Source organism: Ruegeria sp. CI1 (assembly GCF_056536925.1).
In genome coordinates this window covers 55242-112912 of record NZ_JBQFQP010000001.1, presented here as the reverse complement: position 1 = coordinate 112912, position 57671 = coordinate 55242, and the positions used below count along the sequence as shown (strand labels likewise).

At 62.1% G+C, this 57671-nt stretch carries 50 protein-coding genes (2 of these 50 cut by a window edge); 25 read left to right on the top strand and 25 right to left on the bottom strand.

All coding sequences use genetic code 11. From position 1 onward, the window contains the following. From ACR0LZ_RS00540 to ACR0LZ_RS00525, 4 genes are all read left to right on the top strand, one after another. Positions 1 to 979, top strand: partial view of a 2-hydroxyacid dehydrogenase gene (locus ACR0LZ_RS00540; protein WP_480748082.1) — the 3' portion only. 8 nt of this gene lie to the left of the window's left edge; 979 of the gene's 987 nt are visible here — the last part of the coding sequence; its start codon lies off the left edge, out of view; the stop codon is at positions 977 to 979. Between the two features lie 114 nt (positions 980 to 1093). Further along, complete coding sequence (gene ggt, locus ACR0LZ_RS00535; protein ID WP_480747811.1) at positions 1094 to 2887, top strand: gamma-glutamyltransferase; 1794 nt, start codon at positions 1094 to 1096, stop codon at positions 2885 to 2887. 89 nt (positions 2888 to 2976) lie between these two features. After that, a complete protein-coding gene (locus ACR0LZ_RS00530; protein ID WP_480747810.1) occupies positions 2977 to 4374 on the top strand; it encodes an FAD-binding oxidoreductase in 1398 nt (465 codons plus the stop codon). 170 nt (positions 4375 to 4544) lie between these two features. Then, positions 4545 to 7052 carry a GcvT family protein gene (locus ACR0LZ_RS00525; protein ID WP_480747809.1) on the top strand — a complete coding sequence of 836 codons (2508 nt, stop codon included), beginning with the start codon at positions 4545 to 4547 and terminating at the stop codon, positions 7050 to 7052. Between the two features lie 175 nt (positions 7053 to 7227). On the opposite strand, the gene ACR0LZ_RS00520 is transcribed toward ACR0LZ_RS00525, so the two are convergent. From ACR0LZ_RS00520 to ACR0LZ_RS00485, 8 genes are all read right to left on the bottom strand, one after another. Beyond that, a complete protein-coding gene (locus ACR0LZ_RS00520; RefSeq protein WP_480747808.1) occupies positions 7228 to 7983 on the bottom strand; it encodes a VOC family protein in 756 nt (251 codons plus the stop codon). A gap of 4 nt (positions 7984 to 7987) precedes the next feature. Next, entirely contained in the window at positions 7988 to 8824 is an 837-nt protein-coding gene (gene rsgA, locus ACR0LZ_RS00515; protein ID WP_480747807.1) for a ribosome small subunit-dependent GTPase A, read from the bottom strand. Positions 8825 to 9608: 784 nt separating this feature from the next. Further along, positions 9609 to 10145, bottom strand: coding sequence for a hypothetical protein (locus tag ACR0LZ_RS00510; RefSeq protein WP_480747806.1), 537 nt, complete (start codon positions 10143 to 10145; stop codon positions 9609 to 9611). A gap of 89 nt (positions 10146 to 10234) precedes the next feature. Next, on the bottom strand, positions 10235 to 10660 hold the full coding sequence (locus ACR0LZ_RS00505; protein WP_480747805.1) for an EF-hand domain-containing protein: 426 nt from the start codon (positions 10658 to 10660) through the stop codon (positions 10235 to 10237). An 83-nt stretch (positions 10661 to 10743) separates the two neighbouring features. Beyond that, entirely contained in the window at positions 10744 to 11079 is a 336-nt protein-coding gene (locus tag ACR0LZ_RS00500) for a carboxymuconolactone decarboxylase family protein (RefSeq protein ID WP_480747804.1), read from the bottom strand. 74 nt (positions 11080 to 11153) lie between these two features. Further along, a complete protein-coding gene (locus ACR0LZ_RS00495) occupies positions 11154 to 11807 on the bottom strand; it encodes a DUF938 domain-containing protein (protein ID WP_480747803.1) in 654 nt (217 codons plus the stop codon). Next, complete coding sequence (locus ACR0LZ_RS00490; protein ID WP_480747802.1) at positions 11804 to 12877, bottom strand: NAD(P)/FAD-dependent oxidoreductase; 1074 nt, start codon at positions 12875 to 12877, stop codon at positions 11804 to 11806. Before ACR0LZ_RS00490 ends, ACR0LZ_RS00495 begins: the two co-directional genes overlap by 4 nt. Further along, positions 12874 to 13809, bottom strand: coding sequence for an aldo/keto reductase (locus ACR0LZ_RS00485; RefSeq protein ID WP_480747801.1), 936 nt, complete (start codon positions 13807 to 13809; stop codon positions 12874 to 12876). The genes ACR0LZ_RS00490 and ACR0LZ_RS00485 overlap by 4 nt, the downstream gene beginning before the upstream one ends. A gap of 118 nt (positions 13810 to 13927) precedes the next feature. Here ACR0LZ_RS00485 and ACR0LZ_RS00480 point away from each other — a divergent pair, with 118 nt between their 5' ends. Together ACR0LZ_RS00480 and ACR0LZ_RS00475 are read left to right on the top strand one after the other, a co-directional pair. Beyond that, entirely contained in the window at positions 13928 to 14350 is a 423-nt protein-coding gene (locus tag ACR0LZ_RS00480; RefSeq protein ID WP_480747800.1) for a hypothetical protein, read from the top strand. Next, positions 14343 to 15578: an HlyD family secretion protein gene (locus tag ACR0LZ_RS00475; protein ID WP_480747799.1), complete on the top strand. Its 1236-nt coding sequence runs from the start codon at positions 14343 to 14345 to the stop codon at positions 15576 to 15578. The genes ACR0LZ_RS00480 and ACR0LZ_RS00475 overlap by 8 nt, the downstream gene beginning before the upstream one ends. A 51-nt stretch (positions 15579 to 15629) precedes the next feature. Here the strand turns inward: ACR0LZ_RS00475 and ACR0LZ_RS00470 are convergent, their stop codons facing one another. The 8 genes from ACR0LZ_RS00470 to ACR0LZ_RS00435 all read right to left on the bottom strand — a co-directional run bounded on the left by ACR0LZ_RS00470 (position 15630) and on the right by ACR0LZ_RS00435 (position 26033). Beyond that, positions 15630 to 16703 (bottom strand): BMP family ABC transporter substrate-binding protein, encoded by a 1074-nt coding sequence (locus tag ACR0LZ_RS00470; protein ID WP_480747798.1) that lies wholly within the window; start codon positions 16701 to 16703, stop codon positions 15630 to 15632. Between the two features lie 35 nt (positions 16704 to 16738). Further along, positions 16739 to 17659, bottom strand: coding sequence for an ABC transporter permease (locus ACR0LZ_RS00465; RefSeq protein WP_480747797.1), 921 nt, complete (start codon positions 17657 to 17659; stop codon positions 16739 to 16741). Positions 17660 to 17662: 3 nt separating this feature from the next. Next, positions 17663 to 18745, bottom strand: coding sequence for an ABC transporter permease (locus ACR0LZ_RS00460; protein WP_480747796.1), 1083 nt, complete (start codon positions 18743 to 18745; stop codon positions 17663 to 17665). 63 nt (positions 18746 to 18808) lie between these two features. After that, positions 18809 to 20326 (bottom strand): ABC transporter ATP-binding protein, encoded by a 1518-nt coding sequence (locus ACR0LZ_RS00455; protein WP_480747795.1) that lies wholly within the window; start codon positions 20324 to 20326, stop codon positions 18809 to 18811. Further along, positions 20323 to 21258: a xanthine dehydrogenase accessory protein XdhC gene (gene xdhC, locus ACR0LZ_RS00450; protein WP_480747794.1), complete on the bottom strand. Its 936-nt coding sequence runs from the start codon at positions 21256 to 21258 to the stop codon at positions 20323 to 20325. The genes ACR0LZ_RS00455 and xdhC overlap by 4 nt, the downstream gene beginning before the upstream one ends. Beyond that, positions 21248 to 23569, bottom strand: a complete 2322-nt coding sequence (gene xdhB / locus ACR0LZ_RS00445; RefSeq protein WP_480747793.1) for a xanthine dehydrogenase molybdopterin binding subunit — start codon at positions 23567 to 23569, stop codon at positions 21248 to 21250. The genes xdhC and xdhB overlap by 11 nt, the downstream gene beginning before the upstream one ends. Continuing rightward, complete coding sequence (gene xdhA, locus ACR0LZ_RS00440; protein WP_480747792.1) at positions 23566 to 24927, bottom strand: xanthine dehydrogenase small subunit; 1362 nt, start codon at positions 24925 to 24927, stop codon at positions 23566 to 23568. Before xdhA ends, xdhB begins: the two co-directional genes overlap by 4 nt. A gap of 317 nt (positions 24928 to 25244) precedes the next feature. After that, positions 25245 to 26033 (bottom strand): sulfite exporter TauE/SafE family protein, encoded by a 789-nt coding sequence (locus ACR0LZ_RS00435; RefSeq protein ID WP_480747791.1) that lies wholly within the window; start codon positions 26031 to 26033, stop codon positions 25245 to 25247. 107 nt (positions 26034 to 26140) lie between these two features. Between ACR0LZ_RS00435 and dnaE the strand changes: the two genes are divergently transcribed. From dnaE to ACR0LZ_RS00415, 4 genes are all read left to right on the top strand, one after another. Next, complete coding sequence (gene dnaE / locus ACR0LZ_RS00430) at positions 26141 to 29641, top strand: DNA polymerase III subunit alpha (protein ID WP_480748081.1); 3501 nt, start codon at positions 26141 to 26143, stop codon at positions 29639 to 29641. Between the two features lie 91 nt (positions 29642 to 29732). Beyond that, positions 29733 to 29945 (top strand): YMGG-like glycine zipper-containing protein, encoded by a 213-nt coding sequence (locus ACR0LZ_RS00425; protein WP_480747790.1) that lies wholly within the window; start codon positions 29733 to 29735, stop codon positions 29943 to 29945. A gap of 50 nt (positions 29946 to 29995) precedes the next feature. Continuing rightward, entirely contained in the window at positions 29996 to 30361 is a 366-nt protein-coding gene (locus tag ACR0LZ_RS00420) for a hypothetical protein (RefSeq protein WP_480747789.1), read from the top strand. 127 nt (positions 30362 to 30488) lie between these two features. Continuing rightward, positions 30489 to 31394, top strand: coding sequence for an SRPBCC family protein (locus tag ACR0LZ_RS00415; RefSeq protein WP_480747788.1), 906 nt, complete (start codon positions 30489 to 30491; stop codon positions 31392 to 31394). 16 nt (positions 31395 to 31410) lie between these two features. Here the strand turns inward: ACR0LZ_RS00415 and ACR0LZ_RS00410 are convergent, their stop codons facing one another. Then, on the bottom strand, positions 31411 to 31605 hold the full coding sequence (locus ACR0LZ_RS00410; RefSeq protein ID WP_480747787.1) for a SlyX family protein: 195 nt from the start codon (positions 31603 to 31605) through the stop codon (positions 31411 to 31413). Between the two features lie 102 nt (positions 31606 to 31707). Between ACR0LZ_RS00410 and ACR0LZ_RS00405 the strand changes: the two genes are divergently transcribed. The 4 genes from ACR0LZ_RS00405 (at position 31708) to hisG (ending at position 35890) form a co-directional block, all read left to right on the top strand. Next, the gene (locus ACR0LZ_RS00405; protein ID WP_480747786.1) at positions 31708 to 32511 is read left to right on the top strand and encodes a crotonase/enoyl-CoA hydratase family protein; all 804 of its coding nucleotides are present in this window, start codon (positions 31708 to 31710) and stop codon (positions 32509 to 32511) included. A gap of 117 nt (positions 32512 to 32628) precedes the next feature. Further along, on the top strand, positions 32629 to 34113 hold the full coding sequence (gene hisS / locus ACR0LZ_RS00400; RefSeq protein WP_480747785.1) for a histidine--tRNA ligase: 1485 nt from the start codon (positions 32629 to 32631) through the stop codon (positions 34111 to 34113). Positions 34114 to 34115: 2 nt separating this feature from the next. Beyond that, positions 34116 to 35204, top strand: a complete 1089-nt coding sequence (locus ACR0LZ_RS00395) for an ATP phosphoribosyltransferase regulatory subunit (RefSeq protein WP_480747784.1) — start codon at positions 34116 to 34118, stop codon at positions 35202 to 35204. After that, positions 35201 to 35890, top strand: coding sequence for an ATP phosphoribosyltransferase (hisG, locus tag ACR0LZ_RS00390; RefSeq protein WP_480747783.1), 690 nt, complete (start codon positions 35201 to 35203; stop codon positions 35888 to 35890). Before ACR0LZ_RS00395 ends, hisG begins: the two co-directional genes overlap by 4 nt. A gap of 12 nt (positions 35891 to 35902) precedes the next feature. On the opposite strand, the gene ACR0LZ_RS00385 is transcribed toward hisG, so the two are convergent. Further along, the gene (locus ACR0LZ_RS00385; protein ID WP_480747782.1) at positions 35903 to 36334 is read right to left on the bottom strand and encodes a DUF1489 family protein; all 432 of its coding nucleotides are present in this window, start codon (positions 36332 to 36334) and stop codon (positions 35903 to 35905) included. Between the two features lie 129 nt (positions 36335 to 36463). On the opposite strand from ACR0LZ_RS00385, the gene ACR0LZ_RS00380 reads away from it, so the two are divergent. Beyond that, on the top strand, positions 36464 to 38974 hold the full coding sequence (locus ACR0LZ_RS00380; protein WP_480747781.1) for an adenosylcobalamin-dependent ribonucleoside-diphosphate reductase: 2511 nt from the start codon (positions 36464 to 36466) through the stop codon (positions 38972 to 38974). A 41-nt stretch (positions 38975 to 39015) separates the two neighbouring features. On the opposite strand, the gene ACR0LZ_RS00375 is transcribed toward ACR0LZ_RS00380, so the two are convergent. Continuing rightward, entirely contained in the window at positions 39016 to 40815 is a 1800-nt protein-coding gene (locus tag ACR0LZ_RS00375) for an NAD(P)-binding domain-containing protein (RefSeq protein ID WP_480747780.1), read from the bottom strand. 195 nt (positions 40816 to 41010) lie between these two features. Here ACR0LZ_RS00375 and ACR0LZ_RS00370 point away from each other — a divergent pair, with 195 nt between their 5' ends. From ACR0LZ_RS00370 to ACR0LZ_RS00335, 8 genes are read left to right on the top strand one after another with little or no spacing between them, the layout of a single operon-like run. Further along, on the top strand, positions 41011 to 41472 hold the full coding sequence (locus ACR0LZ_RS00370; protein ID WP_480747779.1) for a DUF2946 family protein: 462 nt from the start codon (positions 41011 to 41013) through the stop codon (positions 41470 to 41472). Continuing rightward, a complete protein-coding gene (locus ACR0LZ_RS00365; RefSeq protein ID WP_480747778.1) occupies positions 41463 to 43640 on the top strand; it encodes a 4Fe-4S binding protein in 2178 nt (725 codons plus the stop codon). Before ACR0LZ_RS00370 ends, ACR0LZ_RS00365 begins: the two co-directional genes overlap by 10 nt. A 14-nt stretch (positions 43641 to 43654) precedes the next feature. After that, complete coding sequence (gene nosZ, locus ACR0LZ_RS00360) at positions 43655 to 45562, top strand: TAT-dependent nitrous-oxide reductase (protein WP_480747777.1); 1908 nt, start codon at positions 43655 to 43657, stop codon at positions 45560 to 45562. Between the two features lie 3 nt (positions 45563 to 45565). After that, a complete protein-coding gene (locus tag ACR0LZ_RS00355; RefSeq protein ID WP_480747776.1) occupies positions 45566 to 46822 on the top strand; it encodes a nitrous oxide reductase family maturation protein NosD in 1257 nt (418 codons plus the stop codon). Continuing rightward, positions 46812 to 47705 carry an ABC transporter ATP-binding protein gene (locus tag ACR0LZ_RS00350; protein WP_480747775.1) on the top strand — a complete coding sequence of 298 codons (894 nt, stop codon included), beginning with the start codon at positions 46812 to 46814 and terminating at the stop codon, positions 47703 to 47705. Before ACR0LZ_RS00355 ends, ACR0LZ_RS00350 begins: the two co-directional genes overlap by 11 nt. Further along, the gene (locus tag ACR0LZ_RS00345) at positions 47702 to 48523 is read left to right on the top strand and encodes an ABC transporter permease (protein WP_480747774.1); all 822 of its coding nucleotides are present in this window, start codon (positions 47702 to 47704) and stop codon (positions 48521 to 48523) included. Before ACR0LZ_RS00350 ends, ACR0LZ_RS00345 begins: the two co-directional genes overlap by 4 nt. Further along, on the top strand, positions 48520 to 49038 hold the full coding sequence (locus ACR0LZ_RS00340) for a nitrous oxide reductase accessory protein NosL (RefSeq protein ID WP_480747773.1): 519 nt from the start codon (positions 48520 to 48522) through the stop codon (positions 49036 to 49038). The genes ACR0LZ_RS00345 and ACR0LZ_RS00340 overlap by 4 nt, the downstream gene beginning before the upstream one ends. Beyond that, entirely contained in the window at positions 49035 to 49937 is a 903-nt protein-coding gene (locus ACR0LZ_RS00335; protein ID WP_480747772.1) for an FAD:protein FMN transferase, read from the top strand. Before ACR0LZ_RS00340 ends, ACR0LZ_RS00335 begins: the two co-directional genes overlap by 4 nt. Before the next feature lie 23 nt (positions 49938 to 49960). On the opposite strand, the gene ACR0LZ_RS00330 is transcribed toward ACR0LZ_RS00335, so the two are convergent. Further along, complete coding sequence (locus tag ACR0LZ_RS00330) at positions 49961 to 50803, bottom strand: LysR family transcriptional regulator (RefSeq protein WP_480747771.1); 843 nt, start codon at positions 50801 to 50803, stop codon at positions 49961 to 49963. A 100-nt stretch (positions 50804 to 50903) separates the two neighbouring features. On the opposite strand from ACR0LZ_RS00330, the gene ACR0LZ_RS00325 reads away from it, so the two are divergent. After that, positions 50904 to 51506: an HD domain-containing protein gene (locus tag ACR0LZ_RS00325; protein ID WP_480747770.1), complete on the top strand. Its 603-nt coding sequence runs from the start codon at positions 50904 to 50906 to the stop codon at positions 51504 to 51506. A 51-nt stretch (positions 51507 to 51557) separates the two neighbouring features. Here the strand turns inward: ACR0LZ_RS00325 and speB are convergent, their stop codons facing one another. The 4 genes from speB to speA form a co-directional block, all read right to left on the bottom strand. Further along, complete coding sequence (gene speB / locus ACR0LZ_RS00320; protein WP_480747769.1) at positions 51558 to 52400, bottom strand: agmatinase; 843 nt, start codon at positions 52398 to 52400, stop codon at positions 51558 to 51560. Further along, a complete protein-coding gene (locus tag ACR0LZ_RS00315; protein ID WP_480747768.1) occupies positions 52397 to 53566 on the bottom strand; it encodes a carboxynorspermidine decarboxylase in 1170 nt (389 codons plus the stop codon). Before ACR0LZ_RS00315 ends, speB begins: the two co-directional genes overlap by 4 nt. A gap of 85 nt (positions 53567 to 53651) precedes the next feature. Continuing rightward, positions 53652 to 54863: a saccharopine dehydrogenase family protein gene (locus tag ACR0LZ_RS00310; RefSeq protein ID WP_480747767.1), complete on the bottom strand. Its 1212-nt coding sequence runs from the start codon at positions 54861 to 54863 to the stop codon at positions 53652 to 53654. A gap of 23 nt (positions 54864 to 54886) precedes the next feature. Beyond that, entirely contained in the window at positions 54887 to 56776 is a 1890-nt protein-coding gene (gene speA, locus ACR0LZ_RS00305; RefSeq protein WP_480747766.1) for a biosynthetic arginine decarboxylase, read from the bottom strand. A 404-nt stretch (positions 56777 to 57180) separates the two neighbouring features. On the opposite strand from speA, the gene ACR0LZ_RS00300 reads away from it, so the two are divergent. Further along, the gene (locus tag ACR0LZ_RS00300) at positions 57181 to 57462 is read left to right on the top strand and encodes a hypothetical protein (protein WP_480747765.1); all 282 of its coding nucleotides are present in this window, start codon (positions 57181 to 57183) and stop codon (positions 57460 to 57462) included. Positions 57463 to 57575: 113 nt separating this feature from the next. Here the strand turns inward: ACR0LZ_RS00300 and ACR0LZ_RS00295 are convergent, their stop codons facing one another. After that, positions 57576 to 57671, bottom strand: partial view of an NAD(P)-dependent oxidoreductase gene (locus tag ACR0LZ_RS00295; protein ID WP_480747764.1) — the 3' portion only. Its footprint extends 705 nt past the window's final position; the window shows 96 of its 801 coding nt (coding positions 706-801); the start codon falls outside the window, past its right edge — the gene reads right to left on this strand; it ends in the stop codon at positions 57576 to 57578.

Genomic DNA, 57671 nt, shown 5'->3' with positions numbered 1-57671 from the left:
AGAACGTCTGAGTGTTGTCGTAACGCGACGGTTGCCCGAAGCCGTCGAAACCCGGCTGAGTGAACTCTTTGATGTGCGTCTGCGCGAAGATGACACGCCGATGACCCGAACCGAGCTTGTCGAGGCGGTGAAAACCGCCGATGTGCTGGTGCCGACCGTGACCGACACGATCGATGCAGGATTGCTGGGGCAGGCGGGTGAACAGTTGCGGCTGATCGCGAATTACGGGGCCGGGGTGGATCATATCGACGTATCGACCGCACGGCAGCGGGGAATACTGGTGTCGAACACGCCCGGCGTTCTGACCGACGATACCGCCGACATGACCATGGCGCTGATCCTCGCCGTCACGCGACGCATTCCCGAAGGCCTGGCGGTGATGCAGAAAGGCGACTGGACAGGGTGGGCGCCGACCGCTTTGCTGGGTGGCCGCATCGGTGGCCGCCGCCTTGGCATTCTGGGCATGGGGCGGATCGGTCAGGCCGTTGCCCGACGCGCGCGGGCCTTTGGCATGCAGGTGCATTACCACAACCGCCGCCGCCTGCGCCCCGAGGTCGAGGAAGAGCTGGAGGCGACCTATTGGGACAGCCTTGATCAGATGGTGGCGCGGATGGACGTGATCTCGGTCAACTGCCCGTCGACGCCGTCCACCTTTCATCTGATGAACGCGCGCCGTCTGAAACTGATGAAACCGTCTGCCGTGATCGTGAACACCTCGCGCGGTGAGGTGATCGACGAAAATGCCCTGACCCGCCTGATCCGTGCGGATGAAATCGCCGGGGCGGGGCTGGACGTATATGAACACGGCACCAACGTGAACCCGCGCCTGCGGCAATTGCCCAACGTGGTGCTGTTGCCGCACATGGGATCGGCCACCATCGAGGGCCGGATCGAGATGGGCGAGAAGGTCATCATCAACATCAAGACCTTCGAGGACGGCCACCGTCCGCCCGATCAGGTCGTGCCGTCGATGCTTTGAACGACCCCGGCGCCCGGCCATTTGTGCCGGGCGTTTTTGGTTTTGTTGTCAGGCCGGGCCGTTCTGCGGCGCCGGTCAATGGTATTCGCACAGTCTGATTGTCAGGAGGAAAACATGCGCACACACCGTATTTCCAGTTATTTCATGGCCGCCATGCTGTCGGTTTCGCCCGCTTTGGCGCAGCAGACCGCTGATGCCGTGGCCCCGGAACTGGCAACCTCGGGTCAGGTCGAGACGCTGTCGCAGGCCGCAAAGGATGCTCTGGCGGCCAAGGACGCCGGTCAACCGGTCGAGGCAGCGAACTGGATGGTGGCGGCCGCCAATCCACTGGCGGTCGAAGCCGGGGCGCGGGTGCTGCGCGCGGGTGGCACGGCGGCCGATGCGATGGTGGCGGTGCAGGTCGTTCTGGGGCTGGTCGAGCCGCAATCCTCGGGGTTGGGCGGCGGGGCGTTCCTTGTCTGGTATGACGCTGCAAGCGGCGAGCTGACCACGCTGGACGCCCGCGAAACCGCGCCGCGCGCGGCGACGCCGACCTTGTTTCAGGACGAAAATGGCGAACCGCTGGGGTTCTTCGATGCGGTTGTCGGCGGTCTGTCCGTGGGCACCCCCGGCACGCCCGCGCTGCTGGAGGCGGCGCACCGCCGCTGGGGCGGCAAGCCGTGGCCGTCGCTGTTCGATGATGCGATCGGGCTGGCCGAGGGCGGTTTTGCCGTCTCTCCGCGCCTCGCCGGTCTGGTTGCCGCCGATGCCGAGCGGCTGGCCCGGTTCCCGGCAACTGCCGACTATTTCCTGCCGGGTGGGCAGCCCGTAGCCGAAGGCGACACGTTGAAAAACCCTGCCTATGCCGAAACGCTGCGAACACTGGCCGCCGAGGGATCGGCGGGGTTTTACGGCGGTGACATCGCGGCGGGCATCGTCAGCGCCGTACGCTCTGCCCCCGGCAATCCCGGTGTCCTGTCCGGTGTCGATCTGGCGCTCTATCAGGTGATCGAGCGTGCGCCGGTCTGCGCTGCCTATCGCGCCTATGAGGTCTGTGGCATGGGGCCGCCTTCGTCGGGGGCGCTGACGGTGGGACAGATCCTGGGGATGCTCGACAGCTATGATCTGGCAGCGCTTGGTCCAACCAGCGCCGAAGCGTGGCGGCTGATCGGCGATGCCTCGCGCCTCGCCTTTGCGGATCGGGGCCGGTACATGGCCGACAGTGATTTCGTGCCGATGCCGACCAAGGGGCTGGTCGATTCCGCCTATCTGAGCGGGCGCGGCGCGCTGCTGGACACCGGCGCGGCCCTGTCCGACGTGGCCCCCGGTACTCCCGAATTCGATCACGCCCTGATCTGGGCCGATGATCAATCGATCGAATTTCCGTCCACCTCGCATATTTCGATCGTGGACGCGCAGGGCAATGTCCTGTCGATGACCACGACGATCGAAAACGGCTTTGGCTCGCGCCTGATGGCGAACGGGTTTCTGCTCAACAACGAACTGACCGATTTTTCGTTCCGCACCCATGCTGACGGTGTACCCATCGCCAACCGGCTGGAACCCGGAAAGCGGCCACGTTCATCGATGAGCCCGACCATCGTGATGAAGGACGGCAAGCCGGTGCTGGCCATCGGCTCTCCGGGCGGCAGCCGGATCATCGGCTATGTGGCCAAATCCATCATCGCGTGGGCGGATTGGGGCATGGATGTGCAACAGGCGTTGGCCCTGCCGCATCTGGTCAATCGATTTGGCACCTATGACGTGGAACAGGACACCGCCGCGACCGAACTGACCGAACCGCTGACCGCGCTGGGCTATGAGGTCAACGCGCGCGATCTGACCTCTGGCCTGCACGCCATCGAGATCGGCGAGGTGCTGAAAGGCGGGGCGGACCCGCGTCGCGAAGGCATCGCGCTGGGCGAATGAACCGCTACCGGGTTGTGGGTATTGTCCGCGACGCGCACGTTTCGTAGCAATGCGGGGCGGTCACGCAGACCGCAAAGGGGAGAAACACCATGGTTCAGGCCACGGCGCTGCCGCGCAACGAGACCGGCATAGAAACCGTCATCGGCATCCTGAAACAACGATTTGGCGACAGGTTGCAGACCGGTGCATCAATCCGCGAACAACACGGCCACACGACGACCTGGATCAACAACCAGTCCCCCGACGCGGTGGTGTTTCCCGAAACCACGTCGGAAGTTTCGGACATCGTCAAGACCTGCGCCCGACACAGGGTTCCGGTCATTGCCTTCGGCACCGGCACCTCGCTGGAAGGGCATGTAAACGCGCCCGCTGGCGGGATTTCGGTTGATCTGATGCGAATGAACAAGGTTCTTGCGGTTCATGCCGAGGATCTGGATTGCGTGGTTCAACCCGGTGTCACCCGCGAGGACCTGAACACCTACCTTCGCGATCAGGGCCTGTTCTTTCCAATCGATCCCGGCGCCAATGCCTCGCTGGGCGGCATGGCCGCGACGCGCGCCTCGGGCACCAACGCGGTGCGCTACGGGACGATGAAGGACAACATCCTGAGCCTTGAGGCGGTGATGCCCGATGGCCGGATCATCCGCACCGGCACCCGCGCCAGGAAATCCTCGGCAGGTTACGACCTGACCCGCCTGCTGATCGGCTCCGAGGGGACGCTTGGCCTGATCACCGAAATCACCCTGCGCCTGCAGGGCATCCCCGAGGCGATCAGCTCGGCCCGCTGTTCCTTCCCCTCGGTCGATGCCGCCTGCCGCGCGGTGATGACGACGATCCAATACGGCATTCCGGTGGCCCGGATCGAGCTTCTGGACGAGCTTTCGGTTGCCGCCGCCAATGCCTATTCCAGGCTGGACCTGCCGGAAACGCCGCTGCTTCTGCTGGAATTTCACGGATCCGAGGCCGGGGTGGTCGAACAGGCGGAAACATTCGGGGCCATCGCCGAGGAATTCGGCGGCACCGATTTTGCCGCCACCACCTCGACCGAAGACCGCAACAAGCTCTGGCAGGCGCGCCACGACATGTACTGGGCGTGCCTGCAACTGCGTCCGGGGGCGCAGGGGATTTCCACCGATGTCTGCGTTCCGATCTCGCGGCTGGCCGAAGCGGTGACCATGGCACAGGCCAAGACGGCAGAGCTTGGGCTGCTGGCCCCCGTCGTCGGCCATGTCGGTGACGGGAATTTCCACACGCTCGTGCTGTTGGACATGGCCAATCCCGACGAGGTTGCCAAGGCCGAAACCTTTGTCGGCTGGCTGAACGAACTGGCGATAGCGATGGACGGAACCTGCACGGGTGAGCATGGAATCGGGCAGGGCAAAAAGCCCTATCTCGAAAAGGAACTCGGCCCGGCCACGCTTTACATGAAAGCGGTCAAGGCGGCGCTTGATCCCGACAACATCATGAACCCGGGCAAGATTCTCTAACTTTGCAAAGCCGCGAGTTTCGCGCCCTTGCCGGCGCTGCAAGTCGTCAATCGTCGGCTTGTGAGTGGCCTAGGTCGGTTTTGCGCAATTTTAAGTCGGATGGACTTGGCGCTGTGCCCTGCCGTTCGGCATAAACCATCCCAAACAGACTCAATCCGGAGAGCGGGCAAATGAAAACCCAAGTCAAAGCACTGGTCGTCGGCGGTGGTGCCGTCGGGACCTCGATTGCCTATCACCTGGCCAAGGCGGGCTGGGACGACGTCATGCTGATCGAGCGGGACGAACTCACCTCGGGTTCGACATGGCACGCGGCGGGTCTGCTGCCGCTCTTCAACATGTCTTACGCGACCACCCACATTCACAAATATTCGGTCGATTTCTACAAGACGCTGGAAGAGGAAACCGGGCTGAACGCCGGTTTCGCCGTCGTTGGCAACCTGCGCATGGCGCAGACGCAAGAGCGTATGGACGAATACATGCTCTATGCCTCGACCGCCGAAACCTGCGACGTGAAATACGAGTGGCTGACCCCGGACCAGATCAAGGAACGCTGGCCACTGATCGAAACGGGCGACTTGAAGGGCGCGATCTATCACACCGAGGATGGCTATATTAACCCCGCCGACGTGACGCAGGCGATGGCCAAGGGCGCCCGCCAGCGCGGTGTCGATATCGTGCGCAAGATGCAGGCCGATGCCTTTCACTGGAACGGCACCCATTGGGAGGTCACCTGCACCAAGATGGTCGAGCAGGGAGGCAACCTGGTGCCTTCGGACGAGCAGGTGGTGATCACCGCCGAGCATGTCGTGACTGCCAGCGGCAACCATGCGCAGCGCACCGCCAAGATGCTGGGCATCAAGATGCCCGCGATCCCGGTCGAACACACCTTTATCGTCATGGACAAGGACCCCGAGCTGGTCAAATGGCGCGAAGCGGGCAACCCGGAGCACCCGGTTGTGCGCGACGCCGACAACGAATCCTACGCCCGCGAAGAGCGCGGCGGCTGGATTTTGGGCATCTATGAACACGGCGCGCCCGCGCGGTTCGAACATGGCGTGCCCGACAGCTTCCGCGCCGATCTGTTCCCGCTGGATCTGGACCGGATTGCCGAACAGTACATGGCGATGGCCGAACGCGTGCCGTCCTGTGCCGAAAGCGGCCTCAAGGACGATTTCAACGGCCCGATCTGCTATACCCCCGACGGCAACCCGCTGGTCGGTCCGGCGCCTGGCCTGCGCAACATGTGGCTGGCCGAGGGTTTCAGCTTTGGCATCACCGCCGCGGGCGGCACCGGCTATTACCTGGCGCAGATGATGGTCGATGGCGAGGCCGAAATCGACATGGCGTCGCTCGACCCCAAGCGGTATTCGTCGAACTGGATGACCACCGAATTCGCGGCCCGCAAGAACGAAGAGTGCTATGAGCACGTCTATATCCTGCACCACCCGGACGAAGAGCGTCAGGCCTGCCGTCCGCTGCGTACCGCGCCCGCCTACGACCGCCAGAAGGCCCGCGGTGCACAGTTCGGCTGGGTCAACGGCTGGGAACGCCCCAACTATTATGGCCCGCTGGACGCACCGGAAAACTTCGACCACGACGCCCGCTCCTTCCGCCGTGGCGGCTGGTGGCAATATGCCGTTGAAGAAGCCAAGGCGATCCGCAACGGCGTTGGCCTGATCGACGCGACCGCGTTCACCAAGCATGTCGTCAAAGGCCCCGGTGTCACTCAGTTCCTGGATTGGTTCACCTGCAACAAGCTGCCCAAGGTCGGCCGCATCAACCTGACCTATGCCCTGACCTCGCACGGCACCACCCGCACCGAATACACCATCGTCCGCAACGGCGAGAACAATTACTATCTGGTCTCTGCCGGTGCCTGGTCCGAGTATGACGCGGACTTCCTGCGCAAGGCCGCCGAAGACAAGATGGAAGAGTTCGGCTATATCGAGATCCAGGACGTGACCACCCAATGGGGTGTCTTCGCCATCGCCGGGCCGAAATCGCGTGATTTGCTGAAAGAGGTGATCGTCGACGCCGATCCGGCAACCGCGCTGTCGAACAAGCGATTCCCGTGGCTGTCGGCCAAGCAGATCGAACTGGGCATGTGCCCGGTGAACGCGATCCGCGTGGCCTATACCGGCGAGCTGGGCTGGGAGCTGCATCACCCGATCGAGATGCAGAACTACCTGTTCGACCTGCTGGAGAAGGCTGGCGAGAAGCACGGCATGAAGCTGGTGGGGGCACGCGCCCAGAACTGGTTGCGCCAGGAGAAATCCTATCGCGCCTTCGGTAACGAACTGGGCCGCGACGCGACCCCGCTGGAAGCCGACCTGCCGCGCTTTGTTGATCTGGAGAAGGACTTCAACGGCAAAGCCAAACTGGAAGAGACCGGCGTCCGCGTCAAATGCTGCACCCTGCTGATCGACGGCCCTGCCGATGCCGATCCCTGGGGCCGCGAGGCGCTTTATGCCGAAGACGGCACCCGTGTGGGCCGCCTGACCTCGGGCGGCTACTCGGTGGCGTTCGAGAAATCCATCGGCATGGGCTACGTGAAGCCCGACTACGCAGTGGAAGGCACCAGGCTGCAGGTCAAGATCCAGGACAAGCTGTGGGATGCGGTCGTCACCTGCGACAGCCCCTATGATCCCAAGAACGAAGTCATCCGCAAGGACGGCTGATCAAACAAGGCCCCGGAGAGATCCGGGGCCTTTGCCTTTCTGGGCAACAGCCAACCGATGGCGACGCAACGGTTGCACTGACCGATTTCGATGAGCGGTTCCAGCCTACATCTGGCAGATGCTGAAAAGCGAAGAATTGAACGCTCTCAAAGTCCCATCTGGTGAGCAAGGATCGCTAGAGCTCTTCGATCAGTGAAAAAAATGCGCCGTCCGGATCACTAAAGACGACCTTGCGGCGTTTTCCAGCCATTGTTTCGCTGTCACTTACCCGACGCGCCCCATTGTCTTCGGCAAGGTGGCAAGCATCTTTGGTTGACTTGACCCTGATGCTTGGAACCCATGTTGCCGTCGAACCGTCTGGTCGATGCCTTCGATGTTGCGTAGCGACCGGGGTGCCCGACGGTCCGATTATGGTAACATCTTCCTGTTCCCTCTTGGGACAGACTCGCCAGCCAAAGAGCTCGGCGTAGAACAGTTCCGGGAATTCTTTCTCTTCGGTGAAGTAGACCTCGGGGCCGAATTGTCGGCAAGGCACCGGGAAACCATGCCTGGATAGTGAAATCCCCAGAAGCGCTCCGAGTGGATCTCGAATGAGCGCATTGCGCCCAACGCCTGGTACCTCGAATGGGGCCCGGACGTTCGTTCCTCCAAGCGTTTTGGCGCGCTCCACCGCCACGTCCACATCCGGGACTTCGGTGTAGGCGATCCAACCATTCGACTGCTTGGACGGGGTTTCGGCAAGTCCGGCGCCTGCTTCGTCATCGGAAAAGGCCAGGACAAAATCCTTCTCACCGCCACCCCAGGCAAAATCCGTTGCCCGCTCGATTTGGTACGTCCAATTGGTGATACGCTGGTAGAATGCCATCGAGCGCTTCCTGTCAGACGTGAAGAGATCATGCCATACGATTTGACCGACTTTCGACTGCGTCATCATCCTATCTCCTGACATCTTTGTGCTTCTTGACGCTTCGGACCATCTTACCGAAGGCCTTGTCGCGTGACCTGCGTTCGGCGAGGCTGGCAGAGTTAAACGCGTCTTCGGCCAAGAGTTTGCGCCATCTTTCCAGCCGCGAAGCATCTAGGGCACCTTCTTCGATAGCCTCCAGAACGGCGCACCCCGGTTCGGTTCTGTGCTGACAATCCTTGAAACGGCAGTTTGCGGCCAACTCCTGGATATCGGAGAAAAGGTTACTGATCCCCTGAACCGCGTTGGTGAGCTGCAACTCCCGCATACCAGGGGTGTCCAGAATCAGACAGCTATTGGGCATCGGATGAAGCTCGCGCCTTGTCGTGGTGTGCCGACCTTTTGCGTCATCCTCGCGGATGGCCTTGGTTTCGATGGCTTGGCTGTCGAGCAGCGAATTGGTCAGCGTCGACTTCCCGACTCCGGACGAACCGAGGAAAGCCACCGTCTTGCCCGGCTTGCACCAGTCGGCGAGTTCCGCCCGGGGCGCGCTGCCACGAGCATCGAGTGCAACTATGTCGATCAGGTCCGACACAGCACGGGCCGCGTCGATGTAGCGTTGCGGGTCTGTAGCCAGGTCGGTCTTCGTGAGCACGATAACCGGCGTGATCCTTGCCTCGAACGCCAGTGCGACATAGCGTTCGAGCCGGGCAATGTTGAAGTCCTGATTGCAAGACGTGACGATGAAGGCCGTGTCGATGTTTGCAGCGATCAGTTGTTCCTGGCGGTCGGTGCCAGGTGCGCGTCGTTTGATGAGGCTTTGACGCCCGAGCACCTGACTGGACCTCGGGCGATCCGGGTCCAGCATCAGCCAGTCTCCGACAGTTACATCGTGTCTGGGCGGAAGCATTGTTTCAATGTTCTCGCCAATGACGTGTACCGCGTTGCGATGTATTTCGACCACCCGGACTGGTGGTGTCGCGGCCAATTCGTCGACGCTTATTTGCTGGGCGAAGAAGGGCTTCCAACCCAGTGCCTGAAGAGGGCTGAGTTTTGCCTTGATATCGGTGTCACTTTGGCGCGGTGAAAGGAAATGGGAATAATCCCGTATCATTGCGTGTCAACTTTCATGTCTTGGCCGCAAGTTGGGCTTGGGCGCTGATGGTTTGGAAAAAGATTGCAACCCAACAGTCGCCGTCAAAAAAAGAGTGACGGCGTCATCTATCGAGGTTGGATTTGCACCGGGAGGCTCACTGCCTCCCTTCCTTACCGGGACATGAAATCTCCATTTCGGATGGCGGCTGTATAGGTTCAAATGATGCCAGACGCAACCGTATGCATGTGACAAAGACCGTTCCGTACATTCAAGAGAGCGGTTAATCGACCAGAGGAAAGGAATAAGCGTTTCGTTCGCTGACCCGCCTCTGATTTGGTTTCGCAATTGCCAAGTCGTTCCGCGTGTGGTGCCGCCGTGTCGAGGTCGTACAGCTTGTGTTCTCAGACCCGGGTTGACCGTTTCTTATCAACGTCCGTTTGAACCAGGCACCCCAATGACCGATTCAGGTAGCAACCTCCAGTTGGTCGACGGCGCCGTATTTAACTAGATGGCGACCGAAACCACGCACCCTCAATCCGTTGCGTAATGCTTTGACTTAATTCAACAGCTTCAGGCGGGCCAGCACGTCGTCCATGGCGTTCACATAAGGATGGCAGGTCAGCGAGACGACCTGTGTGAACTGTCCGCTGACATAGGTCCGGACAAAGTGGCCCTCCCAGGCGTCGCCCTTGCATCGCTTGATGTTCAGCTGATCGTGGCCCTTGTAGTTCACCGAGTACTTTCCAAGCGACACTTCGCTGAACGCGGTGCGATATTCGGCCTTGTTGGTGATGCTCGACACGCCCTTGAAGCTGCTTGCCGGAAACGGCTCTTCGATCAGGACATTCGCCCTGTCCGGCTCGCCCATATAGATCGACAGGCCGGTGGCCGGGTCATGAGTGTAATCGACGATGAACGTCGCGCCGGGTGAATACTCCTCGGCCTGACCAACATGTGTGTCCGAGCGGTCACCGTGAGTGGGGACAAAGCGATTGGCCAGCACCTCGCAGATCATGCGCCCCCTGATCGGGTCTTGTTGTGCCAGCACTTGCGAAGACAGCAAGATCAGCAGAATGGCGGCTATGGTCTTCATGGCAGGTATACTCCCAATCAGGAGTGTACCACAAAACCGCCTTCAGATCATCCGAGGGCTTCCAAACCTCAATTTGCCTTGCTGCCCCTTCACCCCCCGAAATCGGCCGATGTGACCTGACCGTCACCATCCTTGTCGACCTTGGCAAACCAGCTTTCGGTGCCGTTCAGGAATTCTTCCTGGCTGACCGATCCGTCGCCATCGACGTCGTTGAATTCGCGGCGCAGGCCGTTCACCGGGCCTTTCAGCCCCTGTGGGGCGTCGTTGGCCGCCATGTCTGCTGCGCGGGTTTCGTCGAACAGGTCGTATTCCGAGGGGTCCAGCACCTGATTCTCGTCCGCGTCGAACATATAGAACACGTCCGCGCGCTTTTCGCGGGCTTCTTCCAATGACACGGCACCGTCCCCGTCGTTGTCCCAGTTCTCGATGAAATGTGCGCCCGGAACCGGCGTTTCGGCCAGTGCAAATCCAACCACCAGAATGAATGCAGGTCCTGCTAGCAATGCGGGTTTCATGGCGTGATCTTCCTTTTCGTTTTCATGCCCTGAATGTGAAACGGATCAGCGCCGGATATCCGGCGCTGCCAGAATGACGCAGGTCATCCGGTCAGTTCATCAAAACAATTCAGGGCCTTGGCCGCATACATCATCGACGGCCCGCCACCCATCTGGATCGACATGGCCAGAACGTCGGCGACCTCTTCCCGCGACGCGCCCGCATTGACCAATGCCTCGACATGCAACGAGATGCAGGGTTCGCACCGAACCGCCACCGAGATGCCAAGCGCTACGTATTCCTTGGTCTTGTAATCCAGCGTGCCGCCTTCCTTGACGGCCTTGCCCAAAGCCCCGAAGGCGCGCGCGGTGTCGGGGATAGCCCCGTTCAGGTTCCGCAGGCCGGACCGGGTTGCGGACAGTTTCTCTTGCCAGTTCATGCAGGGTGCCCCTTTGCAAACATATCATTGTTTGCATGTGTAGGGCGCTGACCGGGCCGTCTCCTTGATCTTGATCAGGTGCGGGGCCTTTCCGCGATCAGGGCGAGGTTGTTTGCGGGCATCTCCACCACTTCGACCATCTCAAGGCCCGAGGCCTGGATCAGGTCGATCATGTCGAAATCGTCCTTGTAGCCGATCTCGGGGTCCTGCGCGGTCAGGGCCGCGTGGAACCTGGCATCGCCCTCGCTGGTCAGCTCTCCGGCGCGCATGAACGGCCCGTACAGAACGAATCGCCCACCGGGGGCGAGGGCCGCTGCAACCTCGCGGATCAGCGCCGTGGTTTCGGGCTGGCTGATGAGGTGCAGCAGGTTGATCAGGATGATCAGGTTCCGCCCGCCGTGGCAGGAGCCCCACCCCTCGGCCGTCGCATTCAGGTTCCGCGCGGGCAGGACATTCGCCAGATCCGCAGCATAGGCGTCGATGCTGGCCCGGCGCTCGGCGTCGACCTCGGTCGGCTGCCATGTGGTCTGCGGAAACCGCTCGGCAAAGGCGGCAACATGCTGTCCGGTGCCGCTGGCCAGTTCCAGCGCCTTGCCTTGGCTCGGCGCCACATGGGCCAGCAGGTCGCACAGCGCCTGCGCGTTGCGGCTGGCGGCCGGCGCCACGAGCCTTGCGCCGTCGCCCTGTTCGGCAACGCTGGCATTCGCGGGCAGCTTGCGCCGGGTCATGACCGCAACCTGTCCGGCCGCAGCGCGGCGACCACCTGTGACTCCAGTTCCGGCGCGTTGCCGACGGTCAGATCCGCCACCAGTCGCGACGCGGCAGGGGCGGACTGAAACCCGTACCCACCCTGACCGGCGCACCAGACAAAGCTTGGCCGGGCCGGGTCGGGGCCCAGCACCAGCGATTTGTCGGGGGCAAAGCTGCGCAACCCGGCCCAGTTGGTTTCGACCCGCGTCACCGGTTCGGTGACCATTTCTTCGTACCGCGCCAGCCCCTCGGCCAGAACCATGTCGTCGGCATAGGCGTCATGCGGTTCCACCGGATCGGCTTCGGCGGGCGAGACCAGCAGCTTTCCCGCGTCAGGCTTGGCATACCACGTCTCGCCAACCCCCATCAGCAGGGGCCAGCCGGTCACGTCATGCCCGCCCGGCGCGGGCAGGCGCGCCATCGAGCGGCGGCAGGGTGTGATGCCAATGGGATCGATCCCGGCCAAGCGGGCGATCTGATCCGCCCAGGCTCCGGCAGCATTCACGAGTGTGCGGGCCTCATACCGGCCGTTGGCGTCGACCAGCCAATGACCGTCACTGACGATACCGGTCACCTGTTTCCGGGTCAGAACCGACCCGCCATTGGCGCGGATTTGCCGCGCGAAATCCTGCAGCATCCGGTCGGTGTCGATATCCTGCGCCCGGCCGCAATAGGCGGCAAATGCGACAGTATCGGGATTCAGGATGGGCACGCGCGCAAAGGCGTCGTCCAGCCCGATCGGCTCCAGCCCGAGATCCAGACAGTCGGCATCGAATTGCGTCCTCTGATCGTGCCCGCCAATCAGCATCAGACCGCGCGGGCTCAGGTAACCGCCGTTTGCCGTGGTGTGGTATTCCGTGCTGGCCATGCTCAGGGCGATCACCGGCGGCAGGCCATAATTCGGCTCGAACAGGGCCGCCGACCGGCCTGACGTGTGATAGCCCAGCGCGTCCTCGGCCTCCAGCACGGTGACCGAACCATGCTCGGACAGCCGCGCACCCGCGCTCAGCCCGGCAATTCCGCCGCCGATCACCAGAAAATCGATCATGCCTGTTCCTCCGTGCGGTCGGTGGCGGGCGGCGGTGTTTGGCTCAGCGCGGTGATCCGCGTGTAAAGTTCGGGTGACATTTCATCCGAAATCGCCGCCAGCGAGGGCGCAAGCTGTTCCGCGCTGCGCGCCGAGATGATCGGCAGCAGGCCCGCCGGATTGGCCGCGACCCACGCTACCGCAAGGGTCGCCGGGTGGGTTCCCAGCTCTGCCGCCAGATCGGCCAGCGCCCGTGCGGTGTCGTACATCCAGCTTTGCCCATACCGCACGGCATACCCCTTGTCTTCGGTCAGCCGCCCCTGACCCGAATTGGCGTATTTGCCGGTCAACAACCCCCCGCCCAGTGGGGAATAGGGCGCAACCGCGATGCCCTGATCGGCGCAGGCGGGCAGGATCTCGACCTCGGCCTGGCGTTTGACCAGATTGTACATCGGCTGCAACAGGTCGATACGCAGGTCGAACCCGGAGGCGACGCCCGCGGCCTTCATCACTTGCCATGCGGCAAAGTTGGACAGGCCGATATAGCGGATCTGCCCTTTTCGTTTGAACTCGGCAAAACAGGCCAGTGTCTCGGCTAGATCGGTGCCGGGATCGAAGCGGTGCAGGTACAGCGCATCCACCATGTCGAGGTTCAGCCGCCTGCGGCAGGTGTCGAACTGCGCCCGGATATTGTCGGGCTTTGCACTGTCATAGCCCACCTTGGTCGCGATCATCAGCCTGTCGCGATCCTGCATGATCATCTCACCCAGAAGCGTCTCGGCCTGACCGTCGGTATAGACAAAGGCAGTGTCGAAATGGGTGATGCCCGCGGCGCGGCTGGCCTCATACATCCTGCGGCTTTCGGCGGCGTCCGCGCGCCCGCCAAATTGCATCGTGCCAAAGGCGAACCGGCTGATCGGGGTTCCGTCGGGGGTGGTCAGTCTGGTGGTCATGGCCGGACCATTGCATGCCGGTGCTGGGTGGGAAAGAGCTAAGATTTTTCGCGATAACTTGCCTTTGCTCGATGCGGCGTCCCATAGTGCGCAAAAGAACATTTCAGGGGGAGAGAACGTGGACAGTCAGGCACTGCACCCGATCGCAACCGCACATATACCCGGTTACATGCCCGGTCCCGATGGCAGCGATCCGCTTTTCATCGGCGTCGCCATCGTGACCATCGGACTGATCGTGTTCATCGGCGCGATGTATTTCACGCTGCACTCCTTGCCCGAGCGAATGGCGCATCACGGCAATCACACGCAATTCCAGGTCATCGGCATCCTCGCCCTGATCGCACTGTTCACGCATAACAACATCTTCTGGGTCGCGGCGCTGTTGATCGCGGCATTCCGGATGCCCGATTTCCTGACCCCGCTGCAGTCGATGGCGTCGTCGCTCAGCGGCATCCTCAGCCGCATACCGGGCGGGGCCGCGGCCGCGCCGGAACAGGCGGAGCCGCAGCCCCAGGCAGAGGAGGGTCAGCGCGATGTTTGAGCTTCTGATCTGTTCGCTTGTCACCATCCTGCCCGATTATCTCTATCGCCGCTATCGCCAGGGCAAGCGCTGGGGGCATGAGATCACCTTCTTCTCGATGTGGTACGAGTTGCGGCATGGCATAACGCTCTGTGCGGTTCTGACCATTTCCCTGATCACGCTGGTGTTTTTCTATCATCCGTCGGCCACCTCCGTGCAGTCTTTCTTTCGCACGGTGACGATCCTGCCCGAAACCGGCGGGCGTGTGTCCGAGGTGCATGTCGAGAACAACCAGTTCGTCGAGGCAGGCACGCTGCTGTTCCGGCTGGACGATGCCAGCCAGCAGGCAGCGGTTGAAACGGCCGGGCGCAAGGTCGAAGAGGTCGAGGCCTCCAAGGTCGTGGCGCAGGCTGATCTTGCCGCCGCCATGGGCTCGGTCGCGCGGGCCGAGGCATCGTTGCAGCAGGCCAATGACGATCTGGCACGCGAGCAGGAACTGCTGGATCGCGGATCGAGCGCTGCGCGGGAAAAAGAGGTCGAACGTTTCACCAATCTGGTGGATATCCGCGAGGGTGAACTTTCTGCGGCCCGGGCGCAGCAACAGGCGGTCGAGGAAAACATTCGCGTGCTGATCCCGGCGCAGCTGGCCAGCGCAAATGCCGCGCTGGAACAGGCAGAGGCCGAGCTTGCCAAGACATCCGTCTATGCGGGCGTCTCGGGGACGATCGAACAGTTCACGCTGCAAGTGGGCGATTACATCAATCCGATCCTGCGCCCCGCCGGAATTCTGGTGCCCAGGGAATTCATCGACCGCCACCGCTATGTCGCCGGGTTCCCGCAAATCAGCGCCAGCGTGATCAAGCCGGGCATGTACGCGGAAATGGCCTGTCTGGCAAAACCCTTCACGGTCATTCCGATGGTCATTGTCGGGATTCAGGATGTGGTGCCGTCGGGCCAGCTGCGGCCAAGCGATCAACTGGTCGATCCGCAGGATTATCCGCGCCCGGGAACCGTGACCGTATTCATGGAGCCGATCTATGAGGGCCAGGCCGACGGCATACCCGCAGGTTCGACCTGCATGGCCAACGCCTATACCAACAACCACGACATCCTGCACCACGAGGATCTGAGCACCGGGCGCTGGGCATACCTGCATGTGGTCGACACGGTGGGTCTGGTCCACGCGATCCTTCTGCGTATCCAGATGCTGCTTCTGCCCGTCAAGACGCTGGTGCTGAGCGGGCATTGAAAAAGGCCCGCCGGGTATCGGCGGGCCTTGGTTTTGCGGTCGCTTGGAACGTTACTGCGGAATGTCGCCTTCGATGCCTTCGACATAGAAGTTCATGCCGGCCAGCGTGCCGTCATCGGCGGTCTCGCCCTCGGCCAGCCAGTCGGAGCCGTCCTGCTTCTTCAGCGGGCCGGTGAACGGGTGGTAGGAGCCGTCGGCGATCGAGTCCTTCAGCGCCAGCGCCGAGGCCTTGACTTCGGCCGGAACCGCGTCCGTGATCTCACCGATGCCAACCATGCCTGCGCCGATGCCGTCCCAGGTGTTCACGGTTTCCCAGCTGCCGTCCATCACCGCCTTGGTGCGCGCGATATAGTAGGGCGCCCAGTTGTCGATGATCGAGGAGACACGCGGTTTGGGAGCGTATTCGCTCATGTCCGAGGCCTGGCCAAAGGTGATCACGTTGCCCGCGGCCTGCGCTGCGGCCTGCGGTGCGGTCGAATCGGTGTGCTGCAGGATCACGTCGGCGCCCTGTTCGATCAGCACCTTGGCGGCGTCGGCCTCTTTCGCCGGGTCGAACCAGGTATAGGCCCAGACGATCTTGAACTCGACATCCGGGTTCACCTTCTTGGCGTGGATATAGGCCGAGTTGATGCCCCGGATCACTTCGGGGATCGGGTAGGAGCCGATATAGCCGACGATGTTCGATTGCGTCATGTTGCCCGCAATATGGCCCTGCACCGCGCGGCCTTCATAGAAGCGGGCGGAATAGACCGACACGTTCGGCGCGGTCTTGTACCCGGTGGCGTGTTCGAATTTCACGTTCGGGAATTTCTTGGCCACGTTGATTGTCGGGTCCATGTAGCCGAACGAGGTGGTGAAGATCAGGTCGGCCCCTTCCAGTGCCATCTGGGTCATCACCCGCTCGGCGTCCGGGCCTTCGGGTACCGATTCGACAAATACCGTTTCGACCTTGTCGCCGAACTCGGCTTCGACGGCCTGGCGGCCCTTGTCGTGCTCATAGGTCCAGCCGCCGTCGCCCACCGGGCCGACATAGACGAAACCGACCTTGGTCTTGTCCTGCGCAACGGCGCCGGTCGCCAGACCGATCGCCACTGCGGCTGTTGCCAGAAGTGAAGTGATTTTCATGTGGTTACTCCCCAAGTTGGTTCAGTTGGCCACTCTTAATGAGTGGCGTGGAAGGACCGGCCGAGCGAGGCAGGCGCGCTGCTCTTGTCGGCCGAAAGGATCACAAGCACAAGGATCGTGATGAGATAGGGCGACATTGCCAGATACTCGACCGGGATGGCAACGCCCGCCGCCTGCAGGTTCAGCTGCACCACGGTCACGCCGCCAAACAGATAGGCCCCCAGCAGCACGCGCCACGGTTTCCAGCTGGCAAAGACCACCAGCGCCAGCGCGATCCAGCCGACGCCCGCCGTCATGCCCTCGGTCCACTGCGGTACGCGGATGAGGCTGATATAGGCCCCGCCCAGACCGGCGCAGGCGCCGCCGAACATGATTGCCAGAATGCGGATCTTGATCACCTTGTAACCCAGCGCATGGGCGGCATCGTGGTTTTCGCCCACCGCGCGCAGGATCAGGCCGACGCGGGTGTATTTCAGCACGTACCAGACCGCCGCGATCAACGCGATGCCGAGATAGAGGATAAGGTCGTGGCTGAACAGAATCGGGCCCACGACCGGCAGATCGCTGAGGACGGGAATGTCCAGCCGCCCCATCTGCGGCGGTTTGATGCCGACATAGGATTGCCCCATCAGCGCGCTCAGGCCCAGACCGAACAGGGTCAGCGCCAGACCGCTGGCAACCTGGTTGGCCAGCGCGATCTGGGTCAGGATCACGAACAGCAGCGACAGGATCGCGCCGCCGATGGCCGCCGCGACAAAGCCCAGCCAGGGCGAGCCGGTTTCGACCGAGATGGCAAAGCCGCAGATCGCGCCGACGATCATCATGCCTTCGACGCCAAGGTTCAGAACCCCCGCTTTTTCCACCACCAGTTCGCCAATGGCGGCCAGCAGCAGCGGGGTGGCGGCGACCATCAGCGAGGCCACCAGCAGGACGGGATTGATTGCAGACAGGTCCATGGATCAGGCCACCTCTTTGCGGGCCGCGCGAACGCGGTAGTTGGTCAGAAGATCAAGCGCCAGCAGGAAGAACAACAGCATCCCCTGGAACACCTGGATCGCGGCAGCTGGCAGGCCCAGGCTGCCCTGGGCGATCTCGCCGCCGATATAGGTCAGCGCCATCAGGCCCCCGGCCAGCAGGATGCCCACCGGATGCAGGCGGCCCAGAAAGGCCACGATGATCGCGGTAAAGCCATAGCCGACGTTGAAGTCGATCGAGATCTGCCCCGATGGGCCGGCCACCTCGAACAGTCCGGCAAGCCCAGCCAGCGCCCCCGACATTCCAAGGCAGAACAGGATCAGCCGCGCCGGGTTGACACCCGCGAATTTCGCGGCGCGCGGCGCTTCGCCGGTCAGTCGGATGTGGAACCCGGTCATGTGACGGTTCAGCAGCACATAGGCAAAGATCACCGCGACAAAGGCCGCGACCACACCCCAGTGCATGCCCGATCCGGCAAAGATCTCGGCGTTATGCGCGCTGGCATAGGATTGCAGGTTGCGCGAGCCGGGAAAGCCGAACCCTTCGGGGTTCTTCAACAGACCCAGCGAGACCGAGGCCAGCATCTGTTCGGCCACATAGACCAGCATCAGCGAGACGAGGATCTCGTTGGTGCCGAAACGCACCTTCAGAAAGGCCGGGATGCTCGCCCAGAGCCAGCCGCCGAATGCGCCGGCGATCACCATGATCGGAAAGATGTAAAAGGCCTCCATCGGGTAAAAGGCCAGCCCCGCACCGGCGCCGAAAATGGCGCCCATGATGTATTGGCCTTCGGCCCCGATGTTCCAGATGCCGGCGCGAAATCCCAGCGAAAGGCCGATGGCGATCAGCACCAGCGGCGCACCCTTTACCAGCAGTTGCGGGCGATAGAAGAACGCGAACTCGCCAAACAGCGGATCCCAGAAAATGGTCTTGATCGCCTCGACCGGGTTTTTGCCCAACGCGGCGAACAGCAGCCCGCCGAACACCATTGTCGCCAGCACCGCAACCAGCGGCGTCGCCATCGACCAGGCCTGTGACGGCTGCGGCCGTTTCTCCAGCACGATCATCTGCTCATCCCCCCATTGATTTCATCTTTTTGAAAATACGCCCGCCAGCGGCGGCTGAATCTCTCAGACATGGGCCACCTCCATGCCATGGGCGCCGCCCATCATCAGGCCGATTTCGTCCACCGTCAGGCCCGCGGTGGTGCGCGGCGCGCTCAGGCGGCCCTCGTTCAGGGCGGCAAAGCTGTCCGAGATTTCCATCAGCTCATCCAGGTCCTGACTGATGCAGACCACCGCGGCCCCCTTGGCCGCCAGATCCAGGATCGCCTGCCGGATCGCCGCCGCGGCGGCGGCATCGACGCCCCAGGTCGGCTGGTTGACCACCAGCACCTCGGGGTTTTGCAGCACTTCGCGGCCAATCACGAATTTCTGCAGGTTTCCGCCCGACAGCGACCGGGCCGCATTGTCAGGCCCCGGAGTGCGCACGTCGAACTCCTTGATGATCTTCTCGGCAAAGCTCTGGGTTTCCGCCCATTTCAGAAAACCGTTGCTTTCCAGCCCTTCGCGCACCGATCCGGTGAGCAGGGCATTCTCTGTCAGGCTCATGTTGGGCGCCGCCGCATGGCCAAGACGCTCTTCGGGCGCCGTCAGCAGACCCAGCTTGCGCCTTGCGGTCGGCCCCAGCCTGCCGATCGGCTGACCGGCCATTTTCACCGCATCGGCGGCCGTCAGGATTTCGCCCGACAGAACGGCAAGCAATTCGTCCTGCCCGTTGCCGGCAACCCCGCCGATACCCAGAACTTCGCCCTTGTGCACCGTCATGTGCAGGTTTTTCAGTGCGGTTCCGAATTCAGTGGGCGACGGCACGCTCAGCCCGCTGATATCCAGCGCCACCTCGCCGAACTCGCGCCCGGACCGTTCCGGCGTCTGCAGGGCCGTGCCGACCATCATTTCCGCCATGTCGCGTGCCGAGGTATCCTTTGGCACGCATTCGCCCACATTCTTGCCCAGCCGCAGAATGGTGGCGTGGTCACACAGCGTGCGGATCTCTTCCAGCTTGTGCGAGATATAGAGGATCGAGGTGCCCTCCGAGCGCAGCTTTTGCAGCGTCTCGAACAGGATGTCGACCTCCTGCGGTGTCAGCACCGACGTGGGTTCGTCCATGATCAGCAGCTTGGGGTCCTGCAACAGGCACCGGATGATCTCGACCCGCTGGCGTTCGCCCGCCGACAAGTCACCAACCGTCCGGTACGGGTCCAGCGGCAGGCCATAGGTTTCCGACACCTCGCGGATACGCGAGGCCAGATCGCTCATCTGCGGCGGGTTCTCCATCCCCAGCGCGATGTTTTCCGCCACATTCAGCGCATCGAACAGCGAGAAATGCTGGAATACCATCGCGATCCCGTCGGCGCGCGCCGCGCGCGGTTCGGGCGGGGCATAGGTCTGCCCGCGCAACAGCATGGTGCCGCTGTCGGGCTTTACCAGCCCATAGATCATTTTCACCAGCGTGGATTTCCCCGCGCCGTTTTCCCCCAGCAGCGCGTGCACCTCGCCCTCGCCGATATCGAACGAGACGTTGTCGTTGGCCACGACGCCGGGATAGGCCTTGGTCAGCCCCTGCAATCTCAAAAGTGGTGTGGTCACGCGCTCAGATCCTTCTTCAAGTCGTTCTGCATTGCGGGGCGCAGCATTCGTGCCGCCACACCCACCGCGATCATCTGCGGATGTTTGCCCAAGGCGGGGTCGCCAATCGGGCAGGTGATCCGGCCGATCCGCTCGGGCGCATGGCCCAGCGCGGCAAGCCGCGATCTGAACCGCGCCCACTTGGTAGCCGAACCAATCAGCCCGGCAAAGCGGAAATCGTGCAAAAGCAAACGGTTGCACAGCTCCAGGTCCAGATTGTGCGAATAAGTCAACACCAGATGCTCGGCGTCGCGCGGTGCATGGCGCACCAGCTCCGCCGGCTTGGCCACTGGTGCCGCCGTCACCCCTGCGGGGATCGTTTCGGGAAACCGCTCCGGCCCGGTATCGACCCAGGTGATTGCCAGATCGGGCAGTGGCGACAATACGTCGACCAGCGCCCGGCCCACATGGCCCGCACCCCAGATCCACAGCTTGCGCGCGCGCTGGTGCACCGGCTCGATCATCCAGCCGTCGACCAGTTGCGGTTCGGGCCGAAGGCCCTGACCGCGTGCCTTTGCCAGCACGCGCTTGACCGCCAGCGGCATGGCGCTGCCACCGGGCGTTCGCGCGATCACCGTCTCCTCCAGCCGGTCCACCGCCGCCAGGTCATAAACCTCGCTCAGCAGAGTGACCGCACCGCCGCAGCATTGCCCGAGGTCGGGGCCCAGCGCATGCTGGCTCAGCCTTGCGGGGCTTTGCTGCCCGCGCGCCGCTTCTGCCGCCTGAAACTCCAGCGTTCCGCCGCCGATGGTGCCCGACTGGCCACCGTCCCAGACCAGCATCGCGGCCCCCACCTCGCGGGGCGATGATCCCCGGATGGCGGCAATGACCACCCGCACCACGCGCCCGTGGATCTTGACCGCCTCCCTCAAAGCCTCCCGATCAAATCCCATCGCGTACCCTCCTGATGCCGCGCCAGATCTCTTCCGCCGTGGCGGGCGCGTCCAGCGCCGGGTAAGCCTTGCCGCAGGCCGCCACCGCGTTCGACAGCGCCAGCCAGGCCGAGATGCCCAGCATGAAGGGCGGCTCGCCCACCGCTTTCGAGCGATAGATCGTGTCCTCGCGGTTTTGTCCGTCCCAAAGCGACACGTTGAAAATGTCGGGCCGGTCCGAACAGGCCGGGATCTTGTAGGTCGAGGGCGCATGCGTGGTCAGCCGCCCCTTGCCGTCCCAGACCAGTTCTTCGGTGGTCAGCCAGCCCGCGCCCTGCACGTAACCGCCCTCGACCTGTCCCTTGTCCAGCGCCGGGTTCAACGAGGCGCCCGCATCATGCAGGATATCGGTGCGCAGAATGCGGTTTTCACCGGTCAGCGTGTCCACCGCCACTTCGGTAATGGCCGCGCCATAGGCGAAGTAATAGAATGGCCGCCCATGGCCCTTGATCCGGTCCCATTCGATCTTGGGGGTCTTGTAGAAACCGGTCGCCGACAGGCTGATCCGGCCCTGATAGGCCAGCGCCGCCGCCTCGGCAAAGGTATAGCGCGCCTCGCCCACCTCGACATGGCCATCGCCAAAGCGCACCGATTGCGGATCGGCCTGATGCCGCTCGGCCAGAAAATCGGCCATCCGGTCGCGGATCGTGTCACAGGCCGCCTTGACCGCCATGCCATTCAGGTCGCTGCCCGACGAGGCCGCCGTGGCCGAAGTATTCGGCACCTTGGCGGTGTCGGTCGCGGTGATCTTGATCGCTTCCAGCGGAATGCCGAACCGGCTGGCCGCCACCTGCGCCACCTTCTGGAACAGGCCCTGTCCCATCTCGGTGCCGCCATGGTTCAGATGCACCGAGCCGTCCTGATAGACATGCACCAGCGCGCCGGCCTGATTCAGGTGCGTCAGCGTGAACGAAATCCCGAATTTCACCGGCGAAAAGGCGATGCCTTTCTTGACCACCCGGTTCTCGGCGTTCCATTTCTCCACCGCCGCCTTGCGCGCGGCATAATCCGACGAGGCCAGCAGCGCCTCGGTCATTTCATGCAGCTCGAAATCCTCGACCTCCATCCCGTATGGCGTGGTGTTCTTCATCTTTTCCGAAATGCTCCGGGAGCCAGCGCCCCCCTGCGACGGCGCGGCATAGTAATTCCGCCGCCGCAGCTCGACCGGGTCGATCCCCAGCGCGTGTGCGGCGTGGTCCATCACCCGCTCGATCGCGACCATTCCCTGTGGCCCGCCAAACCCGCGATAGGCGGTGGCGGACTGGGTGTTGGTCTTCAGCCGGTGGCTTTCGATCCGCGCATTCGGCAGCAGATAGGCATTGTCCGAATGCAGCATCGCCCGGTCGGCAACCGGCAGCGACAGGTCCTGCGCCCAGCCACAGATCGCGTATTGCAGGAACGAGACCCCCTGTATGTGACCTTCTGCGTCAAAGCCCGCCCGATACGAAATACGAAAGGCGTGGCGCTTGCCGGTGATGACCATGTCGTCATCACGGTCATAGCGCATCTTGCAGGCACGGCCGGTGGCGCGCGCCGCGATGGCGCAGGCCACGGCCAGCGCGTTGCCCTGACTTTCCTTGCCGCCGAAACCGCCGCCCATGCGGCGGGTCTCGACGCGCACGCCATGCATCGGCACGCCCAGGGCCTCGGCCACCTTGTGCTGAATCTCGGTCGGGTGCTGGGTCGAGCTGTGCACCAGCATGTCACCGCCCTCGTTCGGCACCGCCAGCGCGGCCTGACCTTCCAGATAGAAATGCTCCTGCCCGCCCATCTCGAACGTGTCTTCGATGACATGCGCTGCAGTGGCGATGGCGGCCTCGGCATCCCCCTTGGCATAGATGCGCGGCCCTTCTTCGAACCGGCTGTCGGCGGCCAGTGCCTCTTCGACGGTCAGAATCGGGGTGTCCTCGGCATATTCGACCTTGCCCAGCCGCACCGCCTTGCGTGCCGCCAGATGGCTGGTGGCCACCACCAGAAACACCGGCTGGCCGACATAGTTCACGCTGCCGTCCGACAGCAGCGGCTCGTCATGGATCGAGGGCGAGACATCGTTGGCAAAGGGTAGGTCATCCGCCGTCATCACCAGAACGACGCCTGCGGCCGCACGCACCGCCGACAGGTCCATCGACGTGATGCTGCCCTTGGCAATCGGGCTTTGGCCAAAGGCCAGATGCAGCGTGCCTTTGGGCGTCGGGATGTCATCGACATACCGCGCGGTGCCCGCCACATGCAGGGGCGCCGCGTCATGGGGAAGCGGTTTGGTCACGCTCATGCCGTCACCTCCAATACGTTGGTCACTTCGCCCTGATCCTCGGCGAAATAGCGCTCCAGCATCGCGCGCGCGGTTTCCAGCCGGTATTCGGCCGAGGCGCGCATGTCCGTAAGCGGTGTGAAATCGTCGTCAAAGGCGGGCAGGGCGTCCCTGACGGTCGTTTCCGTCCACGGCTTGCCGGTCAGTGCCGCCTCGACGGCGCTGGCGCGTTTCGGGATGCCCGCCATGCCGCCAAAGGCGATGCGCGCGCCGGTTACCACGCCGTCCGAGACGGTGATGTTGAAACAGCCGCACACGGCCGAGATATCCTGATCGAACCGCTTGCTCAGCTTGTAGCATTTCAGCCGGTCCGCCTGACGGGCAAAACTGACGGCCTCGACAAACTCGCCTTTGGCCCGGTCCTGCTTGCCATAGTCGATAAAGAACTCTTCCAGCGGCAGGTCGCGGCGGGTATCGCCCTTGCGCAGATGCAGCGTGGCCCCCAGCGCGATCAGCGCCGGTGGGTTGTCACCGATGGGCGAGCCATTGGCGATATTGCCGCCCACGGTGGCGGCATGGCGCACCTGCACGCTGGCATAGCGGCGGATCATCTCGGCATAAGACGGATGCAGCCCGGCAATCGCCGCGCCCATCCGGTTCATGTCCACCATCGCGCCAAAACGCACCTGCGTATCGGTGATCTCGAATCGTTTCAGGTCGTCGCAGCCCGCCAGAAAGATCACCGGGTCCAGATCGCGCAACTGCTTGGTCACCCACAGGCCCACATCGGTCGCGCCCGCGACCAGAACCGCGTCGGGGTTGGCGGCATAGACCTCGGCCAGTTCGTCCGATGACCGGGGCATCATCGGCGAGGTGGCCTTGGTCGCAACCGGTTTGTCCTTGACCCAGACCGGCACCGGCTGGGCCTCGATCGCTTCCGCGGCGCGGATGATCGGGGCATAGCCGGTGCAGCGGCACAGGTTTCCGGCCAGCTGGGTGTCGTGATCGGTGGCGCCCTCGGCGTGGCTGGCGACCATCGACATCACGAAGCCGGGCGTGCAGAACCCGCATTGCGAGCCGTGATGCTCGACCATGGCCGCCTGCGCCGGGTGCATCTGGCCATCCGGGCCGCAGGCCCCCTCGACCGTGCGCACCGCCTTGCCGTGCAGCTGCGGCAGAAACAGGATGCACGAGTTCAGCGCCTTGGCGCCATCCTCGTCCGTGACCATGACGGTGCAGGCGCCGCAATCGCCTTCGTTGCAGCCCTCCTTGGTGCCGGTCAGCCCGCGTTCCTCGCGCAGCCAGTCCAGCAGAGTTGCGGTTGGCGAAATATCCGCCAACTCCACAGTCTCTCCGTTCAGAAGAAACGTGATCTTCATGAGTGAAACCCGTCGCCTTACCCCGTTGGCCCCAGTTGCCCTCCTTCGATGCGACGTAGAAAGAGGTGCGGGCTTATCGTCTTGTCTCAGGTTAGAAACAGCAGATGCGATCTGGCAAGAAAAACCAATCGTCGGGACAGGCGGCGCACAGGGCCAGCGTCATTTTGTCCTGCCGATTTTTGACATAAGTCAATGAATGTAGAAGAAATTCCTGCAACATGCCCTGCTCGGCCTCGAAACACCTTCTGGATTTTCCGAATAATCAGGTTTCGTTTTTTGGGCATCGGGGGGTAGTCAGCCGATTGTCTGCGCCCGAGTCAAATCAGCGAAAACAGGCGCTGCACGCCGATGCAGATTGCCAAAACCCCCACCGCAATCGTCAGCGGGCGTTTGGGCGCCACGGCTGCCAGGCGTCCACCGACCAAAGCGGCAGGAACGCCCCCGGCCACCAGCCCGGCAACCGGGAAAAGCACGTCTTGCAGGTCGCGCCCTCCGCCCCATTGGCCCAGCTTGAACGTGGTCATCAGAACCGCAAATACGGTGATGCTGACCGCCAGCTCGGCCACCGCAGACGATCCGATGGCCCGCCGAGGTTCATGCCCCGAACCGATCAGCGCGCTTGTCACGACCGGTCCCCAGCTGCCGCCAATTCCTTCGATCAGCCCGCCGGTCGCTCCGACTGCCGTGACCCGCCCTGACGCCAGAAATCCTGGCGACCGGCCCGAAAGGCCCCGCCACAGGATCAGACTGCCAATCAGCAACAGGTATGACGAGATGAAGATCGTCAGCACCGGCCGTTTCAACTCGCCCAGGATCAGCGCCCCGACAATGCCACCCAGAATGCCGGCCACAGCCAGCCGGACAACCAGTTTGCGATCGATGTTTCCGTTCAGCGTGTGTGACACGCCCGACGCGACACCTGTCGGAATCTTGGCTGCGTTCACGCTCGCCGAAACCAGCGGCGGCGGTACGCCCTGCGCCAGCAGAACCGATGATGAGATGATACCGAAACCCATGCCCAGAGCGCTGTCGGCAAGCTGTGCAAAAAAGCCCACAAATGCGAAAGTCAGGAACAGGTCCACCGCGACTCGCTGGAAAAGAGCCAAATCTCCGAATCGTTATTCCTGCGCGCAGGAAACTGCAATTTACATTTTGAAGCTCAGGCGCGACTTGAGTGATGGAAGCCGTGACCATGATCGCCTATCGTGACGCCATGAGCAGCACCCCCCGATTCATCCATCTTCGCGTTCACACCGAATATTCCCTTCTGGAAGGGGCAATGCGGCTGAAAAAGCTGCCCGGCCTGTGCGAAAAGATGGACATGCCCGCCGTCGCGGTGACCGATACCAACAGCATGTTTTCGGCGCTGGAGTTCTCCGTCGCCGCCAGCGGCGCGGGCATTCAGCCGATCATCGGCTGTCAGGTGGATCTGACCTATGTGCAGGCGCAGCCGGGCGAAAAGCCGAAATCCCCCGCGCCAGTGGTGCTGCTGGCCCAGTCAGAGGCCGGGTATGAAAACCTGATGAAGCTCAGCTCCTGCCTTTATGTGGACAACGGCGGGCAACTGCCGCAGGTCACTCTGGATGAGCTGGAACGCCACGCGGACGGGCTGATCTGCCTGACCGGCGGGCCGGGCGGCCCGGTTGGGCGGCTGTTGCAACAGGGCCAGCGCCCGGCCGCCGAGGCGCTGGTGGACAGGCTGGCCGCGATGTACCCCGACCGGCTCTATGTCGAGCTGCAACGCCATCCGGGCGAAGACGGACAGCCCGAGGCGGAACGCCTGACCGAACGCGGCCATGTCGAAATGGCCTATTCCAGAAACCTGCCGCTGGTTGCCACCAACGACGTCTATTTTCCGACCCCCGACATGTACGAGGCGCATGACGCGCTGATCTGCATCGCCGAGGGGGCCTATGTCGACCAGCAGGAAGGCCGCCGCCGCCTGACAGCGCAGCACTATTTCAAATCGCAACAGGAAATGATCACCCTGTTTGCCGATTTGCCCGAAGCGGTCGAGAACACCGTCGAAATCGCGAAACGCTGCGCCTTCATGGCCTATCGCCGCGACCCGATTCTGCCCAAATTCGCAGATGACGAGGTGCAGGAACTGCGGCGTCAGGCCAACGAGGGCCTGCAACAGCGCCTCGCGGTCATTCCCCATGCTGTGACGCCCGAGGAATATCAGGAACGGCTGGATTTCGAACTGGGCATCATCGAGGGCATGGGCTTTCCCGGTTATTTCCTGATCGTTGCCGATTTCATCAAATGGGCCAAGGATCATGACATTCCCGTCGGCCCCGGCCGGGGCTCGGGCGCGGGTTCGCTGGTGGCCTATGCGCTGACCATCACCGACCTCGATCCGCTGCGCTATTCGCTCCTGTTCGAACGCTTCCTGAACCCCGAGCGGGTCAGCATGCCGGACTTCGACATCGACTTCTGCATGGACCGCCGCGAAGAGGTAATCCGCTACGTGCAGGGCAAATACGGGCGCGACAAGGTGGGCCAGATCATCACCTTTGGTGCGTTGCTGTCCAAGGCCGCCGTGCGCGACATCGGGCGGGTGCTGCAGATGCCTTATGGCCAGGTGGACCGGCTGTCCAAGATGATCCCGGTCGAAGGCGTCAAGCCCGTTTCGATCGAAAAGGCGCTGAAAGACGAACCGCGGCTGCGCGAAGAGGCCCGCAACGAAGAGGTGGTGGAGCGCCTGCTCAATTACGGCCAGCAGGTCGAGGGGCTGTTGCGCAACGCCTCGACCCACGCCGCCGGTGTGGTGATCGGCGACCGGCCATTGGACGCGCTGGTGCCACTCTATCAGGACCCGCGCTCGGACATGCCCGCGACCCAGTTCAACATGAAATGGGTGGAACAGGCCGGTCTGGTGAAATTCGACTTTCTGGGTCTCAAGACGCTCACCGTGATCCAGAACGCCGTTGACCTGATCCGAAAGTCGGGCCGCGACCTGCACGTAGCCGCCGACGGCACGCAGCTTTACGACCCGCCCGAAGGCGCGGTGAACGAGATCAACGCCATCCCGCTGGATGACGAGGCGACCTACAAGCTCTATTCGGCGGCAAAGACGGTTGCGGTGTTTCAGGTGGAAAGCTCGGGCATGATGGATGCGCTCAAGCGCATGAAACCCACCTGTATCGAGGATATCGTGGCCCTCGTGGCGCTTTACCGCCCCGGCCCGATGGAGAACATCCCCACCTATTGCGAAGTCAAGAACGGCTTGCGCGAGATCACATCCGTCCACCCCCTGATCGACCACATCCTCGAAGAAACCCAGGGCATCATCGTCTATCAGGAACAGGTGATGCAGATCGCACAGGTGATGGCGGGCTATTCGCTCGGCGGCGCCGACCTGCTGCGCCGCGCCATGGGCAAGAAGATCAAAGAGGCGATGGACGCCGAACGCCCGAAATTCGAAAAGGGCGCGGCGGAAAATGGGGTCGACAAGAAAAAGGCCTCCGAGGTTTTCGACCTGCTGGAAAAATTCGCCAACTACGGCTTCAACAAGTCCCACGCCGCAGCCTATGCGGTGGTCAGCTACCAGACCGGCTGGCTCAAGGCCAATCATCCGGTCGAGTTCATGGCCGGTGTCATGAACTGCGACATCCACCTGACCGACAAGCTGGGCGTCTATTTCGAAGAGGTCCGCAAGGGGCTGGGCCTGCCTTATGTGCCGCCTTGCGTGAACCGGTCGCTGGCAACCTTCGACGTGGTGAATGGCGAACTGGTCTATGCGCTGGGCGCGCTCAAGAACGTGGGCGTCGAGGCGATGAACCTTGTGGTTCAGGGGCGGGGCGACAAGCCTTTCGTCAACCTCTTCGACGTCGCCCGCCGGGTCGATCTGAAAAAGGTCGGCAAGCGGCCCTTGGAAATGCTCGCCCGCGCTGGCGCCTTCGACCAGCTCGACCCCAACCGCCGCCGCGTCTTCGACAGTCTCGAGGCGCTGGTGCAATACTCGGCCGCGATTCACGAGCAGAAGAACTCGAACCAGGTGTCGCTGTTTGGCGAGGCCGGCGACGACCTGCCCGAACCGCGCCTCAGCCAGACCCCCGACTGGCTGCCCGCCGAGCGGCTGAGCGAGGAATTCAAGGCCATCGGCTTCTACCTTTCCGGACACCCGCTGGACGATTACATGCCGTCGCTCAAGCGCAAGCAGGTGATGACGCTGGACGAGGTGACGGAAAAGGCCCGTTCCGGCCCGCTGATCGCCAAGATGGCCGGTGTCGTGGCCGGTCGGCAGGAGCGCAAATCCGCCCGCGGCAACCGTTTTGCCTTTGCCCAGCTTTCCGACCCCACAGGTGCCTACGAGGTCACGCTGTTCTCGGAAACGCTGGAGAAAAGCCGCGAGTTTCTGGAAACCGGCGCCCATGTGGTGCTGACCGCCGAAGCGACGATGGAGGCGGACCAGCTGAAACTTCTGGGCCGCTCCGTCGGCCCCATCGACGCCGCTGTGGCCGAGGCCGGTGCAACCGGCCTGCGCATCTTCGTGGACGAGGTTCAGGCCCTGCCCGTCGTCGCCCGGGTGTTGGAAGATGCGGCATCAGCGGCGCGCGGGGCCTCAAAGGGGCCGATCCAGCTCTGCCTGCTGGCCCCCGGCCTGCCCGGCGATGTCGAGATGGATCTGGGTCAGGATTTCCCGATCACCCCCCAAATCAAGGGCGCGATCAAATCGCTTGAAGGGGTCATCGACGTCGAGGAACTCTAGCCATCCCACCCCTTTGCGGAAATCCGGTTTGGACAGGGACACCTGTTCAAGCTACCATGGACAAAGAAGGATTTTCGTAGGGGAGGACGGGATGACCGATCTCAGACATTACAGAACCCTGTGCGCGGCCCTTGCCGCCGCGCTGTTCCTCGCGCTGCCACACATGGCCGAGGCCGACAAGAAAACGGACAACGCGGTCAAGGGCGCGCTGATTGGTGCCGGTGTCGGCGCTCTGGTCGGTGACAGCAAGGGCGCTGCCGCCGGCGCCGTGGTCGGGGCCATCATCGGCGCCAACAAGGATTGACGAGTTACACGGGCCGAACCATCGGTCCCGAGTTCAGGAGGTTGCCTGCCATGCACGGGAAATGGATTTTCAACGGGGCTGCGCTATTGACGATCACCGCCACGCCCCTTCTGGCCGATGCCGAAGCCGAACAGATGGTAGAGGACGCGATGCCGGTCATGTATCACACCTGCGCCAGCGTCATCGAAGAGGCGGATGGCGATGACGAATACGTCGTCGAGGTGGTCCGGAAAATGGCCGCGCTGTCACTTTATAACCGCGAGGTGAATATCGAGGACCACGCCGCCACGGACGCCGAAAAGGCGGCTCTTCGCCAGACCTTCATCGACGCTTTGCGGGCAGGGTGCGAAGGCGATCAAGACGCCCTTCTCGCCGGTGTGGTCGATGACGCGGTGAAATCCTCGTTGGGCCTGTGATCCGGTAATGCCCTGAATTTTCTGGCGTACGGCCCGAGAAATCTCGATTGCGCACAGACAGGTCTCAATCTGGACAACATCCTGAGCGATAGGCAGCTTTGAGGCTGACTACTTATGGGTGCAAAGCATGTTTCGATTGATTTACAGGCAACGTCGCCGGTTGCTGTTTGGGACGTTCTTTCTGATGACCACCGGAGTCATTCAATTCTCAAACGAGTATCCGGGTCAATTTGATGAAATGGCGTCTGTCAGTGGCCCGGCGATAGCGTGGCTGGCAATGGGGTTGACCTTGCTTTTAGCAAGCGGGGTCGTTTTTGCAGGGCTTGCACTCTTCATCCTGATATTCCGCCGCATGCGCATGATGGTCGAAATCGTGCCATTTTGGCTTGTTTTCAATGAAACGTTCAATCCGGCGCAATCGATGGTGGATCTTTTTGAACTGCCTGCGGCGATGACCGGGATTATCAGCCTCGTGATATTGCTGACCTTCATTTCCGTCACCTACGGGGTCGTGCTGGATCGATTTCGCTTTGGTCTGGATTGGAAATCCAAACGGCGCGTGCGCGTAAACCGCCCTGTCGAGGAAGTTTGGAGTGCATTTGCAATAGCTCATCATGGAGCTGAGCCGAATTGGAATCCTGTCCTGCACGAGGCCAGACCAGTTCCCAACGACCCGAATAGTTTCGACGTTTACTACACGATGGGTCCGTCCATATTTCAGCACCAGCGGCAGACCGTTCTGAACAGCGAAGCGCCACGGCACTATCGCTATCGATTTTCCGGAAACATCAGCGCGAAAAACCATCGACTGACCGATGGAGAGTTCGACGTGACGCTTGAACCCGATGGCAAGGGTGGAACCTGCGTCACGGCCTTCCAGCACAACAAGGCCATGCTGCCGCGCAATGCCCTGGAACTTTGGTTTGACGATCAGCTTGGAGACGCCCTCGACGGGTTTGCCGCTCGATTACGCGGCAAGCGCGACTGGTCAATGACTGGTTTGTGGCAACGCAAGGTTCTCAGCCTGTCATAGGGGCTGAGTTCCTTGCTTAGTAATGCGGCGGGCGTTCGTCGCCCAGAACGATCCCGCCCGATCCTTCCTGCTCGCGCGCGGCCTCGCGCTGCATCAGCATCTCGACACGGCGGGTCAGCCGGTCGATCTCGGCCTGTTGGCGCGCGACCACGGCGCTCAAGTCATCGACGCTGCGCGTCAGGTGCGCGATCTGTTCCTCGAGATGCTGCATCGGCTGGCCCCCTGATTGTGCTGCCCCCGCTCATAAAGGCGCGACGTCACACTTGCCAGCCCCGCCACCCAACGCAAGGCTGAAAAGCAGGAGGGGACCGCCATGACCATTCTGACAGACATCACCGGGCCGATCACCACCATCGCCCTCAACCGCCCCGAGGCGCGCAACGCGGTCGATCCCGCCACGGCGCGGGCGCTTTACGCTGCGTTTCTCGCCTTCGAGGCGGACGAGACGCAACAAGTCGCCATTCTGACCGGCACGGGCGGCTATTTCTGCGCGGGCTTCGATCTCAAGGCGGCCGGATCGGGGCAGGCAGATGGCTGGATTTCCTCGCTGGACATTCCCGCCGGCTGGACCGACCCGATCCATGACCCGCGCCCCGGCCCGATGGGGCCGTCGCGGCTGATGCTCTCGAAACCGGTCATCGCCGCCATCGAAGGCCCGGCGGTGGCGGGCGGCATGGAACTGGCCGCGTGGTGCGATCTGCGGGTGATGGCCAAGGGCGCGGTGACTGGCGTGTTCTGCCGCCGATGGGGCGTGCCGCTGATCGACGGCGGCACCGTCAGGCTGCCCGCGATTCTGGGGCAGGGGCGGGCCAACGACCTGATCCTCACCGGACGCCCCGTCGACGACGCCGAGGCTTTGACCCTGGGCTTTGCCAACCGGACCTGCCCCAAGGGCGAGGCTCTGGCGGTGGCGCAGGATCTGGCCCGCGATCTCGCCCGCTTTCCGCAGGCCTGTCTGCGCGCCGATCACCTGTCGGCCCGGATGCCGCCCGCCGATCTGGCCGCCGCCCTGCGCCGCGAATGGCGCTCGGCCGCCGCATTCACCGCCGAGGGGCGCGCGGGCGCGGCGCGGTTTGCCTCGGGCAGGGGGCGGTCTGGGGATTTCCGCGAAATCTGACGGAACGGCCAGGGGAATGACCCGACATGCGGGCCTGCGGCAGCGCATTGCCTTGCCCCTGCGTGGACCATCGGCTAGACCGCGCGCGAAACAGGAATATCCGCAAGGACGCCCCAAATGGCCAAGCCCAAGAAACAGCCCCGCCCCAAGGCCGTGACGCCGAAAGGGTTCCGCGACTATTTCGGCTCGGAAGTCACGCAGCGCGCCGAGATGCTGCGAACCATCGCAGGCGTCTATCATCGGTACGGCTTTGACGCGCTGGAAAGCAGCGCGGTGGAAACCGTCGAGGCGCTGGGCAAGTTCCTGCCCGACGTGGATCGCCCGAACGAGGGCGTCTTTGCGTGGCAGGAGTTTGACGAGGGCGGGCAGGGTGACTGGATGGCGCTGCGCTATGACCTGACCGCGCCGCTGGCCCGCGTCTATGCCCAGCACCGCAACGACCTGCCGACGCCTTATCGCCGCTATGCGATGGGTCCGGTCTGGCGCAACGAAAAGCCGGGGCCGGGGCGGTACCGTCAATTCTATCAATGCGATGCCGATACGGTCGGCACCGCCTCGATGGCCGCCGACGCCGAGATCTGCGCCATGCTGGCCGACACGCTGGAAGAGGTCGGAATTCCCCGTGGGGATTACCTGATCCGGGTGAACAACCGGAAGGTTTTGAATGGTGTGCTGGAAACCATGGGGCTAGCCGACGAAGCGCAGCGCGACGCGGTCCTCCGCACTATCGACAAGTTCGACAAGGTAGGTGAACAGGGTGTACGCGAGTTGCTGACCAAGGGTCGTCTGGACGCGTCGGGCGCGTTTATCGACGGTGTCGGCCTTAGCGATGATCAGGCCGAGCCGGTTATCGCCTTCCTGACGTCGAAAGCCGCAGACACCGCCGGAACACTGGCCAACCTTCGCATTGCGGTGGGTGACAGCGAGATCGGGGCGGATGGGATTGCTGAACTGGAACAGATCGCTGACCTCCTTGCCGCCCTAGGCTACGGCCCCGACCGCATCGTCATCGACCCCTCCGTCGTCCGTGGCCTCGGCTACTATACCGGCCCGGTCTACGAGGCCGAGCTGACCTTTGAAATCTTCGACGAGAAAGGCCGCAAGCGGCAGTTCGGCTCGGTCGCGGGTGGCGGGCGCTATGACGATCTGGTCAAGCGCTTCACCGGACAGGAAGTGCCCGCAACCGGCGTGTCCATCGGTGTTGACCGGCTGCTGGCGGCCCTGCGCGAAAAGGGCCGGATGCAGGCCGTTGAACATGGCCCCGTCGTGGTGACGGTGATGGATCGCGACCGCATGGCCGACTATCAGGCGATGGTGGCCGAGCTGCGCAACGCCGGCATCCGGGCCGAGGTCTATCTGGGCAACCCCAAGAACTTCGGCAATCAGCTCAAATACGCGGACAAGCGCAACTCTCCGGTCGCGGTGATCGAAGGCGGCGACGAAAAGGCCAAGGGCATCGTGCAGATCAAGGACCTGATCCTTGGCGCCAAGATCGCCGAAAGCGCCACGCTGGAAGAATGGAAAGAACGCCCCAGCCAGTTCGAGGTGCCGCGCGCCGACCTGGTCGCCAAGGTGCGTGAAATCCTCGACGGGCAGGGCTGACGATGCCGAACCGGTCCCAGATACAGGCCCGCGCCGCGATGATGCGCGTGCGTTTCGAGGCCGCCGGCGCGCAGGTGGTCGACCCGCCGCTGCTGCAACCGGCGGATTTGCTGCTTGACCTTTACGGCGAGGATATCCGCGCCCGCGCTTATGTCACCTCGGACGCGCTGCGGGGCGAACAGATGCTGCGCCCCGATTTCACCGTGCCGGTGGTGCAGATGCATATGAACGACGGCGCCGAACCGGCCCGCTACACCTATTCGGGCGAGGTGTTCCGCCGTCAGGAACTCGACCCCGACCGCGCCAATGAATACGTGCAGGTGGGCTATGAGGTGTTCGACCGCGAGGACCCGGCGGCAGCCGATGCCGAGGTGTTCTCGCTCTTTGCCCTGCAACTGCGCGGGCTGCCCCTGCGGGCGGCCACCGGCGATATCGGCATCCTGATCGCCGCCGTTCAGGGGCTGAACACGACCGAACGGCGCAAGGCCGCGCTGATGCGCCACCTGTGGCGGCCCCGGCGGTTCCGGGCGCTGATCGACCGCTTTTCCGGACGGGCTGCGGAACCGGCAAGCCGTACGGCGCTGCTGGCCTCGGCCAATCCGATGGCCTGCGACGCTCCGGCCATCGGCAAGCGCGGCGTGGCCGAGATCGCCGAGCGGATCGAGGCGCTGCGCGCGGACAAGGCGGCGGGTCCGATCTCGGATCATGAGATCGCCGGTCTGGAAACTCTGATGGCGGTGCGCGAAACCATGCCCTTTGCGCTGGAGCGCCTGCGTGACGTGGCGGTGGACCTGCCGCAGATCACCCCGGCGCTCGACCGGCTCGAAGCGCGGATCAAGGCCCTTGCGGCGCGCGGCGTCGATGTCGACCGGCTGGATTTCGAGGCCTCCTATGGCCGGACCTCGATGGAGTATTACGACGGTTTCGTCTTTGGCTTCTATGCCGAGGGCCGTCCCGACCTGCCTCCCGTCGCAACCGGCGGGCGCTATGACGCGCTGACGCGGCATCTGGGCAATGGCAAGGAAATCCCCGCCATCGGCGGCGTGCTGCGCCCCGACCTGATGCTCGAGATCGAGGAGGCCGCGGCATGAGCGTGAAACTGGGTGTTCCCTCCAAGGGCCGGCTCATGGACAAGACCTTTGCATGGTTCGAAAAGCGGGGCGTCTCGCTCAGCCGGGCCGGGGCCGACCGCGAATATGCCGGTCGCGTCGATGGCATCGACGGGGTGTCTCTGGTGCTGCTGTCCGCCGGGGAAATTCCCCGCGAACTGGCGGCGGGACGCATACACATGGGCGTCACCGGAACCGACCTGATCCACGAAAAGCTGCCCCGCTGGGAACAGCAGCTTGAACACGTGGCCGCGCTCGGATTTGGTCAGGCCGATCTGGTGGTCGCGGTTCCGGCCTGCTGGGTCGATGTGGATACGCTCGATGATCTGGACGCGGCGGCCTCGGCCTTTCGCCGCTCGCACGGCCACCGCCTGCGCATCGCCACCAAGTATCACCGTCTGGTGCGCGAGTTCCTGAACGGGGCCGGCGTCGCCGATTACACGCTGGTCGACAGCCAGGGCGCGACCGAAGGCACCGTCAAGAACGAAACCGCCGAGGCGATAGCCGATATCACCTCCAGCGGCGAGACGCTGCGCGCCAACCATCTCAAGATCCTGGCGGACGGTCTGGTTCTCAAATCGCAGGCCACGCTGTGGCGCAGCCGCGTTGCGCATTGCGAAGGCCAGGACAAAAAGACCCTGACCGCCCTGATCGACAAGCTGCGCTGACGGGCGTCTGCCCTACAGCACGCCAATCTCGGCCAGCGCCCGGTTCAACTCGTCCGGCAGCGCATCGTCCTGCACCCGCCCTCTGGGCAGGTCGGGCGGCGTGTCCTCGGGCTTCAGGTAACGCCAGCCCTGAAACGGGCGTTTCTGCGCGCTCTGGGTGCGATGCAGGTCCGGTTCCAGCACGATGGCGCAGCGGCGGATGCCGTCCTGCCCCATCACCTCGTCCAGCCGCAGGATGCGCTGGCGGCACTGCACCAGACCCTTGATCACCCAATAGATCGAACCGCCGTTCAATATCTCGGTCTCGCGCTTGGGCCACATGCGGGTGACATGGCGCGGCAACCCGTCCTCGGTCTGCGCTGCGCGCGTGCGCTGCCACTCGTCCAGCGTGTCAACGCTTTCCGAGCCGACCGAAAGCTTGATCAGGTTGATGTACTTATCCACAACTTCCCCACAGAGTCGTCCCAAGGCCCGACTTCATATTGTAGCCCGGCAACAGAATTCATCAACCTATTGTGACGAGCCTCACAATAGGTTTAATCTGGATACCTCTTCCGGAACAGGGAATCACACATGAGCCGCTTTGCCGCCCCCATCGCCGAGCAGATCTGGGATATGAAATACCGCTTCAAACAGGCGGATGGCACCCCCATCGATCAGACGGTTGAAGACAGCTGGCGGCGCATCGCCCGTGATCTCGCGCGGGTCGAGAATGACCCCGCGCATTGGGAGGATAAATTCTTCGAGGCGCTGGAAGATTTCAAATACTTGCCCGCCGGGCGCATCACCGCAGGCGCAGGCACCGCGCGGCAGGTGACGCTGTTCAACTGCTTCGTCATGGGCACCATCCCCGACAGCATGGGCGGTATCTTCGACATGCTGAAAGAGGCCGCGCTGACCATGCAGCAGGGCGGCGGCATCGGTTACGATTTCTCGACCATCCGCCCGCGCGGCGCGGATGTAAAAGGCGTGGCGGCAGATGCCTCGGGCCCGCTCAGCTTTATGGATGTGTGGGACGCCATGTGCCGCACGATCATGTCCGCGGGCTCGCGTCGCGGCGCGATGATGGCGACCATGCGCTGCGATCACCCCGATATCGAACAGTTCATCACCGCCAAATCCGACCCGGCCCGCCTGCGCATGTTCAACATGTCGGTGCTGGTGACCGACGCTTTCATGGAGGCGGTCAAGGCCGACGGCCCGTGGGAGCTGGTCTTCGACAACAAGATCTATCACACCGTGCAGGCGCGCGATCTGTGGAACAAGATCATGCAGGCGACCTATGACTATGCCGAACCGGGCGTGATCTTCATCGACCGCATCAATCAGGCCAACAACCTCAGCTATGTCGAAACCATCGCCGCCACCAACCCCTGCGGCGAACAGCCGTTGCCGCCCTATGGGGCCTGCCTGCTGGGCTCGGTCAACCTGGCGCGGCTGGTCACCAACCCGTTCGAGGCGAACGCGGAACTGGACCCCGCGGCGCTCGGGGATCTGGTGGCGACAGCCGTGCGGATGATGGACAACGTGGTGGACGTGTCGAAATTCCCGCTGCCCGAACAGGCCGCCGAAGCGCAGGCCAAACGCCGCATCGGCCTTGGCGTCACCGGGCTGGCCGACGCTCTCCTGATGCTGGGCCTGCGCTATGGCTCGGACGAGGCGGCGCACCAGACCGAACGCTGGTTGCACGCCATCGCCCGCGCCGCATACCTGGCGTCGGTCGATCTGGCCAAGGAGAAAGGCGCGTTCCCCCTGTTCGACGCCGAAAAATTCCTGGCCAGCGGCACCATGCGCGCCATGGACGATGACGTGCGCGACGCGATCCGCGAACACGGCATCCGCAACGCGCTGCTGACCTCGATTGCGCCCACCGGCACGATTTCGCTTTATGCCGGGAACGTGTCGTCGGGGATCGAGCCTGTCTTTGCCTATGCCTACACCCGCAAGGTGCTGCAGAAAGACGGCTCGCGCACCGAGGAAGAGGTGGTGGATTACGCCGTTCAGATGTGGCGCGACAAATTCGGCGACGCGGCGCTGCCCGACTATTTCGTCAATGCCCAGACCCTGACACCCCTTGATCATGTCAGGATGCAGGCGGCGGCGCAGAAATGGATCGACAGCTCGATTTCCAAGACCATCAACTGCCCCGAGGACATCAGCTTTGACGCCTTCAAGGACGTCTACATGCAGGCCTGGGATCAGGGCTGCAAAGGCTGCACGACCTATCGCCCCAATGACGTGACGGGGAGCGTTTTGAGTGTTGCGGAGGAAAAAAAGGAGCTGCCCCAGTTGGAGACTGTTCCTGCACGTCTGGATTGGGCTAGGGAAAACGCGGGATTGCCGACAAAGCGTGCATTGGCCGAAGCTATAGGCACGTCCGAGCAAGTTATCGGCCCTGTTCTCAACGGCAAGCGTGAACTCTCCAAAGAACTCGCGGCGAAAGCAGCTAAAGCATTAAAGGTACCCGCTGGTTGGATACTCTTTGGAGAAACCAAGCCAGCACCTGAGGTTATTTCGAATTCGGACGACGCCGAACCTCAGCGCCCCCACGGCGACGTCATCTACATGTCGGAACCGCTGGACCGCCCGCAATCGCTCGAAGGGTCGACCTACAAGCTGAAATGGCCCGACAGCGAGCACGCGATCTATCTGACCATCAACGACATCATCATCTCGGGGCGCCGCCGCCCGTTCGAAGTGTTCATCAACTCCAAGAACATGGAACATTACGCCTGGACGCTGGCGCTGACCCGGATGATCTCGGCCGTGTTCCGGCGCGGCGGCGACGTGTCCTTTGTGGTCGAAGAGCTGAAGGCCGTGTTCGACCCGCGCGGCGGGGCGTGGGTCAAGGGCAAATACATCCCCTCGATCCTGGCCGCGATCGGCGGCGTGATCGAACAGCACATGGTCGCCATCGGCTTTCTGGAAGGCGAGGGGATGGGCCTGAAATCCGACCCCCAGGCACAAGTGGTCAACGCGGGTGAATCACGCGGCAAGGCCTGCCCCAGCTGCGGCCAGTACGACATGCAGATGATCGAAGGCTGCATGACCTGCCGCAGCTGCGGCTATTCCAAGTGCCAGTGATTGCGCGCTGACGGGCCGGAAACCCCGGCCCGTGCCATGCCTCAGGACAGGTGGTGCACTTCCTGCAGGCCATAGACCGGCGTGTCGATGCCCTCCATCCGGGCCTTGATCTGCAGCGACAGGAACTGCGAATAGTGCCGTGACTGATGCAGGTTGCCACCGTGGAACCACAGCGCCTCCTGCCGGGTCGGTTTCCACATGTTGCGCTCTTCGCCTTCCCACGGCCCCGGATCCTTGGTGGTGTCCGACCCCAGCCCCCAGACCTTGCCGACCCTGTCGGCCATCTCCTGCCCGGCCAGATCGGCCACCCAGCCGTTCATCGAGTTATAGCCGGTGGCATAGACGATGACGTCCGCGTCCAGATGGGTGCCGTCATCCAGGATCACCCCGGTTTCATCAACCTCAACAACCTGCCCGCGCCTGATCTTGATCTCACCGTCAATGATCAGCTGGCTGGCTCCGATATCGATGTAATAGCCTGAACCGCGCCGCAGGTACTTCATGAACAAGCCGGACTCGTCGTCGCCCCAATCCAGCCAGAACCCCGCTTTCTCAAGCCCGTCATAAAACGCCTTGTCCTGCTCCTTCATCGCCGCATAGGCGGGGATCTGGAACTCGTGCAGGATCGCATAAGGCAGCGAGGCAAAGATCAGATCGGCCTTTTCCGTGGTCATGCCGGCCTGAACCGCGCGCTCGGAATAAAGATCGCCCAGACCGATCTCCATCAAAGTGTCCGACCGCACGATATGGGTCGAGGACCGCTGCACCATGGTGACGTCGACATCGTTCTCCCACAGCGCCGCCGCGATATCATGGGCCGAGTTGTTCGAGCCGACGATCACCGCCTTCTTGCCCTTGTACCTGTCCGGGCCGGGATGCCGCGAGGAATGGTGCTGATCGCCCCTGAATTTTTCCATGCCGGGGAAATTCGGCATATTGGCCTTGCCCGACATGCCGGTCGCCATCACCAGTTGCCTGGGCTTCAGCACGACCTCTTCGCCGTCGCGGTCCACGACCACGGTCCATTCCTTGGCCGCCGCATCATAGCTGGCGGATTTGGCCGTGGTCCGGGTCCAATAGTTCAGCTCCATGACCTTGGTATACATTTCCAGCCAGTCGCCGATCTTGTCCTTGGGCGAAAACACCGGCCAGTTCTCGGGGAACTTGATATAGGGCAGGTGGTCATACCAGACCGGGTCATGCAGGCACAAAGACTTGTAGCGGTTGCGCCAGCTGTCGCCGGGACGGTCGTTGCGCTCGACGATGATGGTCGGCACGCCAAGCTGACGCAGCCTTGCGCCCAGGGCGATCCCGCCCTGACCGCCACCGATGATCAGGCAATAAGGCTGGGTCTTGTACCCAAGCTCCGCCTCTTCCGCCTCGCGCTCCTCTTTCCAGGTGGTGCGGTGCTTGCCCGCTCCGTGTTTCGCTCCCAGCGGGCGCTGGAAACCCTTCGGCTCTTCATGCCCCTTGAGTTCCACCATCGTCGTCAGCAGGGTCCAGATCCGCCCGTCCCTAAGGCGCAACAGACCATAGCCGCGCGCCACCTCCGTTTCGAACTCGATCCAGGCGGTGATTACTCCGCCATCTTCGGCGGCAAGCTCGCCGTCGGCAACTTTCCAGTTCCGCGGCTTTGTCGTGGCCAGTTGGTGGCGCAGCATGTCGGCCACCTGCGCCTTGCCCTCGACCGTTTTGATGTTCCACGTGAACGAAACCAGATCCCGCCAATAGCAATCGTCCTGAAACATTCCGGTTGCGGCCTCGATGTCACCCTGCTCAAGGGCCTTGCCAAACGCATCCAGAAATTCCTGCGTCTGGTCCGTCAATGTCGTGTCGAGCATCTTCTCCTCCCTTTTTTGTTTGCCTTGTTCAGGACAGTCTAAGGGAATTTTTCCATTTCGATCCAGCTTTTCGAAAAAGCCGGGCCAAGGCGGGTTTGAATGCGGCTGCGCTCAAGGACCTGACCTAAGTCAAGTTGCCCGATTCAAATCAGGCGTAGGACTCGGGGCGTATACCAATTCCGAGTCGGATTTTACATGTTCGCCCGTCGCCCTAATCCTTTCCTAACCGCCCGCGCGTTCCAAGCGGTGGCTGGGGTTTTGGGCATCCTCCTGTTGCTGTTGCAGCTTGTCGCTCCGTCGCTGGCGAGCGCGGAGCAGGGTGAATGGATGGAAATCTGCTCGGAGGCAGGGGCGGTGTGGGTACAGGTGACTCCTGAAGACAATAACCCCGACACCGGCCCCTGCCAGGACTGCGCGCACTGCGCCCTGTGCGCGGTGACAGCCGCCGCGCCATTGCCGCAGATGCCCCAAATCGACCCGCTTCGTTTTGTACAAAATGAACAATGGGGGGTGCACGACCTGTACATTTCGCACAAGTCACAGCATCTCTGGCCCGCTGGCCGGGGCCCCCCGTGCGCGCCCCAAGACAGAACCGAACGCGCCCCGCGCGCGTCCATGGCGTCAATCCAAGTAACCGGAGGTGCGCCGTGGTCGTAAGTCGCGCAATCCATTTCCTTCTGGCCCTCGTTCTGTCCTGCGTTGTCGCAATCAGTGCGCGCGCCGACAGTCTTGCCAGCTTTCTTCCTGACATTGATCCGGCTGACCTGGCCCCGGGCGCCGACGCGTTTGGCCCGGTACGCAGCGACGTGAAAGTTGCCCCGGTCCTTCGAGGCGGTGAAACTATCGCGTGGGCTTTTCTGACTTCGGACTTTGTAGGCACGACCGGATATTCCGGCAAACCCATTCACGTGGTTGCCGCCATCGACGCGGATGCTGTTCTGACCGGCGTTCAGCTGGTCAAGCATTCCGAACCCATCGTTCTGATCGGCATTCCCAATTCCCGGATGGTCGAACTGACCGAAGGCTATGCGGGCCTTGACCTGAAACGAGAGGCCGAGACCGGGGGTGAGGGGCATGACCTCGACATCATCTCGGGCGCGACCGTGACGATCATGGTGATCGATGACAGCCTTGTGCGCGGCGGGATCAAAGTGGCCCGCGCGCTGGGTCTGGGCGGTTTGTCCCCGGTGCAGGCTGACGGGCCGCAGCGCGAAGTCGACATGGCGCAGGATGCGGTCTACGACTGGACTACCCTTTCCGGAGACGGCTCGGTCCGGCGCATGACGCTGGATGTCGGTCAGGTCAATGCTGCCTTTGAAGCCACCGGGGATCAGCGCGCGATCAAGCGCCCCGAACAGGGTGAGCCGGATGACACTTTCATTGACATGCATATGGCGCTGGTCTCGGTCCCGTCCATCGGCAAGTCGCTGCTGGGTGAGGCCGAGTACCAGAACCTGACCAACTGGCTGAACGAAGGCGAACAGGCCATTCTGGTACTGGGTCGCGGGGCCTATAGTTTCAAGGGGTCGGGCTATGTCCGGGGTGGGATCTTTGACCGGATTCAGCTGATCCAGGGCGACAGTTCGGTGCGGTTCTTCGACAAGCAGCAGCGCCGTCTGGGTGAGGTTGCAGCACCGGATGCCCCCAGCTTTACTGAACTGGATATTTTCAAGATCCCGGCTGATGCCGAGTTTGACCCGGCCGAGCCGTTCCGCCTGCAATTGCTGGTGCAGCGTGCCGTCGGGGCTGTGGAAAAGACCTTTCTGACCTTCGATCTGGGATACAAGCTGCCGGAACAGTACCTGTTGCCCGTCACCGCCCCATCGGTCGTGGATGATGCAACCGGCGAAGCGGCTGCCAAGGCGGCATTGTGGAAACGAATCTGGAAGGACCGCACCGTCGAGATTGCCGGGCTTGGTGTCATGCTGCTGGTGCTGACGGCGACGTTCTTCTTCCAGTTCCACGCCACGATGAATGCGCGCGTGTTCTACTGGTTCCGTATCGGCTATCTGACGATGACCCTGTTCTTCATCGGCTGGTATGCCAATGCACAGCTGAGCGTGGTGAACCTGATGGCGCTGGCGGGCAGCCTGCGCACTGGGTTCTCGTGGGACGCGTTCCTGCTGGATCCGCTGGTCTTTATCCAGTGGTTTGCCGTGGCCGCCGCCCTGCTGTTCTGGGGCCGTGGGGCCTATTGTGGCTGGCTGTGCCCGTTTGGCGCGCTTCAGGAGCTGACCAACAAGATCGCGCGGGCGTTCAAAGTGCCGCAATGGACTTTGCCTTGGGGTCTGAACGAGCGCCTGTGGCCTGCTAAATACATGATCTTCCTGGGCCTTTTTGGTCTGAGTTTCGTGTCGATCCCGCTGGCCGAGCAATATGCCGAGATCGAGCCGTTCAAGACCGCGATCATTCTGAAATTCATGCGCGACTGGCCGTTTGTGGTCTTTGCGCTGGTCCTGCTGGGGATCGGGCTGTTCGTTGAGCGGTTCTATTGCCGCTATCTTTGCCCGCTGGGCGGAGCGCTGGCGATCCCTGCCCGTATCCGCATGTTCGACTGGCTGCGCCGCTACAAAGATTGCGGCACGCCCTGTCAGACCTGCGCCAATGAATGCCCCGTTCAGGCGATCCACCCCACCGGTGAGATCAATCCGAACGAGTGCGTCACCTGCCTGCATTGTCAGGTGCTCTATCAGTCCGAGACCAAATGTCCCGTCGTCATCCGCCAGATCAAACGGCGGGCCAAGACAGGGTCGGTCGATCTCAAGACCCCGCTCGGACAACCACCGGCGAACCATCCAAACGCCAAACCGCAAGAAGTTTCCTGAAAGGAGGAACGATCATGTCGGAACACGATAAAAAACTGAACGTCACCCGCCGCGGATTGTTGGGAGCATCCGCCACTGGCGCGGTGCTGGCCGGCACCGGTCTGGGCTCGACCCTGATGACCGCCCGCGAGGCATCTGCCGCGGCCAATGCAAGCCTGGAGCCAGGTGAGCTGGACGAATATTACGGCTTCTGGTCCTCGGGCCAGTCCGGCGAGTTGCGCATTCTGGGCGTGCCGTCCATGCGCGAACTGATGCGGGTGCCGGTGTTCAACCGCTGCTCGGCCACGGGCTGGGGCCAGACCAACGAGTCGCTGAAGGTTCTGACCGAAGGCCTGCTGCCTGAAACCAAGGAATACCTGGCTGCGAACGGCAAGGTCACCTATGACAACGGCGACCTGCACCACCCGCATATGTCGTTCACCGACGGCACCTATGATGGCCGTTATCTGTTCATGAACGACAAAGCCAACACCCGCGTGGCCCGTGTGCGTTGTGACGTGATGAAATGCGACAAGATCATCGAGATCCCGAACGCGCACGACATCCACGGCCTGCGCCCACAGAAATACCCGCGCACCGGCTATATTTTCGCCAATGGTGAACACGAGGCACCGCTGGTCAATGATGGCTCGATCCTTGATGATCCGTCGCAATACGTGAACATCTTTACCGCCATCGACGGTGATACGATGGAAATCGCGTGGCAGGTGATGGTGTCGGGCAACCTCGACAACACCGACTGCGACTATCAGGGCAAATACGCCTTCTCGACCTCGTACAACTCGGAAATGGGTATGAACCTGGCCGAGATGACCGAGAACGAGCTGGACCATGTGGTCGTGTTCAACCTCAAAGGTATCGAAGAGGCCGTAGCGGCCGGGAACTATCAGGAACTGAACGGCGTCAAGGTCGTGGACGGACGTAAAGAGGCGGGTGGAAACCTGACCCGGTACATCCCGATCCCGAACTCGCCGCACGGTGTGAACGCAGCACCCGACAAGAAACACATCATGATCAACGGCAAGCTGTCGCCGACCGTGTCCGTGATCGATGTGGAAAAGGTCGATGCGCTGTTCAGCGAAAACGCCGATCCGCGTTCTGCTGTTGTCGCCGAGCCGCAGCTGGGTCTTGGCCCGCTTCACACTGCGTTCGACGGCAAGGGCAACGCCTATACCACCCTGTTCCTGGACAGCCAGGTGGTGAAGTGGAACATCGCCAAGGCGATCGAGGCCTATGCAGGTGCCGATGTTGACCCGATCGTCGACAAGGTCGACGTGCATTACCAGCCGGGTCACAACTCGACCTCGATGGGTGAAACTGCCGAAGCCGACGGCAAGTGGCTGATTTCGATGAACAAGTTCTCGAAGGACCGCTTCCTGAACGTAGGCCCGCTGAAGCCCGAGAATGAGCAGCTGATCGATATCTCCGGTGACAAGATGAAGGTGGTCCATGACGGCCCGACCTTTGCCGAACCGCATGACTCGATCATTGTTCACCGGTCCAAGGTGAACCCGGTCAACGTCTGGGACCGCAACGACCCGATGTGGGAAGAGGCGCGTGCGCAGGCTGCCGCTGACGGTGTCGATCTGGACGAAGGTGCCGAGGAACCGATCCGGGATGGCAACAAAGTGCGGGTCTACATGACCTCGACCGCGCCCGTGTTCAGCATGGAGAAGTTCACCGTCAAACAAGGTGATGAAGTGACGGTCTATGTCACCAACCTGGATGACGTGGATGATGTGACCCACGGCTTCTGCCTGTCGAACTTCGGTATCGCGATGGAAGTTGCGCCGCAGGCCACCGCCTCGGTCACGTTCATTGCCGACCGTCCGGGCGTGCACTGGTTCTACTGCCAGTGGTTCTGCCACGCGCTTCACATGGAGATGCGCGGCCGGATGTTCGTCGAGCCGCGGGGAGCATAACCCATGCGCTGGTCCCTGCTGATACCGCTCCTGCTCGGCTCGCCCCTCTGGGCGGCGGAATGGGATGTACCCAATCGGGCAGGGGCCATTGCTGAGACATTGGCGCAGGCGGAGGAGGGAGACACCCTTCGCCTGTCGCCAGGCGTTTACACAGAGCAGTTGGTTCTGGACCGGCCCGTCACCATCGACGGGCTGGGGCAGGCCACTATCGACGGACAGGGCGCAGGCAGCGTCATCACCATCACCGGGCCGGGTGTAACCGTGCGCGGTCTGACAGTGATCGGCTCGGGCTCGGATCATGAAGGGATCGACAGCGGCATCAAGCTGACCAAGACGGCCAAAGCGCCGGTGGTCGAGGATAACGTTCTGATCGGCAACCTCTATGGCGTCGACATTCACGGGGCCAGAGACAGCCTTGTGAAGGGCAACCGGATCGAAGGTCGCCAGGACCGCCACATGAATTCGCGTGGCAATGGCGTCTATGTCTGGAACGCTCCGGGCGCGGTGGTCGATGGCAATGACATCCAATATGGCCGCGACGGGATCTTCGTGAATTCGTCCAAGAAAAACACGTTCACGAACAACCTGTTTCGCGACCTTCGCTTTGCCGTACACTACATGTACGCCGACAATTCCGAGGTCTCGGGCAATGTTTCAATCGGCAACGATCTTGGCTATGCCGTGATGTTCACCAAACGGGTGAAGATTACCGACAACGTCTCGATCGGCGATCGGGAACACGGAGTCATGCTGAACTATGCCAACCAGAGCGTGATCTCGGGCAATGTGGTGAAGGGGGCCAAGGAAAAGTGCACCTTCCTCTACAATGCCAACAAGAACGAATTCTCGGACAACTGGTTCGAAGGGTGCGGCATCGGCATCCATTTCACCGCCGGGTCCGAGGGCAACAGGATTGTCGGCAATGCGTTTGTCGGCAACCGCACACAGGTTAAATACGTATCGACCCGCTGGGTCGAATGGTCCGAGGACGGTCGCGGCAACTATTGGTCCGATTTTGCGGCCTATGACGTGAACGGCGACGGTGTCGCCGACGCCCCCTATCGCCCCAACGATAGCATGGATCAGGTGTTGTGGACTCAACCCGCAGCCAAACTGTTGCTCGGCTCCCCGGCCGTGCAACTGGTGCGCTGGTCGCAATCGGCCTTTCCGGCATTGTTGCCGGGTGGCGTGATCGACAGCAATCCCCTGATGCAAGCCCCGAAACCCCTAGCAATGCAAAAGGTGCCTCATGACGGATAAGGCCCTGACTATTCAGAAAGTATGCAAGGATCGCGGCCCCAACCGCGTTCTGAGCGACGTTGACCTGACCCTTGCCCCCGGCGAGCGCGTGGCGCTGTTGGGTCACAACGGAGCGGGCAAGTCGACGCTGATCAAATCCATTCTTGGGCTGATCCCCATCGACGGCGGATCGATCCGTGTCGGCGATGCCCATCCCGGCAGCGCGACCGCGCGGCGCGATACGGCCTACTTGCCCGAGGCGGTATCGTTCCATCCTGCCCTGACCGGGCGTGAGCAACTGAGCCTGTTCGCCAGCTTGTCTGGAGAGAAAGCCGACATTGCCAGTCTGCTTGATCGTGTCGGACTGAGTGAAGCCCTGGATCGTCGCATCGGCACCTATTCCAAGGGAATGCGGCAGCGTCTCGGGCTGGCGCAGGTTCTGTTGGGCCGCCCCAAAGTGGCCCTGCTGGACGAACCTACCAGCGGGCTTGATCCGATCTCGCGCCAGGATCTTTACGCTATCATCGACGAGTTGGCGGGGCATGGCACAGCAGTGCTGATCGCCAGCCACGCCCTGACCGAGGTCGAGGCCCGTACCGACCGCATCGCCATTTTGCGCAGGGGCGTGAAGGTAGCAGATGATACCTTGTCGAATCTGTCGGAACTGGCGGGGCTGCCGATCCGGCTGCGCGTGCGCGCGTCGCAAAATGCCGAGGCTCTGGCTGCAGAACTGGGCGGCAGCCGCGTCAATGGCGCATCGGTCGAATTGCTTTGTTCGCCTGCGGACAAGATGCAGGCCCTGCGTCGGATTGCAGGGCTGGGCGATGCAGTGGCAGATGTCGAGATGACACCGCCCAAGTTGGAAGATCTCTATCGTCACTACGCACGGGAGGGCCTGCAATGACTCGGTTTCTTGCCATAACCCGCGCCGAAATGCTGATATTGCGCCGAAACCGCTGGCTGCTGGTGGCGACGCTGATCATGGTGCTGTTTGCGCTGGCGCTGACATTTGCCGGCAGCGCGCCGACTGGTACGCTGGGTGTCGACATGCTGACAGTATCTGTGGCGTCGATGACCACGCTGTCGGTCTACCTCGCGCCGCTGCTGGCCCTGATGATTTCATTCGACGCCATCGCCGGCGACGTGGATCGGGGCAGCCTGGCCTTGCTGCTGTCCTATCCTGCAGGGCGTGGTGAAATCCTGTTGGGCAAGTTCACCGCGCATCTTGCGGCACTGGCCTTTGCCATGGCCGTCGGCTTTGGCACTGCCGGGGCGGTGGCGGCATGGTTCGGCGGTGCGGGGCCGGAAAGCCTGTTGGCGCTGGCGCGTCTTATCGTGACTTCGATCCTGTTAGGCGCCGTGTTTCTGGCGCTGGGTTACCTGCTGTCGGCCCTGGCACGGGGCGCCACGGCGGCGGCAGGTCTGTCGGCCGGGCTCTGGCTCATCTTTGTCGTTCTCTATGATCTGGGGCTTTTGGGGGCCGTGGTCATGGACAAAAGCGGCAACTTCACCCAATCCGTCTTTCCATGGGTGATGGTGGCTAACCCGGCCGACGCATTCCGTCTCTGGAACATCGCCGCGACCGAAAGCGTGGCAATGGCTTCGGGCATGACCGGCGCGGCGCAGGCGCTGCCTGTGTGGGCCGCTCCGGCTTCGCTGTTGATCTGGCCGGTGCTGGGCTTTGCCCTGGCCCGTCTCGCTTTCCGGAGGGTCGAACCATGAGACGCCTCGCCCTGATTGCTCTGTTCGCGCTTTCTGCATGCAAGGAGGAACAGGCCGCCGCGCCCCCTGCGCCGGTTGACCTGACCGAGGTCGCGCTCAGCTACTTCTGCCAGATGAATGTCGCCGAACACGGTGGACCCAAGGGCCAGATCCACCTGGAAGGCCATCCTGCGCCGCTGTTCTTTGCGCAGGTGCGGGACATGCTGGCCTACCTCAAGGGACCGGAGCGGGATGCCGAAATAACGGCCGTCTATGTCAGCGACATGGGGGCCGCGCAAAACTGGGCGAACCCCGGTATATCCAATTGGATCGATGCCGGTGCCGCTACCTTTGTCGTTGGCGCCAATGTGGCAGGCGGAATGGGCGCGCCCGAGGTCGTTCCCTTTGCCGATCCTGCCGCCGCGATGACATTTATCGACCAATACGGCGGCAAGGCCCTGCCGCTGTCTGACATTCCCGAGGCCGAGGTTCTTGGCCCCGTCGATCTGGACCTGACGCTGGAGACACCGGCATGACACTTGTTTCACGCCGCCGCTTTCTGACCGTTTCCGCCGCCTGCGCGGCGCTGCCCACGGGTGCATTCGCTGCACCGGTTGCCCGGTGGCGTGGCATTTCGCTGGGCGCGGGGGCCAGCCTGCGCCTTGAAGGACTTGATGAGGTGCAGGCTGCGCCCATCTTCGCCGCAATCGAGGCGGAATTGGAGCGGCTGGAACGGATTTTCAGCCTATACCGCCCGGACTCTCAGCTCAGCCAGTTGAACGCGCTAGGGTACCTTCAAGACCCCGCGCCGGAATTGCTGGATATCCTCAGCCTGTGTTCTTCTTTGAACGAGGCGACCGATGGGGCATTCGATCCCAGTGTACAGCCGTTGTGGATGGCGCTGGCTTTGGGCAAAAGGCAGGCCGAAATCGACGCGGCCCGCGCCGCGGTCGGATGGGAAAGAGTTCGTGTCACGTCGCACGACGTACGGCTGGCTCAGCCCGGACTGTCAGGGCTGACCCTCAACGGCATTGCGCAGGGCGCGATAACGGACCGCATCGCCGATTTGTTGAAATCGTTCGGGTTGCGAGACGTACTCGTGGACATGGGCGAGATCGCGGCGCTGGGCGCGCATGCCGACGGTTCGGCCTGGAGCGTCGGGCTGGTCGGTCCTGACGAAACCGTCCGTCAGCGGATAACGTTGCGCGACCGAGCCGTAGCCACATCGACCCCAAGCGGCACCATGCTGAGCGCGCAACAGGGTCATATCCTGGACCCGCGCGGTGGGTATGCTGTGCATCAAACCGTATCGGTGTCTGCTCCGCGCGCGGCCGTGGCGGATGGGCTTTCGACGGCCTTGTGCCTGCTTTCGGCAGAGAAGGCCGCAAACGTCCTTTCCAGGTTCCCGCAGGCAAAGTTGGAGATGCTTCTGTAGGGTCCGGAACGCTGTGCCAGCCTTCACGCCTGGCGCAGTGTATTGAGACAGGTTAGGATTTCGCTTAACTGACGGCGCTGTGGAGCGTCCGGGCGGGTGACAAGGTACATGGGCAACAACAGGTCTCGCGCCTCTGGAACTTCTGTCAGCTGGCCGGTGCGAAGATATGCGCCGATGACGTAATCCGGGAAATATCCGCGACCACCGCGGTTCAGCACATAGCGAAGCGCCATCATGCAATTGCCCAGAAAAATCGTTTGCCCCGATGCCTGACGCGCGACCGTGCGAACATGATGCTGATAAAGGTCGCCAAGCTCGAGATTGACGAAAATTGTGTCGTCGTCCGACCCAAGGCCGGGCGTTTCCACCAACAACAACCGTTCAGGCGGCAGTTCTTCGAACACAATCTGCTTGTTGCGCGGTTTTTCGTGGGTGAGCGCTGCGTCCAGCACATTCGTTGACACCGCCTCGACCATGTTCAGATCGTGGTCATAATTCAGCGTCAGCAGCAGCTTGCCGAAGTTCCGCTCCAGACTGATGGCCAGATCGACCAGAAGAGGGTCCCAGATGCTGAGTTGCGCACCCAGCCGGATCGACAGGCGATTTGGGGCCTGAGTGGCGAGGTCCTGCGTTGCAAAACTCCACAGCCCGACCATCTGTTCGGCATAGGGGCGGAACTGATGGCCGAACTCTGTTAGTGCCGTGCCGCCTGCGCCCCGCGTGAACAAGTCTTGTCCCAAAGCCTGTTCAAGCGCGCGTATTCTGGCGCTCACTGCCGTCTGCGTGACGTTCATCTTGCGCGCGGCCGCATGAAACCCTCCGGTTTCGGCCACTGATAGAAAGGTTTTCAGCGCATTGATCTGCATTTGAAAATATTTTCGTTTCAAATTGATAAAATCAATTCATTTTTTTGCTTTTAGGTGCGCTGATAAAGTGTCCGAGCGACATTAGCAGCAGGAAACCGCAATGCTGGACAAAAACCACAAACCCACCTGGACCAGTTTCGAGAACGCCACCAAGGAAGATTTCCTGGCGGTCATGGATTACGAAGATGACTATAACGCGGCCTTGCCGGATCGCATCCTCGACGCCATCCGGTCGCTCGACGAGGAATGGACGCCCTATCCGGTGAACCGCTATCAGCACTGCCTTCAGGCGGCTACGCGCGCCTACGAGGATGGGGCAGACGATGAAATTGTGATTGCCGCGCTGGTGCATGACGTGGGTGATATCCTGTCCCCCTACAACCACGGTGAATTGTCGGCAGCGATGATGAAGCCCTATGTCAGCGAAAGAACCTATTGGATTCTGAAGCATCACTGCGTGTTTCAGGGTTACTACTACAATCATTTCCTGGGTGGTGACAGGAACGCGCGCGACAAGTATCGCGACAGCCCCTATTGGGAGGATTGCCGCCAGTTTTGCCACGACTATGACCAGTGCGCCTTTGATCCGGATTATCCCACCAAGCCTCTGGAATTCTTTGAGCCGATGTTGCGCAAGCTTTTGTCAAAGAGTGGCGGGCATATGGAACTGAACGAGACCGCCGAAGACGGCAAACTCGACTGACGACCACGCCGGGCGGGACAGCTCCACCCGTCCGGCAATTCTGGCTGGCGTTTAGCAGGCGGCCATCAACCGGTAAACGATCTGGGCGGCGGTGAAATTCCACGCGGCATTGCCGTCGGGCGCCAGTTCAACAACGTCGAAGCCCACGCATCTGCGCCCCTCGAGCGCGTGTTCCACAAGGTGCAGCGCCTGATAATAGCCAAGGCCGCCGGGCACCGGCGTACCTGTGGCCGGCATTTGCGAAGGGTCCAACCCGTCGACGTCAAAACTGACATAGACCAGTTCGGGGAAATCCTCGGGCAGATCGACGCTGTGGATATTGCCGGTCACCAGCTCTTCGGCGTCCACATGGAAGACGGAGTTGCGTTCGCGGCTTTCCGCCTCTTGCGAGCACAGCGCGCGGACACCGAATTGCGCCAGAGAGATGCCTTCTTCGGCCAGCAGATGCATAACCGAGGCATGGCTATGCTTTTCGCCCTGATAGGCGATGCGCAAATCCGCGTGGGCGTCGATTTGGACGATGCCGACCGGTTGACCCAGCGCGCGCGCCACGCCCATGACCGCACCATAGCTGAGAGAATGTTCGCCCCCCAGCGTGACAGGAACCTTGCCAGCGCGAACCGCCGCCTCGGTGCGGGTCGCGAGACGCTCCATCACCTCTGGCAGGGGGGCGTCACAATCCAGCGGTGGTTCCGTTATGATACCGTCGGCGCAAGGCTCAGCGGTACCGACGATCCGCTCAAGCTCGTTCGAGGCCTCGATGATCGCGGAGGGGCCATTTGCTGTGCCGGATCCATAGGAAACGGTGCGTTCCAACGGTACAGGGATCACGCGGAAACGTGCGGTTTCTGTGCGCTCGGCGTCGGTCAGTTCGCTGTCGAGAAAGATGCTCATGAAAGGCGGTCCTTGAAGTCCTGGAATCCGAACTGTCTGACGATCTTCAGTTCGTCGGTTTCGCTGTTCCATTGCGCGATCGTGGGCAAGGGCACACCGTTGAAGGTGTTGGTCTTGACCATCGAGTAATGCGCCTGATCGAGAAAGGCAAAGCGCTGCCCGATCCGCAGCGGTTCGGCCCATGTATAATCCCCGATCACGTCGCCGGCCAGGCAGGACGGACCGCCGAGGCGATAGATGTGGCCTGCGTGTGCCTCGTCCATCAGCGCGGGGCGATAGGGAGCCTCGATCACGTCGGGCATGTGGCAGGTGGCAGAGATATCGGTGATGGCAAGGTTCATACCATTCTGCGGCAGGTCGAGGATTTCGCCGACCAGAATGCCCGCGTCCAGAGCCACAGCCTCGCCGGGTTCGAGATAGACGTCGATGCCGTGTTTACTGCGAATGCCCTTGATGAGGGCAACCAGCCCGTCGCGGTCATAGTCGTCGCGGGTGATGTGATGACCGCCGCCGAAGTTGAGCCATTTGAGGCCACCGATGAAAGGTGCGAGCTTTGGTTCGACCGAGGCCCATGTGCGCTGGAGCGGTTCGAATCCTTGCTCGCAAAGCGTGTGCATGTGCAGGCCGTCGACGCCGTTCAGGGCTTCTTTAGTCAACTGGCTGACAGGGGTACCCAGCCGCGAGCAGGGGGCACAGGGGTCGTATTTTGGAATCTCGCCTTCGGAGTGTTCCGGGTTGATGCGCAAGCCTACCTGTTTGCCAGCCGCGCGGCATTTGCCGAGGAAGCGGTCCTTTTGGGCGGGGCTGTTAAAGATGATGTGGTCGCTGAGCGCAATGATCTCGTCGATGTCGCTGTCCTTATAGCCGGCACAGAAGGTTGCGACCTCGCCGCCATATTCCTCGCGGCCCAGACGTGCCTCGTAGATGCCGCTGGCGCAGGTGCCGCCGAGGTACTGGCGCACCAGCGGGGCCAGTGAGAACATTGAAAACGCCTTGAGTGCGCTTAGGACATGCGCCCCGGAGCGGGCGCCAATATCCGCAAGCGTCTCAAGGTTTCGCTGAACCGCTTTTTCATCGACCACGAAACAGGGGGTTGGGACTCGATTGAGATCGAAGGCGCGGAAAGCTCCGGCATCGCCTGCCTGAGTGGTCATCATGTCGGACATGTCCGGCGTCTCCTTGAAGTGGAGAGGCCGGGGGCGCTGCCCCCGGACCCCCGGGATATTTAGGGCCAGATGAAGCTGACGCGGATCAGAAGGTGACCGGGCCGTCGAGTTCATGAACCTGCCATGGCAGGCCATGGTCGTTCAGCATGTCCATGAAATCGTCGGGGTCGAGTTGCTCCATGTTCCAGACGCCTGGTTGCACCCAGTTGCCTTTCAGCACCTGCGCCGCGCCGATCATGGCGGGGACACCCGTGGTGTAGCTGACGGCCTGGCTGCCGACTTCCGCGTAGCACTCCTGATGATCGCAGATATTGTAGATGTAATAGGTTTTCTCGCCCGAGCCATCCTTGGCCTGACCCGTGGCGATGTCGCCGATGCAGGCCTTGCCTTTGGTTTCCGCGCCCAGATCGCCGGGATCGGGCAGAAGGGTTTTGAGAAACTGGATCGGGATGATCTCGTGTCCGTCATGCATGACCGGGTCGATGCGGGTCATGCCGACGTTTTCCAGAACCTTGGCATGGGTGATGTAGGCGTCGCCGAAGGTCATCCAGAAACGGGCGCGTTCGATTTCGGGGAAGTGGGTCGAAAGCGATTCCAGTTCCTCGTGATACATCAGGTACATGTTCTTGGGACCGATGGCGGGGAAGTCGAACTCGACCTTGGTGGTCATGGCAGGGCTGGTTTTCCATTCGCCGTCTTCCCAGTGGCGCACTTCGGCCAGAACTTCGCGCAGGTTGATTTCCGGGTTGAAGTTGGTGGCGAATTCCTGGTCGTTCGAGCCGCCATTGGCATCCAGAACGTCGATCTGGCGGATGGTGTCGAGCTTGTGTTTCTTGAGCCATGTGGCGAAGACCGAGGTGACGCCCGGATCGAAGCCCGAACCGAGAATGGCGGTCAGGCCCGCCTCCTTGAACTTGTCCTGGTACGCCCACTGCCAGTGGTATTCGAATTTGGCCACGTCCTCGGGCTCGTAATTTGCAGTGTCGAGGTAGTGGCAGCCGGCCTCGAGGCATGCATCCATCAGCACGAGGTCCTGGTAGGGCAGGGCGAGGTTCACAAGGATTTCGGCGCCGGTCTGCTTGATCAGGGCGACGGTGTCGGCGACCCTGTAGGCGTCGAGTGCGGCGGTTTTGATCTCTACCCCGGTGCGCTCCTTGACCGATTTCGCGATGGCGTCGCATTTCGACTTGGTGCGGCTGGCCAGCGTAATTTCGGTAAAAATATCCGAATTCATAGCCATCTTGTGCACGGCGGCGTGACTGACGCCACCTGCGCCGACAACCAGTGTTTTGCCCATGGGGTGTCTCCTCTCACAGGGGGTTATTCGTAATAGGTGTAGCCGTTGATCGAGTCGCGGTAGGCGCTCATCAGGGTCTTGCGGTCCTTGGCCTTCAGCGTGCCGGTCGAGATCGCCTCGTCCACCATCTTGCGGAAGGCGGCGACACAATCGGCCGGGTCAAATTCGACATAGGCCAGAACCTCGGAGATGGTGTCGCCTTCCTGCTCGTGCAGCAGGTCGAACCCGCCATCGGCGCGCAGATCGATGGTGACCACATTGGTGTCGCCAAAGAGGTTGTGCAGATCGCCAAGGGTTTCCTGGTAGGCCCCGACAAAGAACACGCCCATGTAATAATCGTCTTCTTCGGGCAGCGTGTGGACCGGCAGGCTGGGCGAAACGCCCTCCGCCAATATGAAACGGCCGATCTTGCCGTCGCTGTCGCAGGTGATGTCGCTAAGCACGGCACGACGGTCAGGGACCTGGTTCAACATCTGCAGCGGCACGATCGGGTGCAACTGGTCGATGGCCCAGACATCGGGCAGCGACTGGAACAGCGAGAAATTGCAGTGATAGATATCGGCCAGCTTTTCAAGTTGGGCATCGACATCTGTTTCCCCCTCTTCCGTGGCGACGAGTGCTTTGATACGGGCCATCAGAGACAGGTAGATGCGCTCGGCCCGTGCCATCTGGCGCAGGTCGACATAGCCGCGCCGGAACAGCGCTCGCAACTCGTTGCGGTAAAAGGTGGCGTCGTTCCAGCATTCTTGCAGCCGGTCATGGCTGAGATAGCCGTGCACGGCGGCCAGATCCGACACCAGATGGTGGTCGCCGGGATGTACGTCAGGCCCGTTCGGCGCGTCATAAAGCGTGCATTCAAGGACGTTGAAGACCAGCATCGACGAGGTCGCTACGACGGCGCGGCCGCTTTCGGTGACCAGCGTGGGATGGTCCACCTCGGCCTCGTCCATCGCGTAGGCCACGGTTTCGACAACATTGGCACAGTATTCCTCGACCGTGTAGTTGATCGAGTTCTCGGTGGCCTTTTTTTCGCCAGTGTAATCCACGCCCATACCGCCACCGAGATCAAGATGACCGAGCGGCACGCCTTCGCGCGTGAGTTCGGTATAATACCGGCAGGCTTCGCCAACGGCGCGGCGCACGTCGTTGACGTCGGGCACCTGGCTGCCCAGATGTGAATGCTGAAGCTTCAGGCAATGCAGCAAACCGGCTGCTTTCAGCTTGTCCACCACCGACACCAGCTGATCAGTGTTCATGCCAAAAGCCGAGCGGTCGCCCGAGCTTTCTTCCCATTTGCCGCTGATCTGGTTGGTGAGCTTCACCCGCACGCCCAGCAAGGGTTCGATGCCCAGCTCGTTATAGACCTCGATCACGGTGTCGGCTTCTTTCGGGCTTTCCAGCACGACTACGGTGTTAAAGCCGATCTTGCGGCTGAGGATGGCAAGCTGGATGAACTCGGCATCCTTGACGCCGTTGCAGACGATCAGCGCCTCGCGCGCCAGACGGTGCGCCAGCGCGATGACGAGTTCAGGTTTCGAACCCGCTTCGAGCCCGTAATTGTATTTCTGTCCGAACTCGACGATCCGGTCGATCACCTGTGCCTGCTGGTTCACCTTGATCGGGAATACGCCGCGATACTGGCCGCGATACCCGGTGCGCGCGATGGCCTCGGCAAAGCTTTCGTTGATATGGGCAATCTCGTTTTCCAGATATGAACTGATCCGAAGCAGCATCGGTGCCCGGATGCCACGTTGATCAAGATCGTGCAGAATGCCCGGCAGGCTGATGGCGGCCGCATCGGGGGCAAGGGGATTACGAAGGCCGATCTCGCCGTCCTCAGTCACCTCTATGAGACCTTTGCCCCATTTCTCCACGCCATAAACGGAATGCGGTGCGTCAGACGTCTGTTTCAATCAACCATGTCCCCTGTGGTTTGAAGCCTGTGGATGTGCGCCGCCCTTTACGGGAGGTGTTCGATTCGTCCAAGCGTAAACTCTTACAGTATCGGATTTAAACTGCGGTCTAACGTCTTTTTCCACCTATCTCGCCGCAGCAAACATATCTGCGCAATCTGGCCGCCGCTGAAGGAACCTTGATTGAAACCCTGCGAGACGGGAATGTCAAATTGCCCTGTTGTCCCTTGAAGTCGTGCTGCAGGGGCCTGTTGCGACCGGGATTTGTGTTCTGGCGGATGGGGTCAGGGAGGCGGTCATATCGGTAATGTGAAGAAAACTTAATTGTAAGGACAGGTCCCGATCAGCCGTGGGCGCCATATATCCGTTGTGCTGGGAAAATCGTCGTAGAAGGCAGAACGGGCATGAAAGCAAACACCAAATTCATTGCGGCCATCGTTGCCACCGCCGTATGCGTAACAGCGGTCACGCAATCGGCCGGTGCTGCGCTGCATCAGAAGGATCAGGATAACCCGGCACCCGAAATCAAAACCAGCGCCGCCATTCTGCCCGATGTCCAGAAAGCAGTCTGGGTCCAAGCTTTCAAGAGTAATACGGACAAGCCGGCTGGCGTGGGTTTGATAACGTTCTTGATGCCGTTACGCGATCTGACAAGTGCTCAGGGCAGAGCGACCAAATGTCGGTAACAGGCTCCGGTTCCTCTGCGACTGAACCAAGACTTGCGGAGGGAGGCGCCTTGCGTGTTTCAGGGAGGGCGCGCAGGGCGCTTTGCCGGTCGGATAGAATCCGGCAAAGATGATCATTTATGCGGTTCGAGATCCCGCAAAAGGTTCTGGAGAGATCGGAAAAGACCTATTCCCGCCCCGTCCGGAGCAGCATCAAGAGCGCTTTCGAC

Coding starts and splice junctions, on each gene's coding strand:
- ggt (WP_480747811.1), top strand. CDS start 1,094: ATGCGCACACACCGTATTTCCAGTTATTTCATGGCCGCCATGCTGTCG.
- ACR0LZ_RS00530 (WP_480747810.1), top strand. CDS start 2,977: ATGGTTCAGGCCACGGCGCTGCCGCGCAACGAGACCGGCATAGAAACC.
- ACR0LZ_RS00525 (WP_480747809.1), top strand. CDS start 4,545: ATGAAAACCCAAGTCAAAGCACTGGTCGTCGGCGGTGGTGCCGTCGGG.
- ACR0LZ_RS00520 (WP_480747808.1), bottom strand. CDS start 7,983: ATGACGCAGTCGAAAGTCGGTCAAATCGTATGGCATGATCTCTTCACG.
- rsgA (WP_480747807.1), bottom strand. CDS start 8,824: ATGCTGGACCCGGATCGCCCGAGGTCCAGTCAGGTGCTCGGGCGTCAA.
- ACR0LZ_RS00510 (WP_480747806.1), bottom strand. CDS start 10,145: ATGAAGACCATAGCCGCCATTCTGCTGATCTTGCTGTCTTCGCAAGTG.
- ACR0LZ_RS00505 (WP_480747805.1), bottom strand. CDS start 10,660: ATGAAACCCGCATTGCTAGCAGGACCTGCATTCATTCTGGTGGTTGGA.
- ACR0LZ_RS00500 (WP_480747804.1), bottom strand. CDS start 11,079: ATGAACTGGCAAGAGAAACTGTCCGCAACCCGGTCCGGCCTGCGGAAC.
- ACR0LZ_RS00495 (WP_480747803.1), bottom strand. CDS start 11,807: ATGACCCGGCGCAAGCTGCCCGCGAATGCCAGCGTTGCCGAACAGGGC.
- ACR0LZ_RS00490 (WP_480747802.1), bottom strand. CDS start 12,877: ATGATCGATTTTCTGGTGATCGGCGGCGGAATTGCCGGGCTGAGCGCG.
- ACR0LZ_RS00485 (WP_480747801.1), bottom strand. CDS start 13,809: ATGACCACCAGACTGACCACCCCCGACGGAACCCCGATCAGCCGGTTC.
- ACR0LZ_RS00475 (WP_480747799.1), top strand. CDS start 14,343: ATGTTTGAGCTTCTGATCTGTTCGCTTGTCACCATCCTGCCCGATTAT.
- ACR0LZ_RS00470 (WP_480747798.1), bottom strand. CDS start 16,703: ATGAAAATCACTTCACTTCTGGCAACAGCCGCAGTGGCGATCGGTCTG.
- ACR0LZ_RS00465 (WP_480747797.1), bottom strand. CDS start 17,659: ATGGACCTGTCTGCAATCAATCCCGTCCTGCTGGTGGCCTCGCTGATG.
- ACR0LZ_RS00460 (WP_480747796.1), bottom strand. CDS start 18,745: ATGATCGTGCTGGAGAAACGGCCGCAGCCGTCACAGGCCTGGTCGATG.
- xdhC (WP_480747794.1), bottom strand. CDS start 21,258: ATGGGATTTGATCGGGAGGCTTTGAGGGAGGCGGTCAAGATCCACGGG.
- xdhB (WP_480747793.1), bottom strand. CDS start 23,569: ATGAGCGTGACCAAACCGCTTCCCCATGACGCGGCGCCCCTGCATGTG.
- xdhA (WP_480747792.1), bottom strand. CDS start 24,927: ATGAAGATCACGTTTCTTCTGAACGGAGAGACTGTGGAGTTGGCGGAT.
- dnaE (WP_480748081.1), top strand. CDS start 26,141: ATGAGCAGCACCCCCCGATTCATCCATCTTCGCGTTCACACCGAATAT.
- ACR0LZ_RS00425 (WP_480747790.1), top strand. CDS start 29,733: ATGACCGATCTCAGACATTACAGAACCCTGTGCGCGGCCCTTGCCGCC.
- ACR0LZ_RS00420 (WP_480747789.1), top strand. CDS start 29,996: ATGCACGGGAAATGGATTTTCAACGGGGCTGCGCTATTGACGATCACC.
- ACR0LZ_RS00415 (WP_480747788.1), top strand. CDS start 30,489: ATGTTTCGATTGATTTACAGGCAACGTCGCCGGTTGCTGTTTGGGACG.
- ACR0LZ_RS00410 (WP_480747787.1), bottom strand. CDS start 31,605: ATGCAGCATCTCGAGGAACAGATCGCGCACCTGACGCGCAGCGTCGAT.
- ACR0LZ_RS00405 (WP_480747786.1), top strand. CDS start 31,708: ATGACCATTCTGACAGACATCACCGGGCCGATCACCACCATCGCCCTC.
- hisS (WP_480747785.1), top strand. CDS start 32,629: ATGGCCAAGCCCAAGAAACAGCCCCGCCCCAAGGCCGTGACGCCGAAA.
- ACR0LZ_RS00395 (WP_480747784.1), top strand. CDS start 34,116: ATGCCGAACCGGTCCCAGATACAGGCCCGCGCCGCGATGATGCGCGTG.
- hisG (WP_480747783.1), top strand. CDS start 35,201: ATGAGCGTGAAACTGGGTGTTCCCTCCAAGGGCCGGCTCATGGACAAG.
- ACR0LZ_RS00380 (WP_480747781.1), top strand. CDS start 36,464: ATGAGCCGCTTTGCCGCCCCCATCGCCGAGCAGATCTGGGATATGAAA.
- ACR0LZ_RS00375 (WP_480747780.1), bottom strand. CDS start 40,815: ATGCTCGACACGACATTGACGGACCAGACGCAGGAATTTCTGGATGCG.
- ACR0LZ_RS00370 (WP_480747779.1), top strand. CDS start 41,011: ATGTTCGCCCGTCGCCCTAATCCTTTCCTAACCGCCCGCGCGTTCCAA.
- nosZ (WP_480747777.1), top strand. CDS start 43,655: ATGTCGGAACACGATAAAAAACTGAACGTCACCCGCCGCGGATTGTTG.
- ACR0LZ_RS00355 (WP_480747776.1), top strand. CDS start 45,566: ATGCGCTGGTCCCTGCTGATACCGCTCCTGCTCGGCTCGCCCCTCTGG.
- ACR0LZ_RS00350 (WP_480747775.1), top strand. CDS start 46,812: ATGACGGATAAGGCCCTGACTATTCAGAAAGTATGCAAGGATCGCGGC.
- ACR0LZ_RS00345 (WP_480747774.1), top strand. CDS start 47,702: ATGACTCGGTTTCTTGCCATAACCCGCGCCGAAATGCTGATATTGCGC.
- ACR0LZ_RS00340 (WP_480747773.1), top strand. CDS start 48,520: ATGAGACGCCTCGCCCTGATTGCTCTGTTCGCGCTTTCTGCATGCAAG.
- ACR0LZ_RS00335 (WP_480747772.1), top strand. CDS start 49,035: ATGACACTTGTTTCACGCCGCCGCTTTCTGACCGTTTCCGCCGCCTGC.
- ACR0LZ_RS00330 (WP_480747771.1), bottom strand. CDS start 50,803: ATGCAGATCAATGCGCTGAAAACCTTTCTATCAGTGGCCGAAACCGGA.
- ACR0LZ_RS00325 (WP_480747770.1), top strand. CDS start 50,904: ATGCTGGACAAAAACCACAAACCCACCTGGACCAGTTTCGAGAACGCC.
- speB (WP_480747769.1), bottom strand. CDS start 52,400: ATGAGCATCTTTCTCGACAGCGAACTGACCGACGCCGAGCGCACAGAA.
- ACR0LZ_RS00315 (WP_480747768.1), bottom strand. CDS start 53,566: ATGTCCGACATGATGACCACTCAGGCAGGCGATGCCGGAGCTTTCCGC.
- ACR0LZ_RS00310 (WP_480747767.1), bottom strand. CDS start 54,863: ATGGGCAAAACACTGGTTGTCGGCGCAGGTGGCGTCAGTCACGCCGCC.
- ACR0LZ_RS00300 (WP_480747765.1), top strand. CDS start 57,181: ATGAAAGCAAACACCAAATTCATTGCGGCCATCGTTGCCACCGCCGTA.